This is a genomic window from Psychrobacter luti (assembly GCF_014192115.1).
GTDB classification, from domain to species: domain Bacteria; phylum Pseudomonadota; class Gammaproteobacteria; order Pseudomonadales; family Moraxellaceae; genus Psychrobacter; species Psychrobacter luti.
The window spans coordinates 988,161-1,045,831 of record NZ_JACHXL010000001.1 but is presented as its reverse complement, the minus strand read 5'-3'; the positions used below and the strand labels follow the sequence as shown (position 1 = coordinate 1,045,831).

The 57,671-nt window shown below is 42.2% G+C and carries 46 protein-coding genes, 3 tRNA genes and 2 pseudogenes (1 of these 51 only partly in view); 24 read left to right on the top strand and 27 right to left on the bottom strand.

What is annotated here, in order from left to right; translation table 11 throughout:
- Nucleotides 1-308 precede the first annotated feature (308 nt).
- The 13 genes and pseudogenes from msrB (at nt 309) to FHS24_RS04095 (ending at nt 13,291) form a co-directional block, all read left to right on the top strand.
- Nucleotides 309-734: a peptide-methionine (R)-S-oxide reductase MsrB gene (msrB, locus tag FHS24_RS04150; protein WP_183618927.1), complete on the top strand. Its 426-nt coding sequence runs from the start codon at nt 309-311 to the stop codon at nt 732-734.
- Between the two features lie 145 nt (nt 735-879).
- A complete protein-coding gene (locus FHS24_RS04145; protein ID WP_183618925.1) occupies nt 880-1,365 on the top strand; it encodes a glutathione peroxidase in 486 nt (161 codons plus the stop codon).
- A gap of 255 nt (nt 1,366-1,620) precedes the next feature.
- Nucleotides 1,621-1,696 (top strand) — tRNA-Val (locus FHS24_RS04140).
- Nucleotides 1,697-1,749: 53 nt separating this feature from the next.
- A tRNA-Asp gene (locus FHS24_RS04135) sits at nt 1,750-1,826 on the top strand.
- Nucleotides 1,827-2,228: 402 nt separating this feature from the next.
- Nucleotides 2,229-2,555 (top strand): hypothetical protein, encoded by a 327-nt coding sequence (locus tag FHS24_RS04130; protein ID WP_183618923.1) that lies wholly within the window; start codon nt 2,229-2,231, stop codon nt 2,553-2,555.
- A gap of 12 nt (nt 2,556-2,567) precedes the next feature.
- Nucleotides 2,568-2,855, top strand: coding sequence for a hypothetical protein (locus FHS24_RS04125; RefSeq protein WP_183618920.1), 288 nt, complete (start codon nt 2,568-2,570; stop codon nt 2,853-2,855).
- A 493-nt stretch (nt 2,856-3,348) separates the two neighbouring features.
- Nucleotides 3,349-3,468: pseudogene (locus tag FHS24_RS12620) on the top strand (DUF3418 domain-containing protein); the annotation flags it as partial.
- Nucleotides 3,469-3,796: 328 nt separating this feature from the next.
- The gene (locus FHS24_RS04115; protein ID WP_183618916.1) at nt 3,797-4,870 is read left to right on the top strand and encodes a helix-turn-helix transcriptional regulator; all 1,074 of its coding nucleotides are present in this window, start codon (nt 3,797-3,799) and stop codon (nt 4,868-4,870) included.
- A gap of 645 nt (nt 4,871-5,515) precedes the next feature.
- Nucleotides 5,516-5,776, top strand: coding sequence for a helix-turn-helix transcriptional regulator (locus FHS24_RS12615; protein ID WP_406947772.1), 261 nt, complete (start codon nt 5,516-5,518; stop codon nt 5,774-5,776).
- A gap of 206 nt (nt 5,777-5,982) precedes the next feature.
- Entirely contained in the window at nt 5,983-10,401 is a 4,419-nt protein-coding gene (locus FHS24_RS04105; RefSeq protein ID WP_183618913.1) for an ESPR-type extended signal peptide-containing protein, read from the top strand.
- Between the two features lie 92 nt (nt 10,402-10,493).
- Nucleotides 10,494-10,958 (top strand): outer membrane protein assembly factor BamE, encoded by a 465-nt coding sequence (locus tag FHS24_RS04100; RefSeq protein WP_183618910.1) that lies wholly within the window; start codon nt 10,494-10,496, stop codon nt 10,956-10,958.
- A 238-nt stretch (nt 10,959-11,196) separates the two neighbouring features.
- A pseudogene (locus FHS24_RS12610) lies at nt 11,197-11,556 on the top strand (IS3-like element ISPar1 family transposase); the annotation flags it as partial.
- Between the two features lie 730 nt (nt 11,557-12,286).
- A complete protein-coding gene (locus FHS24_RS04095) occupies nt 12,287-13,291 on the top strand; it encodes a D-cysteine desulfhydrase family protein (RefSeq protein ID WP_183618908.1) in 1,005 nt (334 codons plus the stop codon).
- Nucleotides 13,292-13,356: 65 nt separating this feature from the next.
- Here FHS24_RS04095 and modB read toward each other — a convergent pair whose 3' ends face one another.
- The 16 genes from modB to FHS24_RS04015 all read right to left on the bottom strand — a co-directional run bounded on the left by modB (nt 13,357) and on the right by FHS24_RS04015 (nt 32,440).
- On the bottom strand, nt 13,357-14,058 hold the full coding sequence (modB, locus tag FHS24_RS04090; protein WP_183618906.1) for a molybdate ABC transporter permease subunit: 702 nt from the start codon (nt 14,056-14,058) through the stop codon (nt 13,357-13,359).
- Between the two features lie 134 nt (nt 14,059-14,192).
- Nucleotides 14,193-15,035 (bottom strand): molybdate ABC transporter substrate-binding protein, encoded by an 843-nt coding sequence (gene modA / locus FHS24_RS04085; protein WP_183618903.1) that lies wholly within the window; start codon nt 15,033-15,035, stop codon nt 14,193-14,195.
- Nucleotides 15,036-15,103: 68 nt separating this feature from the next.
- Entirely contained in the window at nt 15,104-15,595 is a 492-nt protein-coding gene (locus tag FHS24_RS04080) for a molybdenum cofactor biosynthesis protein MoaE (protein WP_183618902.1), read from the bottom strand.
- A gap of 62 nt (nt 15,596-15,657) precedes the next feature.
- Nucleotides 15,658-15,936 (bottom strand): MoaD/ThiS family protein, encoded by a 279-nt coding sequence (locus FHS24_RS04075; protein ID WP_183618900.1) that lies wholly within the window; start codon nt 15,934-15,936, stop codon nt 15,658-15,660.
- A 60-nt stretch (nt 15,937-15,996) separates the two neighbouring features.
- Nucleotides 15,997-16,503 carry a cyclic pyranopterin monophosphate synthase MoaC gene (gene moaC, locus FHS24_RS04070; RefSeq protein ID WP_183618898.1) on the bottom strand — a complete coding sequence of 169 codons (507 nt, stop codon included), beginning with the start codon at nt 16,501-16,503 and terminating at the stop codon, nt 15,997-15,999.
- A gap of 42 nt (nt 16,504-16,545) precedes the next feature.
- Nucleotides 16,546-17,316 carry a molybdenum cofactor guanylyltransferase gene (gene mobA / locus FHS24_RS04065; RefSeq protein ID WP_227671719.1) on the bottom strand — a complete coding sequence of 257 codons (771 nt, stop codon included), beginning with the start codon at nt 17,314-17,316 and terminating at the stop codon, nt 16,546-16,548.
- A 3-nt stretch (nt 17,317-17,319) separates the two neighbouring features.
- Nucleotides 17,320-17,850 carry a molybdenum cofactor biosynthesis protein B gene (gene moaB, locus FHS24_RS04060; protein ID WP_089555991.1) on the bottom strand — a complete coding sequence of 177 codons (531 nt, stop codon included), beginning with the start codon at nt 17,848-17,850 and terminating at the stop codon, nt 17,320-17,322.
- A gap of 57 nt (nt 17,851-17,907) precedes the next feature.
- Nucleotides 17,908-19,008, bottom strand: coding sequence for a GTP 3',8-cyclase MoaA (gene moaA, locus FHS24_RS04055; RefSeq protein WP_183618896.1), 1,101 nt, complete (start codon nt 19,006-19,008; stop codon nt 17,908-17,910).
- Nucleotides 19,009-19,336: 328 nt separating this feature from the next.
- On the bottom strand, nt 19,337-20,632 hold the full coding sequence (locus tag FHS24_RS04050; RefSeq protein ID WP_183618894.1) for a molybdopterin molybdotransferase MoeA: 1,296 nt from the start codon (nt 20,630-20,632) through the stop codon (nt 19,337-19,339).
- A gap of 145 nt (nt 20,633-20,777) precedes the next feature.
- Nucleotides 20,778-21,929 carry a peptidylprolyl isomerase gene (locus FHS24_RS04045; RefSeq protein ID WP_227671718.1) on the bottom strand — a complete coding sequence of 384 codons (1,152 nt, stop codon included), beginning with the start codon at nt 21,927-21,929 and terminating at the stop codon, nt 20,778-20,780.
- A 322-nt stretch (nt 21,930-22,251) separates the two neighbouring features.
- Complete coding sequence (locus FHS24_RS04040; protein ID WP_183618892.1) at nt 22,252-23,433, bottom strand: globin domain-containing protein; 1,182 nt, start codon at nt 23,431-23,433, stop codon at nt 22,252-22,254.
- 244 nt (nt 23,434-23,677) lie between these two features.
- Nucleotides 23,678-24,403: a respiratory nitrate reductase subunit gamma gene (gene narI, locus FHS24_RS04035; protein WP_183618890.1), complete on the bottom strand. Its 726-nt coding sequence runs from the start codon at nt 24,401-24,403 to the stop codon at nt 23,678-23,680.
- Between the two features lie 14 nt (nt 24,404-24,417).
- Nucleotides 24,418-25,263, bottom strand: coding sequence for a nitrate reductase molybdenum cofactor assembly chaperone (gene narJ / locus FHS24_RS04030; protein ID WP_183618889.1), 846 nt, complete (start codon nt 25,261-25,263; stop codon nt 24,418-24,420).
- A gap of 1 nt (nt 25,264) precedes the next feature.
- Entirely contained in the window at nt 25,265-26,803 is a 1,539-nt protein-coding gene (narH, locus tag FHS24_RS04025; RefSeq protein ID WP_183618887.1) for a nitrate reductase subunit beta, read from the bottom strand.
- 119 nt (nt 26,804-26,922) lie between these two features.
- Nucleotides 26,923-30,681: a nitrate reductase subunit alpha gene (locus FHS24_RS04020; protein WP_183618885.1), complete on the bottom strand. Its 3,759-nt coding sequence runs from the start codon at nt 30,679-30,681 to the stop codon at nt 26,923-26,925.
- A gap of 379 nt (nt 30,682-31,060) precedes the next feature.
- On the bottom strand, nt 31,061-32,440 hold the full coding sequence (locus FHS24_RS04015; protein ID WP_183618883.1) for a NarK family nitrate/nitrite MFS transporter: 1,380 nt from the start codon (nt 32,438-32,440) through the stop codon (nt 31,061-31,063).
- A gap of 491 nt (nt 32,441-32,931) precedes the next feature.
- Between FHS24_RS04015 and FHS24_RS04010 the strand changes: the two genes are divergently transcribed.
- The gene (locus tag FHS24_RS04010; RefSeq protein ID WP_183618881.1) at nt 32,932-34,989 is read left to right on the top strand and encodes a histidine kinase; all 2,058 of its coding nucleotides are present in this window, start codon (nt 32,932-32,934) and stop codon (nt 34,987-34,989) included.
- Nucleotides 34,990-35,185: 196 nt separating this feature from the next.
- Nucleotides 35,186-35,845, top strand: a complete 660-nt coding sequence (narL, locus tag FHS24_RS04005) for a two-component system response regulator NarL (RefSeq protein WP_183618880.1) — start codon at nt 35,186-35,188, stop codon at nt 35,843-35,845.
- Between the two features lie 112 nt (nt 35,846-35,957).
- Here narL and FHS24_RS04000 read toward each other — a convergent pair whose 3' ends face one another.
- Complete coding sequence (locus tag FHS24_RS04000) at nt 35,958-37,436, bottom strand: MFS transporter (RefSeq protein WP_183618878.1); 1,479 nt, start codon at nt 37,434-37,436, stop codon at nt 35,958-35,960.
- A gap of 297 nt (nt 37,437-37,733) precedes the next feature.
- Between FHS24_RS04000 and FHS24_RS03995 the strand changes: the two genes are divergently transcribed.
- From FHS24_RS03995 to FHS24_RS03985, 3 genes are all read left to right on the top strand, one after another.
- Nucleotides 37,734-38,156: a DUF1971 domain-containing protein gene (locus FHS24_RS03995; protein ID WP_183618876.1), complete on the top strand. Its 423-nt coding sequence runs from the start codon at nt 37,734-37,736 to the stop codon at nt 38,154-38,156.
- A 125-nt stretch (nt 38,157-38,281) separates the two neighbouring features.
- Complete coding sequence (locus tag FHS24_RS03990; RefSeq protein ID WP_183618874.1) at nt 38,282-39,199, top strand: HpcH/HpaI aldolase/citrate lyase family protein; 918 nt, start codon at nt 38,282-38,284, stop codon at nt 39,197-39,199.
- 555 nt (nt 39,200-39,754) lie between these two features.
- Nucleotides 39,755-42,028 carry a nitric-oxide reductase large subunit gene (locus FHS24_RS03985; protein WP_183618872.1) on the top strand — a complete coding sequence of 758 codons (2,274 nt, stop codon included), beginning with the start codon at nt 39,755-39,757 and terminating at the stop codon, nt 42,026-42,028.
- A gap of 134 nt (nt 42,029-42,162) precedes the next feature.
- Here the strand turns inward: FHS24_RS03985 and FHS24_RS03980 are convergent, their stop codons facing one another.
- Together FHS24_RS03980 and FHS24_RS03975 are read right to left on the bottom strand one after the other, a co-directional pair.
- Nucleotides 42,163-43,683, bottom strand: coding sequence for an ATP-binding protein (locus tag FHS24_RS03980; RefSeq protein WP_183618870.1), 1,521 nt, complete (start codon nt 43,681-43,683; stop codon nt 42,163-42,165).
- 1 nt (nt 43,684) lies between these two features.
- Nucleotides 43,685-44,401 carry a heavy metal response regulator transcription factor gene (locus FHS24_RS03975; protein WP_183618868.1) on the bottom strand — a complete coding sequence of 239 codons (717 nt, stop codon included), beginning with the start codon at nt 44,399-44,401 and terminating at the stop codon, nt 43,685-43,687.
- A gap of 299 nt (nt 44,402-44,700) precedes the next feature.
- Between FHS24_RS03975 and FHS24_RS03970 the strand changes: the two genes are divergently transcribed.
- The 3 genes from FHS24_RS03970 to copM all read left to right on the top strand — a co-directional run bounded on the left by FHS24_RS03970 (nt 44,701) and on the right by copM (nt 46,835).
- Entirely contained in the window at nt 44,701-45,339 is a 639-nt protein-coding gene (locus FHS24_RS03970; protein ID WP_406947771.1) for a DUF411 domain-containing protein, read from the top strand.
- Nucleotides 45,340-45,472: 133 nt separating this feature from the next.
- Nucleotides 45,473-45,940 (top strand): DUF305 domain-containing protein, encoded by a 468-nt coding sequence (locus FHS24_RS03965; protein WP_227671717.1) that lies wholly within the window; start codon nt 45,473-45,475, stop codon nt 45,938-45,940.
- 136 nt (nt 45,941-46,076) lie between these two features.
- Nucleotides 46,077-46,835, top strand: a complete 759-nt coding sequence (gene copM, locus FHS24_RS03960; protein ID WP_183618867.1) for a CopM family metallochaperone — start codon at nt 46,077-46,079, stop codon at nt 46,833-46,835.
- Nucleotides 46,836-47,013: 178 nt separating this feature from the next.
- Here the strand turns inward: copM and FHS24_RS03955 are convergent, their stop codons facing one another.
- Complete coding sequence (locus FHS24_RS03955; RefSeq protein WP_183618866.1) at nt 47,014-47,529, bottom strand: hypothetical protein; 516 nt, start codon at nt 47,527-47,529, stop codon at nt 47,014-47,016.
- Nucleotides 47,530-47,879: 350 nt separating this feature from the next.
- Here FHS24_RS03955 and recJ point away from each other — a divergent pair, with 350 nt between their 5' ends.
- A complete protein-coding gene (recJ, locus tag FHS24_RS03950; RefSeq protein ID WP_183618865.1) occupies nt 47,880-49,712 on the top strand; it encodes a single-stranded-DNA-specific exonuclease RecJ in 1,833 nt (610 codons plus the stop codon).
- 69 nt (nt 49,713-49,781) lie between these two features.
- Here recJ and FHS24_RS03945 read toward each other — a convergent pair whose 3' ends face one another.
- The 7 genes from FHS24_RS03945 to FHS24_RS03915 form a co-directional block, all read right to left on the bottom strand.
- On the bottom strand, nt 49,782-50,444 hold the full coding sequence (locus tag FHS24_RS03945; protein WP_183618864.1) for a trimeric intracellular cation channel family protein: 663 nt from the start codon (nt 50,442-50,444) through the stop codon (nt 49,782-49,784).
- A 74-nt stretch (nt 50,445-50,518) separates the two neighbouring features.
- Nucleotides 50,519-51,154 (bottom strand): trimeric intracellular cation channel family protein, encoded by a 636-nt coding sequence (locus tag FHS24_RS03940; RefSeq protein WP_183618863.1) that lies wholly within the window; start codon nt 51,152-51,154, stop codon nt 50,519-50,521.
- A gap of 14 nt (nt 51,155-51,168) precedes the next feature.
- Nucleotides 51,169-52,278, bottom strand: a complete 1,110-nt coding sequence (locus tag FHS24_RS03935; RefSeq protein WP_183618862.1) for a multidrug resistance efflux transporter family protein — start codon at nt 52,276-52,278, stop codon at nt 51,169-51,171.
- Between the two features lie 97 nt (nt 52,279-52,375).
- The gene (queE, locus tag FHS24_RS03930; RefSeq protein ID WP_183618861.1) at nt 52,376-53,116 is read right to left on the bottom strand and encodes a 7-carboxy-7-deazaguanine synthase QueE; all 741 of its coding nucleotides are present in this window, start codon (nt 53,114-53,116) and stop codon (nt 52,376-52,378) included.
- Between the two features lie 254 nt (nt 53,117-53,370).
- A complete protein-coding gene (gene dapD, locus FHS24_RS03925) occupies nt 53,371-54,192 on the bottom strand; it encodes a 2,3,4,5-tetrahydropyridine-2,6-dicarboxylate N-succinyltransferase (RefSeq protein ID WP_183618859.1) in 822 nt (273 codons plus the stop codon).
- Nucleotides 54,193-54,370: 178 nt separating this feature from the next.
- Nucleotides 54,371-55,309, bottom strand: a complete 939-nt coding sequence (locus tag FHS24_RS03920; RefSeq protein ID WP_183618857.1) for an alpha/beta hydrolase — start codon at nt 55,307-55,309, stop codon at nt 54,371-54,373.
- Nucleotides 55,310-55,742: 433 nt separating this feature from the next.
- Nucleotides 55,743-55,818, bottom strand: a tRNA-Asn gene (locus FHS24_RS03915).
- Nucleotides 55,819-56,177: 359 nt separating this feature from the next.
- On the opposite strand from FHS24_RS03915, the gene FHS24_RS03910 reads away from it, so the two are divergent.
- Nucleotides 56,178-56,786 (top strand): acyl-CoA thioesterase, encoded by a 609-nt coding sequence (locus FHS24_RS03910; protein WP_227671716.1) that lies wholly within the window; start codon nt 56,178-56,180, stop codon nt 56,784-56,786.
- 193 nt (nt 56,787-56,979) lie between these two features.
- Nucleotides 56,980-57,671, top strand: partial view of a cation diffusion facilitator family transporter gene (locus FHS24_RS03905; RefSeq protein WP_183618854.1) — the 5' portion only. 397 nt of this gene lie beyond the right edge of the window; the window shows 692 of its 1,089 coding nt (coding positions 1-692); its start codon is at nt 56,980-56,982; the stop codon falls past the right edge of the window.

Below are 57,671 nucleotides of genomic sequence, written 5' to 3'. Positions count from 1 at the left end.
CAGTGACAATGAATCGAGAATAGGAAAATAAGTAATGTGCTAACACAATACAATTACAACTTTACTCATTTAGGTGGCAAGATAATTTGTTATATTTTACTTCTCTATCTAAATGAGTTTCTCAAAACTTTAAGCTTTAAGCTGGCAAGTCGACTACCTTTATAATAACAACCTTGAATAGTCAGTCGATAAGCAGCAGATAAAGGCTATCATTTTCATAAAAACCAACAATAATGTTTCGCGAGAAAATGAGAGACAACAAATGAGATAGCCACTCATTTCATCCAAATATTTCATAAGGATAAACGATGCAAGACAATCAGTTAAGTAAAGAAGAAATCGGCCAGTTGACAGAAGCGGACTGGAAAGAGCGCCTGAGTGCCGATGAGTATCATGTGATGCGTGAGAAGGGCACAGAGCGTCCATTTACTGGCGTCTATAATGATGTCAATGATAAAGGCATCTACCGCTGTAAAGGCTGCGGTGCAAGCTTGTTTGAGTCGGACAATAAGTTCGATGCCGGTTGTGGCTGGCCAAGCTTCGATCAAGGTATCGATAATGGCGCCATCGATGAGCACGTTGATGACTCATTGGGTATGCGCCGTACCGAAGTAACGTGTAGCAATTGTGGCGCGCACTTGGGTCACGTATTCCCCGATGGACCACGTGAGACCACTGGCATGCGCTACTGTATCAACTCAGTATCTATCGATTTGGACAAAACTGAAGAATAAATATTAGTATTTTAGCTAAAGTTAGACTGATAAGAGGGAAGTACATGGTGCTTCCTTTTTTCTAATAAGCTTTGTATAGAACATTCACGAAATAATAAGGCTTAAAGAACCATTAATAATAAAACAATCAATTTAAGGATGAAAGATGAGCACTATTTATGATTTTACCGCTGAACGTATGGACGGCACCTCTCAAGATTTTTCTGATTACAAAGGTAAAGTGTTATTAATCGTCAATACCGCCAGTAAATGTGGCTTTACGCCACAGTTTGAAGGGCTAGAGGCGTTGTATCAACAATATCAGGATAAAGGATTAGTTGTAATTGGTTTCCCATGTAACCAGTTCGGCGCTCAGGACCCTGGCACTAATGATGAGATTGGCGCGTTTTGCCAAAAGAACTATGGGGTCAGCTTTCCGATGATGGCTAAGGTTGATGTTAATGGCGATGATGCTCATCCGATTTTTGCATGGCTAAAAAATCAAAAGGGCGGGCTGCTGACAGACGGTATCAAATGGAACTTTACTAAGTTTTTAATTGGGTCGGATGGACAAGTCATTGACCGTTATGCGCCAACCACCAAGCCTGAAGCGCTTAAATCCGATATTGAGCAAGCGCTAGCAGCAAAATAGACGATAAGCTGAAAAATCATTGGTTTTATATAAAATATAAAACCAATGAAAACAGAGGCTTGCCCATAGAATTGATAAATTCAGAAAAAATTCGTAAGAAAAGGGCAAATACTGTTTGACAGCCATGTGTAAATCTATATAATACACACCCACAGCAAGGGGCTTTATTGATAAAGCAAGTTGTTGTTAGAAACGTCTATTAAGACATTTCAAAAATTAGCGATAGCGTGACAACTATAGTTAATTTGCTTCTCAGGGTGATTAGCTCAGTTGGTAGAGCGTCTGCCTTACACGCAGAATGTCGGCGGTTCGAATCCGTCATCACCCACCACTCTTTTAGCGAGTGGGCCTATTGATAAGGGCAAGATGCTAAAAACGACCTAAGCAGCGGTAGTTCAGTTGGTTAGAATACCGGCCTGTCACGCCGGGGGTCGCGGGTTCGAGTCCCGTCCGCTGCGCCATATTTAAAACGAATATTAAACTTTCGAGTTTAAGCAAGTTTCGCCTCAAGTATTAGTTTACTTGAGGTTTTTTTGTGTCTGAATTTCCTCCTAAAGCCTTTATCCGTAAGGGTTAGTTATTCTATCTTTAAATTCTCAATATAATAAAAACTTTATCACATTCAATTGCGCAGTAGACCTCTATAACTACCTTCAAGTTATTCGTAAACTAGTCTATAAAAAGGATATTCGACTAAGATACTACAACTATGCGCAAGCTACCGAACAAGATCAGGATGCTTGGGACGATGCTTTAAAAGACATACCTATAAATCAGTGGAATTTGCGAACAATAGAAATATTTAGCCACTATGTATTTATTATGATAGGCAAGAGGATAAAATCAAGTCAAGGATTAATATTATGAAATTATATGCCAAAACGATTAGTTTAAATAGCAACTCAACCGTAAAATTCCATCCTTTAGCTAGGAGGCTTCATCAAGTGCTGATGAACGCCTATATTAGTAGTGATAAAAGTACCTACCTCAAAAATGTATCCACCTATTTCGGCAGCAGAATTGAGATACCTATTCATAATATCTCTGTCATATTTAAAGATGGTTCATACGAAATCATTGGAGGCTGTTTTTCTCCTATATTTGATCTAAATGATATTTCTAATGAAAATACTGTGATTCTAAGTTATACAACATCTCAAGGTCATGGTACAAAAAATAAAACTGATTAACAGTTAAATAGAGTGAAAAAAAGAATTCAAGATAAGTTTGACCAAGACGTAATAGACTTTATATATATGGATTATATTAGGGCAATTTCTATTCTCTCACTTTCAAAACCAGGTGTCATGTATTCAGAAATTAGAGAGTTATCACAGGCTAAAAGCAAATATAGTAGCGCTGTTTGGAACGAAATATTTGGTAATGAGGATGAATCACCAATAAATTATTTCAGTCAAAAAGACTTTTCAATGCTTATCGATAAGACTCGAGGTACTGTGAATAATCACAACAAAATTAAAGAAGTTTAAGTACTTAACTGAGTCCAATAGCTTTATTTGAACAGTTTGTTAGTTAACATAAAACAATCAACGAAGTAATTTTTGGCATACCAATCGATAGTATGTTTTAAACACTATATTAAGTATCTATGTTGAATAATTTGCTAACTTATTTTCATGGAGTGCGGATTCGTAAACACTAGGTGTGATAACTAAGTGGCTTTTATACAAAGCACTACGAGATATCAGTGATTTCTTAGAGAAAAATGTACTGAAGAAATATGATACTTTATGGCATAGTAAGTTATGACATGGCTTTATTATAGATAGTGCTGAAAAGACGATTGTAATAATTAATCATTTGAACTGACAGACATAGTGAGTCAAGTTTCTTCATCTTATGAAATAAGTCCGCTCTATTCTAGACGGCCAGAATTACTCAGAACAGTAGTTTTTTAAAGATATAATAAGTCTATCTAAACAGGCATCTTTCTCAAGTGGCTTTTGAAGGGCTTATAGCTAGATTAGCAAGTATCGATGGATGGTTGAGGAGCATCGCATTCAGCTTTTCGCGCAACCAATGAAAACCCGTATGGCAGTATCTCCGAAGCGCCTAAGCAAAATGTGGGATAAGATGAGTTAAGAATTGCATTATAATTTTAGAAAAAACATCAGTGCGACGGCGGTTATTTAAGTCAGTTTCCCTAACCGCTGTTTCAAAATCTCGTATCAAGTATGGGTATTACCTAAGAAAATAATGTAAAGGTGGCAGGTAATCAATTTTAATGATACATTTTAAATGAATTATATATACTATATGTAAACAATGTGTTGAGGGTTTCATTTACGAGTTATTACAAACATTCTTGAGTGCTTCTATTCGACTTTAATAAAAAAATGATAACTTTAGTTTGTTTAGCAGCTAGAGGAGTTGCTAGATCTAAACAAAAAAGTTTTAGGTAAGCAGAAATATGGAAATTTATAGTACACATAGAAGTGTAGTTTATGCGGCAAGAGAGGCAACTACTCTATATTTACTCGAAGAAGGTCGTCAAGAGGACGTACATAGGCTTCCAAAATATTACGTAGATATCGATAATTATAAAGGGGATATGATTCCTGTAAATATAGTCAATAAGGAACTTAGTGCTATATGTGAATTATTTCAGGATACTTATCTTGGTTTAAAACTACATTTCAGGATGAATCTTAGTTCAATACCTTTTTATAAGTCTATTAGTGAGTGTATAAAGCCCTGTCTTAATACTAATAAACAAATGCTATTTTTACTAGTTAGCAGACTGGTGCATTGTTTCTTTTCTCTTATTACTAGTTTAATTTCCCTGAAATTGGTACCAGAAAAAGGTCAAATTCGGTTTGATTTGGTTTTTAGTAAAGAGTACGTATCGAACAAGCATGAAATTGATGGTGTGCTGGTAATCGTTTACAGACTTATGGAAGAGTTTTGCCCAGGTGTTATCAAAAAGATAACGATTGGTCATCGGAGTAGTCTGTATGAACTAGATTATTATAAATCAGTCTTTGGTGTTCCTATTGAGTTAAGTCAAACAACAAGCTTGGTTTATGCTCTTGAAAACACAAATGACCACAGTGATGCTATCGATTTTCTAATACAAAATGAAGAAGATGTTGGCAAAAACTTTCTTGTTAACCCTTTATTAAACCTGCTTTCAGTGCAGATTACTGATTCTGACTATAAACGGCGGTGTGAAATTGCTATTGAGACTTTAATAGGATTTAGCCAACCTACGCGTGGTAATGTGTCGAGTGCAATGAATCTAAGTATTAGTACCCTGCAACGAAGACTCAAGGATGAGGGCACTTCATTTCAAGAAATTCTAGAAGATACTAGAAAGCGTCTTTCGCAGACGTATCTAGCAGAAAAAAATATATCGACTAATGAAATTGCCTACTTGTTAGGATATAAATCTCCTAGCCAGTTTTTTAAATGTTTTAAAGGTTGGTTTGGCGTAACCCCTAAAGCTTATCGTGATAGCTTTATGCGCGGAACGTGTACTGCTTAAAATATAAAAGAGCAGATAAAGTTCTAGTAGAGTGGAGATCTAGGGGCTCGTCAATCTACTTAGCTAAATGATGATAAGCATATAAGTGCGTCCTCCTTTAATTTCTAATCTCTTTTGGCAGAATTCCCTCGCCTCTATAGGTGGTGAGTATTTCATTCGACTCTGATAACTTTGGAGGGGTATCAATTAAAGATAATTATTTAATACTCTATTTAGAAAACCCATCAAACCTTAAGGTTTGATGGGTTTTTTGTTTCTATATCTTACCTATTTTTATGTTAATTCGGGTCAACTTTAATTCGTATTATGTTATATCGAGTTAAAATGAATTTAAGATGTTCTTAAGTAACAATATGCTCTATATAATGCGACACATGTTACATAGCTCATCATTTTTAGAAATATATCACCTGCTTTTAAGAACAAATGAGAGCCATTGTAAGCCTATAAAAGATCATATTAAGCCCTAACTGTAGTGCTATAAATTATTCATGATTAAGTATCATTATGGTTTTAATAGCTTTAAAAACAGGGAGTTAAAGAACTGAATTTAAGAAATAGAAACGATTTAGATGGATACTATTCTTAGAAAAGTGCGCATAAGTAGTTTTTTAGCAATGGTCTTTCATTAACCCTTTACATCATGTGTTTCATGAACAAGTGGCGCAGGTTTTAAATATGAGTGTGAGTAGTTTGCAACAGCGTTTAGGAGAGGGAAATGCCACCTTTCAAGAAATATTATTAAATATACGAAAAAAGTTGGCTCATAAGCATTTAGTAGACCATCAACTGTCTGACACCTATGTAGCTTCGCTATTAGGCTACCGATCCAGCAGTCAATTTCTTACGGCATTTAAAAGTTGGTTTGCTATGACACCAAAGTATTATAAAAAGATGTATTCATAAACTATCCATATTTTATGTTTTTCTATAAAACATAAAGAAATTCTTTCATTGTCTGTCTTCTTTTATCTACTACTTCAGAGTGGTGGACAGGACCCGTTTGTCTTTTTTTTCATATAAAGCCTATTGTAGCTATCAATTAGCTTAACTGATCACTATAGGCTTTATGTTTATGTACCCATGATTAATTCATATAGGAAGAACAAAGTATGAACCGTAGTTATAAGGTAATTTGGAATAAGTCATTACGCTGTTTTATGGCAGTCTCAGAATATGCAAAAAGCCGTGGAAAATCTTCAAGTAGCGCCGTGAAAGCCAGCGTCCCTGTCTCTGCTGATATAGCAACAGAAGGTACACAGCTATTGCGATTAAGTACTTTATATATAGGTCTAGCAGCAGCGGGAATGAGTCTGTCGCCTCAAGTTTTTGCTGCTGCTAGTACAGGGGGTACAGGAAGTGGTACCGTAATTTCTTCTTGTGAAGGAAGTACAGGAGCAAATAAGCAAGCAACTACACCTAATTCTGGTGCTTCCAATGCTATTGCCATTGGTTGTAACTCTACAGCCACTGAAAATTCAGGTATTTTGGATAGACAAAATCCGTATAACAATAGCACTGCAGCTGGTAATACTAATAACATTAAATGGAGTACAGATAATGGCTATACAGGCGGTAGTACTGCTATTGGTGCTGGCGCAGAGTCTAATGGTCTAGCAACTGCCATAGGAACTTATGCTAAAGCAAGTAATACCGCAGCTGTTGCAGTGGGTGTTGCTGCCGTGTCTAGCGGAAATACTTCTTTAGCAATAGGTCGTCAATCAGCAGCCACTGCTGACTACGCACAAGCAATTGGTAATGTGTCTGCTGCGACAGGTAAAGGAACACTGGCGATCGGTCATTCTGCCACTGCAACAGGTTATCGTGCGATTGCCATCGGTTCACCAGATATTGAAAACGCAGGAAGCGTAGGTACAGGACAATCAGGAACCAATTATCAAACTGTCGGTCAAACAAAAGCTTCTGCTAAAGATTCAATTGCTTTTGGTGGTGGTGCGCAAGCGACTGCAGAAAATGCCTTATCCATTGGTGCTTTTTCAGAAGCGACAGCTGAAAAGTCAGTCGCTATTGGCACAGGCGCGAAAGCAACAGCCACTAATGCTGTAGTCATTGGTGAAGGTGCTAATACCGCTGTTTCAGGTGGTGTGGCACTGGGTCTAAATTCGAGAGTAAATGGTATAAATAGTGCAGCTTTAGGACAAAACTCTATTGCTGAAGCACAGTCAGGAGCATCATTTTTAACTAATATGGCTGCCACTACTCAAGGCACTGTGTCATTTGGTAACAGCACTGAAAAACGCCGTCTGACAAACTTAGCTGATGGTGCGATAGACAGCGATGCGGTAACAGTAGCGCAATTAAGAAAACAAAATATATTGAGCAATAAACAAGGTGAAGATACAGCAGCGGCTCTAGGTGGCGGTTCAACTTATAATCCAGTTACGGGTGCAGTGACTCTACCTAAATACAATGTAGATGGCAACGAAGTCACTAACGTTGGTGCGGCGATTACTAATATCGATGGTCGTACTACTACAAATAGTAATAACATCACTAATCTACAAAATCAAACCTTTAAGATTCAGGTAAATAATGATACAGCAACTGCTGTCGGTGCTGATGCAACAGTCAGTTTTAAAGACGGCAATAATATTAAAGTCAATCGTAGTGGTAATAACATTACGATTGGTACGGCGGATGACATCAATGTTGATAGCGTGACCGCTAAAGACGCCAATGGCAATGAAACCAAGCTAACAGCCACTGGTACCAACGTCACTGACGGCACCAACACCAGTAACTATGGTGCGGAAGGTCTGACCATCACTGGCGGCCCAAGTGTCACTACCGCTGGTATCAATGCAGGCAACCAGAAAATCATCAATGTCGACAACGGCAGTGTACTGATTGGCAGCAAAGATGCCATCAATGGTGGCCAGCTGTTTGACTCAGCAGAATCGGTCAAAAACGTTATTGGTGGCAACGCCGAGAATAATGGCGGCTTGATCACCTCAACTGACATTGGTGGAACTGGTGCTGATACCATTCATGGTGCAATTACCAATGTTAAGAATGCAGCAACCGCGGCGAAGACTATCGTTACTGAAGGTGAAAACATTCTAGTCACTGAAACCGTCGACCAAACAACGGGTGCCAGCAGCTATGAAGTCAAAACCAAGCGTGACCTTGATCTTGATAGCGTGACCGCTAAAGACGCCAATGGCAATGAAACCAAGCTAACAGCTACTGGTACCAACGTCACTGACGGAACCAACACCAGCAACTATGGTGCTAATGGCTTTACAGCTACAGACGCTGCTGGTAACAATGGCATCACTGTCAACCAAGGCGGCGTCAGCTTTATTGATGGTACAGGTCAGCAAACAGGTCCAAGCATTGCTGTAGGCGGTATTAATGCAGGCGGTAAAGTCATTACTGGTGTCGCTGATGCCGTTGATGCAACAGACGCTGTGAATAAGGGTCAATTAGACAGCCTAGCCGACGGAGCTGTGCAATATGAGCGCGATCCTATTACGAACGCTATCAATTACAACAAAGTCATTTTAGCTGGTACGCCTGCTGTCATTGGTAAAGATGCTAATGGCAATAACATTGTCATCAGTGGCGGCACTAGCCTTGGCAATGTAGCCAATGGGGTAAACGCCTCTGACGCGGTGAATAAGGGTCAATTAGACTCAACGCAAAATGCCTTAACGAATGCAGGCTTAAGCTTTGCAGATGATAGCGGTACGAATGTTAAGCGCAAACTTGGTGAGACCTTAAATATCACTGGCGGTGCAAAATCTCCCTTAACGACTGGCAACATTGGTGTGGTGGCCAATGATAAAGATGGTCTACTCGTGCAACTTGCCAAAGACATCGATCTTGGTGCAGATGGCAGCGTGAAGACTGGTAACACAGTGACCAATAATAAAGGTGTTAAAGTAGATGACGGCCAAGGCAATAGCACTACTATTACTACTGCTGGTACCAATGTTGTCGATGATGAAGGCAACAGCGCTGACTACACTGCAACGGGTTCTGAGCTGGCTGATAAAGATGGCAACACCAATATCAGTACGGCTAAGGGCAATACCATCACTAACGGCGACAACGTGACCACCATCACTGGTAAAGGCACTAATGTCGTTGATAATGCAACTGGCAACAGTGTTGACTATGGCGCTAATGGCTTTATTGCCACTGACGCAGCAGGCAACACTACCATCTTTAACCAAGGCGGTGTCAGATTCATTGATGGTACAGGTCTGCAGACAGGCCCGAGCATCAGTGTCCATGGTCTTAATGCTGGTGGCACGATCATTACCAATGTAGGCGATGCTGTTAAAGCAACAGATGCTGTGAACAAAGGACAGTTAGATAAAATTACGGCAGAAGCTAACGGTAAAACGGATGCTTTAGGTAATAGCACAGCAAACAACCTAGGTGGCGGCGCAAAATATGATTCAGATACGGGTAAAGTAAGCGCACCTTCTTATAGCTTAGATAATGGGAATGTGAATGCCAACAATGTAGGCGATGCGCTAACCAACCTTGATGACCGCATTACCTCAAACACTGATAATATCGCTAATCTGGCTGCTGGCAAAGCAGGCCTCGTCCAGCAGCAAACTCCTACTGATAGCATTACGGTAGGAGCTGCAACCGGTGGGACTAGTGTTGACTTTACTGGTAAAGATGGCGACCGTATGTTAACGGGTGTGGCTAACGGTACCGTAGCGGCTGGATCTAATGATGTCGTAAATGGTGATCAGCTAAACAACACTGCCGATTCTATCGTAGGCGTTATCGGTGGCAATGCCAAAAATAAAGGTGGGGTTATTACTACCACAGACATTGGCGGCACTGGTAAAAACACCATCGACGATGCTATTGCTTCTCTCAAAGATGGTGAGAATGCATCGAACGATAACATTCAAGCCAATACTGGCAGACTTGACGCTGGTCTAAGCTTCGGTGCTGATAATGGTGCTGATATTAATAAGCCAATAGGCGATGGTACTGCGCTTAAGTTTGAAGGTAGTGACAATATCACGACGACCACGACTGGTAGCGGCATTAAGTTTGATTTAAGTGGCAATATCAGCGTAGATAGTGTGACCACTGGTAATACCACGGTTAATAATAATGGCGTAAGCATCAAAGACGGTCCAAGCATGACAGTAGATGGTATTTATGCTGGTAATAAAACCATTACTGGCGTGGCTGATGGTATCGAGGTTAATGATGCGGTCAATCTTGGTCAATTAAATGCTCTGGACCAGAGAGTTAGCAACAGCGTCAATGAGTTGGGCTACAAGATTGGTGAAGTTGAAGATGGTGCTAATGCCGGTATTTCAGCAGCCATGGCGATGTCTTCACTGCCACAAGCTTATATCCCTGGTAAATCCATGATAGGCGGTGGTGTCGCGACTTACAACGGTCAAAGTGCGGTTGCAGTGGGTATCTCAAGAGTTTCTGATAATGGTCGTTGGGTAATTAAAGCAAATGGTACAGCCGATACGCAAGGTAATGCTGGCGGCGCAATTGGTGCAGGCTTCCATTTCTAAATCTCGTATTGCTACATTATTTGATGACAGCGCCCGTCCACAAATGGGCAGGCGTTGTCAAATTACTCATAACATATATTAAGGAATGAATAATGAAAAAATCTCTATGCCATTATGGCTTATTGGCAACGACCGCATTGCTCTTCACAGTATCTGGCTGTGCGCAAAAAAATATAATGCCAACTTGGCATTTGACACCTGGCGCGCAAAAAGGCTCTGTCACCCCTGATGATGTGGTATTCCCTGATTCTAATAAAGCCTGGCAAAAAGGCGGCACTATCGTTAATCACCAAGATATCGCCAAGATTAGAGTGGGAACCACGAAAGACGAGCTGTATAAGTTAATTGGCACGCCTCATTTCAGCGAAGGTTTTAATGCTCGTGAATGGGATTATATTCTAAAATTCTATGATGCTAATAACACAGTAGAAACGTGCCAATATAAAATAATCTTTGATGACAGCTATGAGGGCAGAATACGCGACGATGAATTCTTCGCCACTGAGTTTTATTGGCAGCCAGCATCTTGTGCTAAATATGCACAGTTTAAACGCTAATGGCTCGTTAAGCGCTAATAGCTTGAGAATAGAAATGTAAAGAGCAAGACATTAGATGTCTTGCTCTTTATGCTTAATATTTCAATTTAGAATATTGTAAGTGCACAATGAAATAGGAAAGTTAATAAGAGGCCGTACTTACCCAAACAAGAAATATATTGATTGTTGGTTTCAAGTAATTGTAATCAATCTTTGATACTAAGTTATGCTGAAGAAAACGTATACCTAGGCTTGATAAACTAAGCAGCATCATAGTGCTGAGCGACTGAATGCTCGTCTTGCAGAGTAAGCTCACCAGATGATTCATTATATTCCAGAAGAGTACGGCATTAAATGCCGTCATCACGAGCGCTTTGAAGTCAATATAAACTCCGATCATAACAAGCTAGTTTATCCAAACCTAGTTGATCAGAAGTTTGATGCAAATCGCTCTAACGAAGTCTGGGTCAGTGTTATCACTCTTATATGACCTAATAAGGGTTGGCTGTACGTACTTAGGAGGAGTTAAAGAGCTCATCGGCTATGCCATCAATAAGCGTATGACAACAGAACTAGTATTCCGTGGCTCAATATGGCAATTAAGAGTAAACAAACCAGCTAAGCGTTAATTGTGCATTCTCGCATAGGGAGTCAGTACTGTAGTTATGATTATAATCTAGCATAGATTTAAGGGCTCAATGTTCACATGAAGGTACTTACTATTGAGCTGTTATCGACGTTAATGAATAGTGACTTGGGCAGCAGCGGTAGGTTTTATTGAGATGTAAATATATAGCTGCATGTATAAAAACCAAACTTTTATTTTGCTAAAATGTATAATATTTGCACTTATATAGTGACCAGAATACAGATTTTGGCCTGTATGAAATGTCTTAATTTACGCTAAGTGTCATGATATTTTATTCAGTTAAGGCTTTGATATATATAGTAATGCATGTTAATATACTTTAATGATTTTTTACATAGTTTAGTGGGTCTAGCCTGTCACGCCGGGGGTCACGGGTTCGAGTCCCGTCCGCTGCGCCATATTTAAAACGAATTTAAACTGTAAAGTTTAAGCAAGTTTCGCCTCAAGTATTAGTTTACTTGGGGTTTTTTTGTGTCTGTTTATTTTTTATGCGTCTTTGATTAAAAGCACGCTCATTTTTTTTCTATTAGCCCTACGTGCTATTGATTATTCGTCGAATAAAAATATATCGCCTGTTACCTTACCTTTGTTAAGTTTTATACGGTTTTTAAGATAGTAGGCAGTACTGTTCATACAGCTTTTGTAGGCTGTGCTAATATGCAAGTTCTAGATCAATAATATAATAGGAATGAAAAATAACATGGACTATAACCACATACCTAGAGAGCCGTTAGGCTTCTTCCCAACTCCGTTAATTGAGCTGAAAAGATTGAGTAAAGTCTTGGGCGGTCCCAAAATTTATATGAAAAGAGATGACAATACCGGACTGGCATTAGGGGGCAATAAGACCCGCAAGCTTGAATTTATCCTCGGTGACGCGCTTGCCAAAGGCGCTGATACCATCATCACCGCAGGCGCGATACAGTCAAACCACTGTCGTCAGACAGCTGCTGCGGCGGCGAGCTTAGGGATGGAGTGTCATTTAGTCTTAGGCGGCGAAGAGCCTGAGCTGGCAAGTGGCAATCTGTTGCTAGATAAGCTATTCGGTTGTCATATTCACTGGGCAGGCGCTAATCGCAAAGGCGAAGACATTCCCCGCATCGTTGAGCAATTAACCAAACAAGGTAAGAACGTCTATGTAGTGCCGTACGGTGGCTCAAGTGAGCGAGGTGCGTTAGCCTTTGTAGAAGCGTTTAAAGAGCTAGAATCGCAGCGTCAAAGCATGGGTATCTCCTTTACGCATATCGTGTTTGCGTCGAGCTCTGGCGGCACGCAAGCAGGCCTAATGCTTGGCAACAAAATTTTTAACTCCCCTTATCAAATCGTGGGCATCAATATTGATAAAGGTGAAACCGATAAAGTTTCTTTCGATCAATATACACTGGCGCTTGCTAATAGCACGGCAAAATTAATCAATACGGATTATGGATTTACCGCGTCAGATTTAATTCTTAACTCTGATTATGTTGGCGAAGGCTATGGCGTAGTGGGCGCATTAGAAAATGAGGCTATTGCCATGACTGCCCAAATGGAAGGGATATTAGTAGATCCTGTTTATACTGGTCGCGCGATGGGAGGGCTGATAGACATGGTTCGCACGGGGAAAATCAAGGAAAGCGACAGTGTTTTATTTTGGCATACTGGCGGTGCACCGGCTTTATTTGCTTATGCCAACGAGCTGGATTTGGCGAAAAAAACCCAGTAATCTAGAAATTTAATTTCTTAAATAAGAAGTTTAACTTGTTATTAGTTAATTGATTAATTCAATGGTTATGGGTGCTGATTAAGCCGGCTAACACTAGCAATCAGCGCTACCATAATAATACCCATAATGATAAGAATCCCCGACATCATGTGTGCCGCCTCATAATTTAGCGCTTCTACTTGCTCATATATTGCAATCGACACAACCTTTGTCTCGCCTGAAATGCTACCACCTATCATAAGCACCACGCCAAACTCGCCAATTGTATGAGCAAAGCTGATTAAGCTACCCAAAATAATTCCAATGCGCGCTTGCGGTAGAGCAACCCTTATAAAGCGTCTAAGACGGCTGGGCTCTAGTAAGCTTGCGACCTCCATCACGCTTGGTGGAATGCGTAAAAACTGCGCGTAGACGGGCTGAATATAGAAGGGTAGGGAGTAGATAATAGAGCCAATAACCAGTCCTTCAAAGGTAAAAACCAAGGGGCTGATATTATGCTCGATAAGCCACTTACCAATACCGACGCTGGGGCTCAGCAGTAATAATAAATAAAAACCAATCACGGTAGGCGGTAAGACAAGTGGCATAGCAATGATGCCCATCAACAGAACTTTAAGACGAGACACCGCTTGCCCACGGCTAGGTTTGGCAAGCCAATACGCCACAGGAGTAGCGAACAGCAGTAAGCATAAGGTGGTGATAGCAGCAAGCTTAATACTTACCCAAACGGGGCTTAGCATGTCTGCTATCAGAGATTGAGCAATCATAGCGTTACTTATCAACTGGCTTAGTCCATGCTAACCTTTTCATTTATCCTAACCATCTACTCATTGAATTTATCTGCAAGTTTATCAATAAACGCATGTATTTAATTATTAATCAATCAATTCACAAAGCCTTATCAATCAACCGCAAGATAGCCAGCTTTAGAAAAATACTGCTGTCCAGAAGGCGCGCGTAGATAGTTGGAAAAATCTGTCGCGGCAGTAGCATCACTAAGCACTATTCCATCTTGTAAAATAGCTGGGTAAGAGTCTGGCGCTAACGTATAAAACTGCTCAGGCGTGGCTTTCATCGCCGTCAGCTGTGATTGGGCGACAAAGCCATAATCGACATTACCAGTATGCGCATATTGAAACGCTTGCCCAATATTTTCAGCTTGTATAATACGATTTTGCTCAGTGAGCGTGTCAAAGATATCTTGCGCCTGTAGATACGCTTGTGCCGACTTGCCATAAGGGGCAAGTTCTGGATTGGCAATGGTAATTTTACTGTCAGACCCATTCATTAATAATTCGTTTAAGGTAGTAGGGTTTAACTCTTTTAGAGATTTAGTAGTGCTGTATAGTGCCAGTTGACCTTGGGTATAGGTAAACGGCTGATAGGTTGTTTTGTCAGCAGACTTTAAATTATCTGGTTTTTCTTTGGCAAGTTTGGCAGGGAATTCCTGATTGGCGGATAAAAATATATCGTACGGTGCGCCAGAGATAATTTGCGCATATAGCTTACCTGAAGAGGCATAAGTCACCTCAATCTCTTGTGCTGGCAGGCTCTTACCCTTTTTATAGCCGGCAATAATGTCAGGCAATACATCAGATAAGTTGGCCGCAGCAGCGATACGCAGCGTTTGGCTATGCTCAGTGGTGTTAGCGTCCGATTGAGTAGGCTGAGTGGTTTGCTCTTTGCTACAAGCAGTTAGCATTAATGCTAAGCAAGCTGAGGTTATGGTTATTATTTTAAGCATTATTATGGAACCTTCCTATTATTGCTCGCTATTCCCTATCGCTTTGAGCAGCCATTTGAATCGCATTTTTAACCGTTGTTGTTAAGCCATTTTGAAGAGTCATCTTGGTAGTATTCTTGCTTCCAAACTGGAATGTCGGCTTTGATGGTATCTAATATCCAGCGACAGGCATCAAAAGCAGGATAGCGATGCGCAGAGACCACGCCAACCCACACCGCCACATCACCAATCTCTAACGCACCGATACGATGGATGGCAATCGCATGGGTAATCTCGAAACATTTTTTTGCCTCTTCGATAATGACGCGACCTTGATTGATGGCGAGGTCTTCATAACCGTAATAGGTCAAGCGATTGACGCTACTGGCATTATTATGATTGCGTACCCGTCCCTCAAAGCATACAAATGCGCCGCAGCTGTCATCATCGAGCGTTTTTTTAAGGCGGCTTTCATCAATATCAGTATCTAACAGTGCAAAACCATCACGTTCAGCGATGAGATACGCTTCATCGATGCTACGCTTGATGCTCATCGACTGCCCATGTACATTGTCTGTCATAACTATTTTCTCTATTTATTATTTTAAGATTATTAGCTATATAAATAAATATTTGGAGGGTTTTAACCGCCAGCGACCGGCGTGATAAAAACCACACTATCACCGTCATAAATCTCATCTGTCCACTTAGCAAAGTAATCATTTACTGCCACACGTAACTCCGACTGCGGACGACTAAAGCGATGCTTTTGGCTCAGCTGCTCATACAGTTCGGTCAATGAAGTTGACTGTGGCACCGTGATTTTTTCTTCATGACAATTGGCTTCATCGGCTAAGCTAGCGAAATATAAGACATTAATACTCATCGTGGCATCAGTATTGTCGTCGATTAAAGTGCTCATAGAAGTCTCCATTATTGATTCATTACTAAGCTTTTTTTATATGGCGTTAATGAGGCTGATTTACCCATGCTGATAGTCTGACTTACCGCCAGTTTTTTTCAGTAGATGAATATTATCAATCACAATGTCATGCGAGATGGCTTTGGTCATATCATAAATGGTCAAACAGGCAACACTAACCGCCGTTAATGCTTCCATCTCTACCCCAGTTTTATGGGTGACTTTGACGGCAGCAGTCACAGTGATACTGTTTTGGTCATCATCGTATGCAAAGCTTAAGCTGATTTTATCTAAAGGCAGAGGATGACAAAGTGGAATTAAATCGTGGGTGCGTTTGGCTGCCATGATACCGGCGATATGAGCAGTTTGAGTAATGCTGCCTTTTTTAGTCATACCGTCCGCGTCTTTGATTTGCGTATAAATATCTGCAGGAAAAACGACCTGTCCGACTGCATGGGCTTCTCTGGTGCTAGCCGTTTTGCCACTGACATCTACCATGGTGATATCACCGTCGCTATCTAAATGCGATAGGACAGGTTGATTATTTTTTTTATTGTCGTTATTCATTTTCATGTCTCTTAAATGACTGGTTTCTCTTAATAAATATTTTTATATATCACGCAAAGCAGTGCATGCACACTCAAACGCATCTGGCGTATTAAAATTGGTTAAATCTTGCCATGCTTTTGCAAAAGGGACAGGCTGCATAATCGGCTTAATAAACTTCATCACTTGTCGCTGCCCATCGTCAATATAACGTTTTAAATCAGGTTCAATACTTAAACGATATAAACCTAACAATGGATATAAATTACTGTTATCAGTTAGGCAAATGACAGATTTGTCTGCAGCTTGCGTGATATAAGGTTGCAGTTTTTGCCATAAATCGGTAACTGGAATTAAGCTATCACAGCTAATGACCATCAACCAAGATTGCTGCCAGCTTGCGTCTTTCGTTAATTGGTTTGAACTTACCAAACTCTTTAATGATTGCAGCGCTGCTTCAATCGCTACCAACGCGCCGCCTGTTTCAATCGGTTTATTATCATTGCTTGACAGAATCTTGTTAGAAAAACCGTTAGCAGATAGATAATCAGTAAGATGAAAGACTAGCGATTGTGGATTTTTCTTAAGCAAATCTGGAGTGATGCTAAATCCACGTCCATTATCTGCAATCATAATAGCTATATTGCTTATCATCGCAGTGCTTAATTCAAGCGCTTGTCTGACATGATAGTCAAGCAAGCGTTCACCTGTGGGCAGTATAAGCTCAGCTTTTGGCGACCCCATACGTTTGGATGCACCGCCCGCCAAAATCACGATACCTGCTAAACGACTGAGTTCATCTGTTTGGATTAAGCTATCCGCCACTTTAAGCACGAATCAATCATGACCTGGGTTGGTACGCATAAAGTGCGGCACAAAGTTACAAGGACGCGTGCGGCTATCGAGCTGCTCTTGTAAGATGCCTTCCCAAGCGGTGCGGCAAGCACCTGATGAACCAGGCAGGCAAAAAATACCCGTGCCATTTGCCATGCCAGCGACGGCGCGAGATTGGATGGTAGACATGCCGATATCGTCTTTTGAGATTAAGCGGAACATCTCACCAAAACCATCAACCGATTTATCAAATAATACGCCAACCGCTTCCGGCATGCTGTCTCTAATATAAAAGCCAGTACCGCCAGTGGTAATAATAGCGTGCACATCTGGGTCGGCAATCCAGCCACTAATCACGGCTCTGATTTTATAAATATCATCAATAATCAGTTGGCGATCTGCCAGCTGGTGCCCTGCTGCGGTCAGTTGGTCGACCAAGTACTGCCCTGAGGTGTCTTCTGCAAGAGTACGACTGTCAGAAACCGTTAAAATAGCGATATTAAGCGGGGTAAAGGGGGCTTGCAGCTTACTCATGGATATTCCTTAATAAATACGCTTGTTATGGAAATAAAAGTTTTTATTATTAATAAATCAACCGCCAATCATCGACAAATTATTCATCATGCCGCTGTTTGATTCGTGAAGGTGATGATGCTCAGGTTTAATCGGCATAAAGCTGTGCAGGGTATTAACGAGACCAGCCACATCATCTTGCTCAAGATAGTGACGAATATCGTAGTTACCTTGATCAAATAAGCACAGATGCACCTTGCCTTGACTACTGACCCGCAGGCGATTGCAGCTGTCACAAAAATGGGCAGCATAAGGGGCAATCATACCGATACGACCTTTATAATCTGGATGGCTATATTCTATCGCTGGACCATCGTTGCTACCACGTATATGGGTTTGCCAGCCGTTTTTTAATAAGTAATTGGTAATGATATCGGACTGTGCATGCTGCGCAAAAAATAAGTCACTGTTGTCACTGGTCTGCATAAATTCAATAAATCGATAAGTGACAGGTCTATTTTTTACATAATCGATGGCATTCATCAGATTTTCAAAGGCCGTTTCTGCCATTAAAATACTGTTTATTTTGAGCTTAATATCTGTGGTCGCAAGTAAGGTATCCATATCAGCCAAGAGCTGCGGCAACATATCGAAGCCAGTCATCTTATGAAAAGTAGCAGCATTAAAGCTATCCATACTGATATTGAGCTGATTAAGCCCAGCTGCTTGCCAGTTAGCTAAATGCTTGCCAAGTTTATAACCATTGCTGGTCATGGCAACGGTTTCAATGCCTTTGGTGTTTTTGATGGTTTTAATAATCTCTACCACATCACGGCGTATAGAGGGTTCACCGCCAGTAATTCTGACTTTTTTAGTGCCAACTTGGGCAAAGCCGCGGATTAAGGTGGCAATTTCGCTGATACTGAGCTCGTTTTGTGGTGGTTTGCCTTGATAGCCATCGGGCAGGCAATACTCGCAGCGAAAATTACAGAAATCAGTAATCGATAGACGCAAATAAGTTAGACGTCGTGCGAAACCATCGGTTAATGGTTGAGAAAGCGTGACCGGAGAATACGTCGACGTGATAGCAGTTTTCGATGAGTCAACATCAAAAACAGCGGGTGCAGCGGCAGGCGAATACAATTGCGCATTGCCTACGGTGGGGGCAAGATGGTTCATAGATGATTACCATTAATATTAAGTATAGTGTGTACTTTTAGGCGTTGCCTCAGGTTATGAGTGGAATATTCTATTTAAATACGATTATGACAGCTTGCTAGCAAATAACCATTCACCATAAGTGAGCTGAAAACTACCACCAAAGTAGTAGCTGCTAATCGGTCGTAATTTTAAAAATTAGGATATGCACTAAGCAGTTTCTCATGATCAATAGCATAAAGAGTTATTAACTGTGTAACTCTTTATGCCATTGATTAGCCATGCAGCTTTTTAGCTATAAAGTTATCAATGATTCAATGATTCAATGATTCAATGATTTAGCTGTTATTTAGCAATGTAACCAAGGGAAGGGCTGTACGGTTACTGTTTCGCCAGCAGCTATATTGCCAGAATCTTGCGCCAAGACAATAAAACAATTGGCATGGCTAAGCTGTTTAATACGGTGCGATTGCTGCTTGCTAAAGCTTTCAACTTCAAATTCGCCCGCTGCATTCTGCGACAAAATGCCTCTTTGAAAATCCATCCGTCCTGCCGATTTTTTTATATCGTTTTTAAGGGTGGCGATTAGGCTGAGCTGCATGGGTCGCTCTTGTGGCGCAGCGCCTGCCATTTGCCACAAAGCGGGAATGACAAATTGCAAGCTACCGACGACGGTCGATAGTGGATTACCGGGTAAGCCAAAATATAATACGGGCTTGGCAAGGTTTTTAGTTAGCTCGCCAAAGACAAACGGTTTACCGGGTTTCATAGCGACTTTATAGTGGTTAATTTGCCCTAGCTGCTCAATGACAGTGGTTAAAAAGTCATAGTCGCCGACCGATACGCCTGCGGTAGAGATAAGGACGTCACACTCTTGCATGGCTTTAGTTACGGCAGCGGTAGTTTTGTCTAAATCATCAGCAATGATGCCATAATCGCGGATAGTGACGGGCAAGTCAGCGAGTAAGCTTTTTAGAGTAGGGGTGTTGGAGTTATAGATTTGCGCCAAGCTGGTCAGCTCATGACCAATCGCCACCAGTTCATCGCCAGTCGCCAGTACCCCAACGATTAAAGGCTGGTATACCTTTACTTTATCAAAACCCAAATTAGCCAGCAGGCTGATATCCGAAGGATTTAAGCGCTTACCTTTTAATAAAACCGCTTCGCCAGTTTCAATTTCTTCGCCTTGCTTACGGATATTATCATCATGCTTAGCGTCTTTACTTAACGTAATAGCATAAGGCTGCGATTTATCTATACTGTCTTTTATCGCGGCAAAATTGGTGTTTTCTTGCATGATAACCGTAGTGCAGCTTTTAGGAACGAGCGCACCAGTAAAAATGCGGACACCTTGCCCTGAATGTATATCACCACTGTAAGGGCTACCCGCTTGTGATTCGCCGACGATATCAATCGTGCCGTCTGCTGAGAGTACGCTGTCTTTAGCAATAGCATAACCATCCATCGCTGATAGGTTTTGCCTTGGTATCGCAAAAGGTGAGACGATATCTTCTGCCAATATATGATGACGGCTGTCTAATAAGTCGTAGCTAACGACGTCTCTTTTATTGAGCGGATAGTCGTTGGTATTATAAGTTTCTATACGCTGCTGTATTTCAGAGATTAGCCCTGCAACCGTAATCATAAACGTTTACTCATTTTATTAAAATTGAACTGTATTATTAATTTGAAACTGCATATAGCTATAAAGGACAGGTTGTATGTTAGCAACCTTTATACCATAGCAGCTACTTTATAACATAAGAAGTAAGCGACTGACAGCATAGTGCTTAGCCGCGGAAAATATTCTCTTGCTCAAGCGTCATGTCGATACCTTCGATTTCAGCTTCATTCGCTAAAGTAAATAAGTAGTCGCATAATGACTGGTGAAACGCTTGCTGGCTCAGCTTATTGTGGATAGCAGGGCTAACTTGCTCATAAGTCATCTGTATGCCAGGTTCTTTATTGAGCACATCAACGATATGAAAACCGTAACGGCTCTCGATAGGGCTTGGGGCAAGTCCTGCGTCTAATTTAAATAACGCACCTTCGAATTCTTGTACGGTTTGACCTTTGCTAATAACACCCAGTTCGCCACCTTGCTCTTTTGAAGGGCAAGCTGAATGCTGGCGTGCTAATTGAATAAACTCGGCGTCAGGATTGGTATTGTTTTTGATTTGTTCAATTAATTCGTAAGCGGTCTTTTTAAGCTTTAAGCGCTCATCGCCATCTTCAGGTAAGCATGCCAATAAAATATGGCGTACGGTCATAATAGGATCGGTCTTAAAATCAGTGATGTTTTGATTATAATAGCGCTCACAAGTTGCCATATCTGGCATCGTCGCTTCAACGTTTTTGTCTATCAGACTCGAGATGGCTTGTTCTTCGTCGTTTCCCCATGCAGTCTCGCCAAGGCTTGGCTCATCTAAAACTGCCAATCTAAGTAATTCACGCACAACCAGCGCTTGTGTCGCTAAATATACCGCATCTTCTTTGTTTTCCGCTGGATGATACTGTAGCTCTTGGGCGATATTGGTTCTATCTATCATCACGCCATTAACCGTCACTGACGGCAGCTCATTACGGCTAGAGGCAATCAGATTATTATGGTTGCTACGCTCTTCTGCCATCGCTTTTTCGATAAACTCTTGATCAGAATGTGGTTTTTGCAGATCCGTCAAGGTTGGCATCAGATGCACGATATCATCACCATGGCTATGGTTGTGCTCATGGCTATGGTTGTGCTCATGGCTATGGTTATGATGATGGTGATCGTGGCTGTGGTCATGGCCACAATTATGACCGCTGTGTGTGTTATCCGCACCAGTAGGGGCATGAGCAGCATGGTCAATATGAGTGTCACTACTAACGTTATTATTTACATGGTTATTGACGTTATTAGTCGTCGTGTGGTCGGCTGGATTGTAGGTACTGACAGTCATGGCTTTTGCTCCACTAAGGGTTTTGGTAATAGGAATTTTAAAATACAGTCAATCTTAAACTACAGTTAATATGAGTATGACGATTAAAAATATTTGTGCTAAAGCTACTTGCGTTACAAATTATTTATACTAAAAACTATTTGCATTAAAGATAACGAGTGTTAAAGCGGAATAAAAAAATAGAGCCGCCTTTAAATGATGTTACTGCTAATGAAGCATTTAAAGGTGGCTCTATGGCTGTTGCTAAGTGACTTTATATTATCTTTAACCAAGTATTGAGCGCATTTTCTATCTTGCTCAACGCTTAGTTAGACTGATAATATTAAGCCAGCTCTAGGCTCATCTTCGGACCAAAGGGTTCGTAATGAACGCTATCAACGCCATGGTCAAGATTCATTAAGCCATCAATGATACTTTCCATAAACATCATAGAGCCACAGACATAAATATCGGCAGGCTTCGGTAAATTGGCGAGCCACGCTTCATCTAAAATTTGTCCAGAGTCAAAGTAGAAGATGTGCTTTTCTACAATTTCGGCAGCGGCAAGCAACTCATTAACTTTGCTTTCAAAGGCATGATGTTCTTTATTCTGACAGGCATAAACCCAAACGATAGGGCGTAGTGGATTGGCCGCTACTTGCGCCTCTAACATCGATAGGATTGGGGTGACACCGACACCTGCACTGACCAATACCAATGGGATTTCGTTTTGTTGTACCAAGTCTTGGTTGAGCTCAAAGTCACCGGCAGGGGCAGATAATAAAATCGTATCGCCAACGTCTAAGTGATCATGTAAGTAGTTTGACACTAAACCATTATATTCATTGCGATTGTCACGTCTAACGGCAAACTGAATGCCTTTGTCGCTATGTGCTGAATATAAAGAATAATGACGTAGGGCAATATGGTCACTGTCTTTTGGATCAGTTTTAACCGTGATGTATTGACCGGCAGACAGTTTAAGTTTGTTTAAATCAATATCATCGTTTGCAGGAACGACAGTAAAGGCTGCAATATCAGTCGCTGCTTCTGATTTTTCGGTAATCGTAAACGGCGCAAAACCTTCCCACATCTCTTGCTCGTACATGCCTCTTTCTAACTGAATAAAGACATCGGCAATTTCATCATAGGCTTCTGTCCAAGCATCGATGATGTCATCGTTCGCCGCTTCGCCCAGTACTTCTTTGATAGCACCCAATAAATGATGACCAACGATAGGATAGTGCTCAGGCAAAATTTGCAAAGCACGATGCTTATGGCTGATCTGGGTAACTTGCGGCAATAGTGTCGCTAAGTTTTCCAAATGCTTGGCTGCTGCCAAAACGGTCATAGCCAGTGCCGTTTGCTGACGGCCTAATTTTTGATTGGTTTCGTTAAAAATATCCAGCAGTTCAGGATGTTCGTTGAACATGTTTTTATAAAATACGGTAGTAATCGCGGTCCCATGTTCTTCGAGCACAGGTACGGTTGCTTTCACGATTTCTAATGTTTGTGGTGACGCCATGATAGATCCTTTAGTGATATTTCACATTGATAAGTTTAGGGATTAAAATTCTTTTTAAGAACCTGGCAACCATTATTAGACGTTATAAAAGCGCTGGGATTAAGCATTTAGCCGTCTAATAATTGAGTGGTTTCTATAAGATTCATTAAAAATGAATCTTATAGTATCGTAACTTCATCCAAACATCAATGCTGTATCACTATTGTGCCTATTTCTATTGGCAACGTTTCTATTGGCAACGTTTCTATTGCGAACGTTTCTCTCTCACAATCTGGTAACGGCGACCGAAATACCAGACTGGCGCGCTGATAATATGAATAAGGCGTGTGAATGGGAATATCGCAATCAGGGTGATACCGAGTGCCATATGCAGCTGATAAATCAAGTCAGTTTGCTCGATACGCGCCGCTGCCTGCCAAGGTCTTAAGATAGTGATGTCTTGTGCCCAGCCTGCCAAATTCATCATGGTGTAGCCATCTAAATGCTTCACTGAGGTAAAGATGGAAATAAGACCTAAGTTAAGCTGAATAAATAATAGCACCAGTACCAGTTTGTCCGAGAACGATGAAGTGTTTGAGATGCGGTCATCGGTAAAGCGTCGCCACATCAGCATTGCCAGACCAAACCAACAGAATACCCCAGCGATACCACCGACAACCACCGCTAAAATCTGCTTATGACCAGCACTGATAAAGCGGTCATAAAGAAAATGCGGCGTCAACATGCCAAATAAATGTCCAAGCAATACGACGATAATACCGACGTGAAATAAGTTGCTGGCAAGGCGCATGTTTTTGGTTCTAAGCATTTGCGTCGAACCAGATTTCCATGAATACTGAGATAAATCAAAACGTACCCAAGTACCAATGATAGCGATAGTCAATGCTATGTACGGATAAACGCCAAAAAGGAAAATTTGCAGCCAACTGAGGTTGGCTAAAGACTGTACACTAGGATCTGCAATATTCATGTCCTTTCTCCCTATTATGGTTTAACCGGCTGGTTGGTTTTAAAGTCTACCCAGTGCACAGGGGCATCGACAGCATTTGGATTGGCTCTAACACCCGCTTTTGCAGCAAGATTTTGGGTGCTGGTTTGAGAGGAGCAGCGCTCTTCTTGCTGTGCATCCAAAAACGTCACTACTTCCTCTTCCCATTCTTTATCTAAGGCCTCAAAGCTATCATCAGGCTTTTCTTTGCTGATTTTCTCTTGATACTCTTCGACTATGTCTAAAGGCTTTCCAGCAATCTGCAATAGTGCATTAAAGCAACCTTTATACATACTGCCGCGGTGCTCAAGTCTGGCAGCGAGCAAGGCAATAATATGGCTGACATCGGCGATATCCATACGAATCTGAATATCATCGTCGATAACCGTCGCTTGATACGCTAAAAACTCTAGATATAAAGGCAGATAATCAGGCAGCTCTTTAACGCTAATTTCAAAGCCAGCTTCTTGATATTGACCCATCAAATCGACCATGGCTTGACCACGGTCGCGCGACTCGCCATGCACGTGTTCAAACAACCACAGCGATAAAGAACGACCGCGCTCAAACAGACCGTCATAGCGTGCTTGCGCTTCAAGAGAGCCGGTATCGATTAAATCTTCAATCAAGTCAATGATTTGCGCACGTACTTCTGGGCTGATGATGGTTGATCTCGCAACAATCTCTGTGCAATCAGCAAGCGTATCGCCTAAAAATAACTCATTGCTTGGATAATCGATAAGTAAGCTTAGGACTTTGAGTATTTTTAAGTCTGAAGCGCCAATTAATGGCATCACAGAGTCGCTAACAGAGCTGTCGGTATGAACTTGAGTAGTTTGCATCTTATGACTCCCACTTTTGGACAGTATCGATGAAATCGCGGCGATTGGCTTTACGTTGTCCAAACATACTGTTGTCAGAATGTCCTGAACAGCCCTCGCCAAAGGTAAATCCGCAACCATTACGTTCAGCAAAAGCATCACTTAACGCCTCTTCACGATGCGCCGTTGGAATCACAAAGCGGTCTTCGTAGTTGGCAATGGCTAAGTAGCGATACATCTCTTCAACTTGTAGCTTGGTTAAGCCAACATCATCTAAAATGCTTTGTACTTCTTGTTTTTCGACCAGTTGCATACGCTTGTAGCTACGCATCGCAAGCAGACGTTTTAGCGCCAGACGAACCGGCTCTTCATCACCAGCGGTCAAAAGATTGGCTAAATAACGTAGCGGAATACGTAAGCTGTCGACATCTGGAATGAGACCATCCATACCAACTTTGCCCGCTTCAGCCGCGTTTTGAATCGGTGATAATGGCGGTACATACCAAACCATTGGTAGCGTACGATATTCAGGGTGTAGCGGTAGGGCAAGCTTCCAATCAACTGCAAGCTTATAGACTGGTGAGCGCTGCGCAGAATCAATCACTGACTGCGGGACACCGTCTTTTAATGCTTGAGCAATAACTACAGGGTCATTAGGATCCAAGAATAAATCCAATTGCGCAGGGTAAATGTCTTTTTCATTAGGCGTACTAGCCGCTTCAGCGATTTTGTCAGCGTCATATAACAAGACACCTAAATAGCGGATACGACCAACGCACGTTTCTGAACAAACCGTTGGCAAGCCAGCTTCAATGCGTGGATAGCAGAAGATACATTTTTCAGATTTGCCGGACTTCCAGTTGTAGTAAATCTTTTTATACGGGCAGCCTGAGATACACATACGCCAGCCGCGACATTTTTCTTGATCAATCAAGACAATACCGTCTTCTTCACGCTTGTAGATCGCACCACTAGGACAAGCCGCTACGCAAGTTGGGTTCAAGCAATGCTCGCATAGACGCGGCAAATACATCATGAAAGTATTTTCGTACTCGCCGTAGATATCCGCTTGAATATTGTCAAAGTTTTTATCTTTACGACGTTTTTCAAACTCTGTACCTAGAATTTCTTCCCAGTTAGGACCCCATTCAATCTTTTGCATACGCTTGCCAGTGATGGCTGAACGCGGACGGGCGATAGGCTGATGGTTACTAATAGGCGCGGTATGCAGATGCTGATAATCAAAATCAAATGGTTCGTAATAATCATCAATCTCTGGCAAGTCAGGGTTGGCAAAGATATTAGCCAATACTCGGAATTTACCACCGATGCGTGGATTGATCGTGCCGTTGGCGTTACGTATCCAACCACCTTTCCATTTGGTTTGGTTTTCCCATTCTTTGGGATAGCCGATACCAGGCTTTGACTCAACGTTGTTAAACCACGCGTATTCCATACCTTCACGGCTGGTCCAGACGTTTTTACAGGTGACTGAGCAGGTATGACAACCGATACATTTATCAAGGTTAAGCACCATGCCGACTTGCGAACGAATTTTCATGGATCTGTGCTCCAAATATTAGTAGAAAAAGCAGCCTTTATTCTTCATTAAGGTTGTTTAAAAGATGTCGTTTTAAAAAACTCTTTTAAAACGACATATTCTCAATAGAAGAAAATGCTTTAATCCTCAATGGTGGTTGGTAGTGGACGCGGTAATTCGTTATCTGGCTTATCTTCTAGCCAGTCGATTTTTGACATTTTACGAATTACCACAAACTCATCACGGTTACAACCCACGGTGCCATAGTAGTTAAAGCCATAAGATTGCTGGGCATAGCTACCAATCATATGCGTCGGTTTCAAGATGGTACGAGTCATTGAGTTATGAATACCGCCACGTGTACCGGTCTGCTCAGAACCTGGGATGTTGACCAGTTTTTCTTGAGCGTGATACATCATTGTCATGCCTTCTTTGACACGCTGACTGACGATGGCACGAGCGGTAAGGGCGCCGTTAGCATTGAATAATTCAATCCAGTCGTTATCGACGATACCTGCTTTTGCCGCATCGACTTCTGACATCCAAACACAAGGTCCACCGCGGCTTAGGGTCAACATCAGCAAGTTTTCAGAGTAGGTACTGTGGATGCCCCATTTTTGGTGCGGTGTTAAGAAGTTCAGTACAATCTCTTTGTTACCGTTCGGCTTGGCGTCTTTGAGCAGCTCAGTGGTCTTGGTATCAATCGGTGGACGATACTGTTGCATTTGCTCGCCAAACGCCTGCATCCAAGGATGGTCTTGATAAAACTGCTGACGACCAGTCAGGGTGCGCCAAGGAATCAGCTCATGAACGTTGGTATAACCGGCGTTATAACTCACCTGATCCGACTCAATACCTGACCACGTTGGGCTTGAAATAATCTTACGCGGCTGGGCGACGATATCTTTAAAGCGGATTTTTTCATGTTCGCTAGATTTGGCAAGATGAGTATGGTCGCGACCGGTGAACTGTGACAATGCCGCCCAACCTTTTACCGCGACATGACCATTGGTTTCAGGCGCCAACATCAAAATCATTTCAGAAGCATTGATAGCGGTATTGAGACTTGGTCTGCCTTCAGAAATACCGGGATCAGTCACTCTATGATTTAAATCACCGAGCTGTTTGACTTCGGTTTTCATATCCCAGTTCAAGCCTTTTGAGCCGTTGCCTAATTTTTCTAAAGCAGGACCCATAGAAGTAAACTTCTTGTAAGTGTTTGGATAATCACGCTCAACCACCATAATCATCGGACAGTTTTTACCCGGTACTGGTTTTTCGCCAGCGGTTTTCCAGTCAGTGCCACCAAATGGCTGTGCTAATTCACCCGGGGTGTCATGTTGCATCGGTAAAGTGACGACATCGGTTTCAACGCCTAAATGACCTTTTGAGACTTCAGAAAAGCTCTTGGCAATCCCTTTATAAATTTCCCAATCGGTTTTAGATTCCCATGCAGGGTCAGTCGCTGCAGTAAGTGGATGGATAAACGGATGCATATCTGAGGTATTCATGTCATCTTTTTCGTACCACGTTGCAGTTGGTAGCACGATGTCAGAATACAGACAGGTCGAAGACATACGGAAGTCTAACGTGACAACTAAGTCCAATTTACCGGTAGGACCTTTTTCTACCCAATCGACTTCTTTTGGTTGCAGATGACCCTCGGCGTTTTCTTCATTGAGCAAGCCATTTTTGGTACCCAAGAAATACTTGAGCATATATTCATGGCCTTTACCTGATGAGCCCAATAAGTTTGAGCGCCAGATAAACATGTTGCGCGGGAAGTTGGCCGGATTATCAGGAGATTCACAAGCAAAGCGTAAGCTGCCATCTTCGAGAGAGTCGACGACATATTCTTCTATATCTTTGCCGCTATCTTTGGCTTTGGCCGCGATGGTCAATGGGTTACGGTTTAATTGTGGCGCTGAAGGCAGCCAGCCTGCACGCTCTGCTTGAATATTGTAGTCAAGCATATGCTCTGGGAAGAATTTTTTATTGACAAGTGGCGATAGGATTTCATGGGCAGAAATAGTTTCATGACGCCACTGTGAGCTGTGCGTATAGAAGAAACTGGTACCCGCCATATGACGCGGTGGTCGCATCCAGTCGAGGGCAAATGCCAACGGCAACCAGCCGGTCTGTGGACGTAGTTTTTCTTGACCAACATAATGCGCCCAGCCGCCGCCAGATTTACCGATACAGCCACACAGCATCAGCATGTTAATCACGCCGCGATAGTTCATATCGAGGTGATACCAATGGTTCATACCCGCGCCGATGATAATCATCGATTTACCATGCGTTTTATGAGCGTTTTCAGCAAATTCATGTGCGACTTGGATAACGCGCTCACGGCTAAGACCCGTGATGACTTCTTGCCAAGCAGGCGTACCCGGAACCGTCTCGTCATTATAATCATCGGTGACGTGTTCGCCGCCAACACCATTATCAACACCAAGGTTAGCAACGGTTAAATCAAATACAGTGGCAACGATAGCAGTGCTGCCATCGGCAAGGGTGATGGTTTTACAAGGGACGGTTTTTTGCTGTATCGCTTCGCCCGGTACCGAGGTAAAGTGTGAGTGTGACACATGACCAAAGTAATCAAAGCCGACTACGCAGGTTTCATTGCTGTCTTTTAACGTCAGGGTTAGGTCAATATCTGCGCCTGTCGTACCATTTTTTTGTTCAAGATTCCATTTGCCTTTTTCGCCCCAACGATAACCAATCGAGCCGAGTGGAGAGACCAGCTCGCCATTACTATTTAGACCGATGGTTTTCCATTCTGGGTTGTTTTCTTGACCTAAATTATCGATTAAGTCAGAAGCACGCAGATAGCGACCAGCATGGCGTGCGCCTTCTTCACCTTCTAGCATGACGAGCACAGGTAAGTCGGTATAACGCTTGGCGTAATCTAAGAAGTAGTCACTTGGCTGCTTGAGATAGAACTCTTTGATAATGACATGACAGAATGCTTGCGCGACAGCCGCATCAGTACCCTGTTTTGGATTTAGCCATAAGTCAGTAAGTTTAGAGACTTCCGCATAGTCAGGGGTGATGGAGACGGTTTTAGTACCTTTATAACGTACTTCGGTAAAGAAATGCGCATCTGGTGTACGCGTTTGCGGAACGTTTGAGCCCCACGCAATAATATAGTCAGAGTTGTACCAATCGGCTGACTCTGGCACGTCAGTCTGCTCGCCCCAAACCATTGGCGACGCTGGCGGTAAATCACAATACCAGTCGTAGAATGATAAGCAAACACCACCAATCAACGATAAATAACGACTACCCGCAGCATAACTGACCATCGACATCGCAGGAATCGGAGAGAAGCCAACGATACGGTCAGGGCCAAAAGTTTTGGCGGTATAAACGTTACTGGCAGCGATGATTTCGTTGACTTCCGCCCACGTTGAGCGAATAAAACCACCCAAGCCGCGCTTAGATTTGTACTGTTCTGCTTTGATAGGGTCTTGGACAATACTGCCCCATGCATCGACCGGATCAGGATATTGCGCTTTGGCTTCACGCCATAATTTTAGAAGCGGCTTACGTACCTTAGGATATTTAACACGGTTGGCTGAGTACATATACCAGCTATAGCTTGCGCCACGTGGGCAGCCACGCGGTTCGTGGTTTGGTAGGTCTGGACGGGTTTCAGGATAGTCGGTCTGCTGCGTCTCCCACGTCACCAAGCCATTTTTGACGTAAATTTTCCATGAGCAAGAACCGGTACAGTTGACACCATGCGTTGAGCGCACAACTTTGTCATACTGCCAACGGCTACGATATACGTTTTCCCAATCACGAGCTTCATCACGCGTCTCGCCATGCCCATCGGAAAATTCGCCCTGTTTACGTTTAAAAAAACGGAATTGGTCGAGTAAATGGCTCATTTCGCTATCCTCTGTTTTATTGCCTAAGGTGTATCTAGAGCTGAGTGCAGAATGCTTCTATCTTGATAGTGCTTGATATCGGTATGCAGCTAAGCCGTAAATATTATTTCGATAGCGTCATTTTAAGTAAGCCGTCATCCTCTTACTATCAGCTAACATGAGCAGGGCACTACCACCTTAGTAGTAGCTGACAAAAATAAAAACTGATTAAAAATACCGTTAAGCGTCAATGATTAATGCCAATTAATGAGCTAAAAGTTGCTCAGCAAAAATTTAAAACAAAAAAAGTGCTACTCACATCAGCAAGTAGCACTTCATAGGATTAGTTATTGCTCATTCAAAAGAATGTTGTTAAAGGGTTGTTTGTAAAAAAGCAGCCTTAACAAGGAATCTCAGCGTTATCACGGCTGTAATACCACCAAGTCAACACAATGCAGACCACATAAAAGACGATGAGCGCCATAAAGGTACCGTCAACGCCTAACCCTGAACCAAACATTTTTGGCACAAAGAACGCGCCATAAGCTGCGATTGCTGAGGTGAATCCGACCACGGCCGCTGACTCTTTACGTATCTCGATAAATAGTGGCTCTGTCCCCGCTTTTTCAGGCTCAAGGCGTTCATGAAAGGTTCTAAAAATAACTGGAATCATGGTAAAGGTCGAGCCGTTACCGATACCTGTGGTGATAAATAGCACCATAAAGGAGATAAAGTAGCCAACGAAGCTGCCCTCATGGGTTTCGCTAGGTAGGAAATACATCACCGCAAATACTGCCAATACCATCACAATGTAGTTCCAAAAAGTGACTTTTGCGCCGCTGGTTTTATCAGATATCCAGCCACCTAGTGGACGAAATAGTGCGCCGACCAGAGGACCTAAAAAGGCAAATTTAAGCGCATCAATAGCAGGGAACGAGTTCTTAATCAACATCGGAAACGCTGCGGAAAAACCAATAAAGGAGCCAAAGGTCGCCATATAAAGAATGCACATAATCCAGTTATGTTTGCGTTTAAAGATAACCGATTGGTCTTTAAACGAGGCTTTGGCGGTGGCAATATCATTCATGCCAAACCATGCTAATGCTGAGAACAGCAGGATAAAGGGTACCCAGATAAAGCCAGCATTTTGCAAATAAAACAGTTTACCGCTTTCAGCTACTTGTGGGTCGCCGCCTAAGCTACCAAAAGCGGCTACCAATATAATCATCGGGACGACGAACTGCATGACTGATACGCCCAAATTACCCAAACCAGCGTTTAGCCCAAGTGCCGTACCTTGTTCCGCTTTTGGATAAAAGAACGAGATATTGGACATAGACGAGGCAAAGTTACCACCACCAAAGCCACAAAGCAGCGCAATAATGGCAAATATCATAAACGGCGTATCAGGATTTTGAACCGCAAAGCCCATCCATAATGCCGGAATTAATAAAGACAAAGTCGATATCGCGGTCCAACGACGACCACCAAAAATCGGTACCATAAAAGAATAAAAAATTCGTAGCGTTGCCCCTGATAGACCGGGCAGCGCCGCTAACCAAAACAGCTGCCCGCCATCAAAATCAAAACCAATTTCAGGTAAGCGTACGATGACCGCGCTCCATACCATCCATACTGCAAACGCCAGTAGCAAGGATGGAATGGATATCCATAAATTTCGAGTGGCGACTTTTTTACCGCCGCCTTTCCAAAACTCTTCTATTTCGGGTCGCCAGTCAGTAATGAGCTTACCCCCTTTGAAGTTGTAATTATTGCCCATACTATTCCTCACTTAATATCATTTATGCTTGGTTATAATGGATAGTTTTATAACCTTCAGCCGTTATAAAAATTACCGTATGCAGTCGCTTTGATTGTTGTTAATGACTGCTTATATTTGGCTTGGATTGATGCGGTAAATTGATGTCTGTCATCAATGCGCCCTTGATAACAGTGAATCATCACAATCAATGGTTTTATAGAAACGATAACTCACGGTACTGCGTTATCCCGATGATGAGTATTCATACATAGTGGTATACTGATGGCTAAAAGAGGTATGTTGCGGGCAGAGTGATTACTAAAATTTTGCTCTGAATGGGCTGATATGGTTTTTATTTTTTAAAAAGTTCGGAGTTTTTAACCAGAACTGCTTTGAGCTTGGTTATGCGCACTTGGCTGTTTTTAAGATGTTTTTAATACTTTTAAGAAGTTGTTAACGCTGATACTGAACGCCTCTTTTTTACTAATACTGATAGGTCAATACTATTTATGAAGTCTATTCAACGCCGCCAGTCTTTAACCCTTCATGCTTGGGGCGCTATTATTATCATCGCCATCTTATCCTTGATGTCAGCACTGGGGAGTGGGGCGCTGGCTTGGGTAGCACGGTCTGATGCTGAAGCGATTAATACCGCCGGCTCGATACGCATGGCCACTTATCGCATTAGCTTTCAAATTGCGACTGGTTTTTCCGATGATCATCCTTTTAGCTCAAGTTTAAATATTGGCCAAAACAGCGTCGGCGACCAAGAAGATAAGCTGCTTGTTAACCAAGATAAATTAGACTTTTCTAATAAAAACACCGCTGAAAAGACAGCTATCTTAATTAAGGATATGGAAAATCGGCTGGCAGAATTGCAGGTCTATCAGCTAACGAGTGCCAATAGACATACGCTTATTAATGAGCAGCTTGATGAGATAAAAGACCAATGGTATCAAGACTTAAAGCCGACTTTATTGGCGCAGAATAAAGAGGCGTTTTATGGTGTTTCCGCCAGTTATATCGAAGATGTGAACCGCTTTGTTGGTGAGCTGCAGTACCGAAACGAGCAGCGCCAGACATGGCAGCAAAACCTGCAAATCCTCTCATTGATACTGACCATCATTATTGTGCTGATTGGCATGCGAAGATTGCATCAATTGGTGCTCACGCCTATTTATCAATTGATAAAAGCCAATAATCAATTTAAAGACGGTCAGTTCAATACCAGAGTGTCCATCACAGGCTATCGAGAGTTTGAAGTACTTGGCAATTCTTTTAATGATATGGCAAGTACGATTGAGACCTATCAGCGCTCGCTTGAGAGTGAGGTGCAGATTAAAACCCAGCATTTGGTCAAAGCCAATCAAGTGCTGTCACTGTTTTATGACTTCTCAAAATCGCTGACCACTAGCCAAGTGAGCTTATATCAGCTCGACGCTTTAATTGCAGATTTTAGTAAAACCTTGCCGCATTTAGAATTCACCTTGTGCATACAGAATAAATATATCACCAGTAAAAACGCCATCGTTCTGCATGGCGAAAAAATGAAAGAACTGTGCAAAAAGCTCAACTGTGATAACTGTGCAACGAAAAATGGCGAACATACCAAGTCTTATCCCATTGTTCATCAACAAGAAGAATTTGGCGAATTACGTGTGCGATCTAAGTCGGCGCTAATGATGAATTACTCTTTTCTTGCTGATGATGGCATTAATGATAATAATAAGACTGGTCATGGTATGGCGCCAGAGCAGCGCATAAACATGAAAGAGGCGGGTGGTGTTTTCCCGTCTAGCAGTCCAGAATTGGATGCGCAAAATAACGAGCTTATCGTGGCGCTGACCAACTTAATCAGTACCGCCTTATCACTACGTAAGCAAAGACAGCAAGAGCATCAGCTGATTTTATTTGAAGAGCGCTCGACCATTGCTAGAGAATTGCATGACTCCTTGGCGCAGTCGTTATCTTATCTAAAAATACAAGTCAGCGTACTTGAGAGACATCTTAAAAACGCTAGCAGCGAGCCCGTCAAAGCGCCGGTAGCGCAAAATATCGAGCAGATAAAAATGGGGTTAGGCTCCGCTTATCAGCAGTTAAGAGATTTGTTGGTGACCTTTCGTTTGACCATTGATAATGACAATTTTGATGAAGCCTTGCATGAAGCTGCTAGTGAGTTTGCCTTAAAAGGCGACTTTAATATAAAGGTACACAACCATATTATGACGCTCAATTTGAGCGCCACTGAGCAGATAGATTTGATTCAGATTGCCAGAGAGGCGCTGTCAAATATCAGCCGCCATGCAAAAGCACAAAACGTCGCAATTCACCTAGAATACGAGAACGGTGATAAATATATAGTCATGAGTATCATCGATGATGGCGTTGGCATGTCTGGCGGTGTCGATCAAACCCAGCATCACGGCTTGATGATTATGAAAGAGCGCGCCCATAATATCGGCGGCGAACTTATCGTGACCGATAACGAGCCATGCGGCACTATCGTTACGGTCAGATTTGAGCCCAATTTCTTCGACGAAGAGAGTAATAAAGACGCTTATTTATAACCCCATAATATTATGATTTTAGGTAATTAATTAGCTTTTTTTAAATTTGTTTATTTGCGATTTTTTGGTGAGGGTTTTTAACCAGTTTTATTTACAAATATTTTTTCAGCTAAGCAGTTTTTAAGCCCTGTAATACTGAGCTATTAAATTTAAACCATTAAATTCTTGTACCATTTTTTTAATTTGTGAGTATGTTATGAGCACCAAAGTTTATACCAGCACGTCGCCCGCTCGCCTATTATTGGTCGATGACCATCCGATGCTACGCCGCGGCATATCTGAGTTATTAAGTCTTGAAGACGATGTCAAAGTCGTTGGCGAAACCAGTAATGGTCAAGAGGCATTAGCATTTTTAGAAAATAATGACGTCGATTTGGTGATACTTGACCATAAAATGCCGCTGCTCACCGGTATCGAAACCTTGAGAGAAATCAAAGCCAGAAATATCAATACCAAAACCGTCCTGTTCACCGTTTCTGATAGCGGTGAAGACGTACAAGAGGCGTTAAAATTGGGCGTCGATGGCTATCTGCTAAAAGATATGGAGCCCGAGCTGATCATTATTGATATCAGAAAAATACTCCGCGGTGAGTTGGTCATCAGTCCCAATCTAGCCTCGATACTTGCCCAAACGTTGCGCACTCCAAGCATTCAAGATATCGCCAGTAATCTGACCAGCAGAGAGCTACAAGTCATTCAGATGATTGCTGAGGGGATGAGTAATAAGATGATTGCTAATAATCTAGATATTGCCGAATCGACGGTTAAAGTACACGTTAAGCATATCCTCAATAAAACCGGTCTGCGAACTCGAGTAGAAGCGGCAGTGTGGACAGTGAACCATTTATCTAAATAGCGTTTTAAACTTAATAAGCAAGATAGAAGCCTTTATCGTATTTATCTAAAAATAAAAACCCACTTAACTTTTGCTAAGTGGGTTTTTTTTGGTCAAAAGGTATTATGAATAACTAGCCTTGTTCTGCCGCAATTTGGCGATCAACGGATGACATTTTATATTCATCACCAAAGGCGTCTTCTGGTTCTGCCAACCAAAAATAACAGACAACCCATGCAATCAATGCGCCAACTGCGATGATATAAAAGAACTGATTGGGCTCTACAAAGGTATAAATAAATAAGTAGAATACCGCGCCAACGTTACCATAAGCGCCTGCCATGCCTGATATTTGACCGGTCAAACGACGTTTAATTGAAGGAATAATTCCAAAGGTCGCGCCTTCTGCCCCTTGTACAAACACCGAGCACAGAATGGTAAAGACCACGGCGATAAATAGCGGCCATTCGGCATTAAGCATACCCATCAGCGCAAAACCAATACCAATACCGAACATATAAATCAGCATCACCAAACGACGATTACCGACTTTATCAGAGATATAACCGCCAAGTGGCCGCGCCCATAAGTTGACAAAGGCAAAGGTAGAGGCAATCAAACCAGCCGCAGTCGGATCAAGTTTCCAAGTCGCAGCAAAGAACATCGGTAGCATAGAAACCACCGCTAGCTCTGCGCCAAAGTTGGCAAAATAGCTGACATTCAGCGCCGCCACCGATTTAAACGGGTATTTATCATCTTCTGGAATACCGGCTTTAAGCATGGGCACATTGACGCTAATAGCCTTATAAATCTGATAAATGACCATCAATACAATCACGCTATAAGCAATGATAGCGCCCGTCGCACTTAAAAATCCCATCGCTTGGGTGCGATACACCAGCAATCCCAATACGCCGTATAAAGGAACGATAAATAAGCAATATAACCACAAGTCTTTCCAAGTCGACACTTCTAACGCGCCAGCTTTACGGGATTTCTTATGCGTACCGACGTCCGGTCCATCGGTGATTAAAAACCAATAAGCCACGCCGTATAGCGCCATTAATAGACCAGATAGTGCAATTGCCCAGCGCCAACCATCATCGCCGCCAAAGAATTGTAAGGCAACGGTTGGAATGGTAATCGCCGCTGCTGCTGAACCAAAATTTCCCCAGCCAGCATAAAAGCCTTCGGCAAAGCCAATATCTTTGGGTTTAAACCATAATGCCGTCATATGGATACCGACGACGAAACCTGCACCGACGATAGACATAAACAAGCGCGAAACGAATAGTTGCATGGCAGAGTCGCCAAACGCGAAAAACCACGTCGGTATCGCCATCACCACCATTAATATAGAAAACACGCGCCGTGGACCAAAAAGGTCCAATGCCATACCGACGATGACGCGCCCCGGGATCGTCAACGCGACGTTGGCAATTAAAAATAATTTGATGTGATCAGGGGTCAAATAGCTTTCTGTCTGCAGCATCGATGTTGCCAGCGGTGCCATATTAAACCAGACATAAAAGGTGAGAAAAAAAGCAATCCACGTATAGTGAAGCGCCCTTATCTCACGGCGTTCAACCTCGAGTAATTCTTTTGCATGCATGATAATGTCCCCATTATAAATTCTGATGCCCGTAATGGACACAAGATAGCAATAAAGGGGGCGTTATAACTATTGAGCAAAAGCAGTATAGCGACTACTTTCTATACTACTTAATGGGGAGTAGGCGGACATTTTCGGGTGTTGTATGTTTATTAATAATCAAGCTAATACAAGGGTAGCAAAACCATTTAAAAGGTGCTATTTTATATTAATGATAATTATTCTCAATTGAATGTTAGCCTTTAAGGCGGATTGAGAAATAAAATCTATATTAAGCAAACTAGCCAAGGAGTTATCATGAGTGCCACGACTAATACTAACAATTCCACTAGCACGACCAATCCCGTCATTCCAAGCCATTGGAAAATAAAACGTTCAACACACTTCTTCACCAAAGATAAAGTGCCTAACGCCTTACTGACCCATCACAATACGGCAGAGGGCGTATATGGGCAAATTTGTGTCATGCAAGGTACGGTTACCTTTTATGGCTTTGCTGACGAAGCAGCTACTGAGCCAGAAAAGACAGTCGTTATTAATGCCGGACAGTTTGCGGTCAGCCCGCCTCAATATTGGCACCGCGTAGAGTTAAGTGACGATGCCCAGTTCAATATCAACTTTTGGACAGAAGGTGATGCTGGTAATAAATCGCTGTTTAATAGCTCCAAAATCCATAGTAAACCTATCGAAAAGTTGTTTGATAAGCCAGAGGAATCTTAATCAGCTAGGGTAATTATGCTATAAAGTTATTGTGCTATTACAAGCGCTTTTATGATGGCACAATCGCGCTAAATGTTGATAAGATGACTATCCATCTATTTACCTATTTATTTATGGAACTAAGCATGTCAGCTTTTATCAATCAGCCTGCCAATAAAAACGCGGGTATCGATACCAATATTGAATCGCAAAATTATCGAGCAATCATTAAATCACTTGCGGCTACCCAGACATGGTTATTTGTCCCTGCAACGCGAATAGATCGGGTAGCAAAAGCCTTTGCTAGTGGGGCAGATGCGGTGATTGTTGATTTGGAAGACGCGGTGGCGCAAGTAGACAAAGCTCAAGCTCGTGCGGAATTAAAAGAATATTATGATGCTGAGCATGATGCTAAAAGCTATCGTCCGATTTGGCTGCGTATCAATCAAGCGGGCAGTGCAGAATTTGTTAAAGATTTAGCTTTATGTCAGCAGCTGCCTAAGCTGGCAGGCGTGTTACTGGCAAAAGCGGAACAGGCAGCAGATATCGAAAGGGTCTATCAAGAAACGGGGCTTCCCGTGATTGCATTGATAGAAAATGCCATGGGCTTATACCGTATTGAGGAGATGGCAAAAGCGAGAGGACTGCTTGCATTTAGCTATGGTTTTTTAGATTTATGCAACGACCTACAAGTACAAGTGGGTACAGCGTCAGCGGATATTATTGCCAATCAAATTCGTTATCAGCTTATCCTGACTTCAAGAGTCCACCAACTGCTCGCGCCGATTGATAGTGTGTATGCAGATTTTAATGACAGTAAAGGGCTGCATAATCGTGTGCAGTTATGGTCGCAAATGGGCATGTCAGGTATGCTTTGTATTCATCCTAAGCAAGTTGACGTCGTCAAGCGGTCGCTGCAACCAACGGTTGGTGAGCTTGAATTTGCGCAACGAGTAGTCACAGAATATGAGCGCACTGGACAAGCAGTCTTTAAACTTGACGGTAATATGGTCGATGCGCCGGTGATTGAACGCAGTTATCAGGTGTTATTAAGCGCTGAATAATTAGTGCGATATTGGTTTTAGAGTAATTTAACCACGTACCAGATAGTTCAATGCTATCTGGCTTTTTTATGCCTATTAATTATGCACAATCCATTAACCGGCTTTGATATTAGCCCAAGTGTTTTGGAAATTTATAGCGAGGTTAATTGTCGGTTTTATTAAGAGTGAACAGCGCAGTTTATTATACTTATAAAAATAAATAGAAATAACTATTAACATTCATATTAAATGAATGTTATTATATTTCCAGTTTGATGCTAAATGTAAATACTCCTCAAATACTTTTAGCCATCGAAGCGATAAAGTATATTAATTAATCAGTGACGTAATCTTAAATTTAAGTTATTAATCTTTACTCTTACCTAAATATCAAGACCAAAACTAAGACTAAGGCAGTAGGCTTAATATTTGAAGAATTATCAATCAGAGCTATCAATAGATTTATCCCAACGGGCAATATTATTTTTTCATTTTGGAATCATTACGCTTATAAACATTCATTTAAAATGAATTTTTAAGTATTCACATTATTTATCTAGCCAGTAGGAGCAAGATATGGGCGAGTACAAGAAGTATTGGTGGGGCTTAATCGCCGTCCTCGTGATTACCTTTACCTTTTTAGGCTGGGGCGGCGTGGAAGTGTATCGTACTGCACCTCCTATCCCTGATCAGTATATTGATGGCAATGGGAAGGTTTTAATCACAGAAGAAGATATTTTAGATGGTCAATCTGCTTGGCAGCGCACCGGTGGTCAGCAGCTTGGCTCAGTGCTCGGACATGGCGCATATCAAGCGCCTGATTGGACGGCGGATTGGTTACACAGAGAGCTTGTGGCTTGGTTAGATATCAGGTCAAAAGAGTTGTATGGGCATGATTTTGCCACTGCAACAGACGATCAAAAAGCGGTTCTCAATGCGCAGTTGAAAAAAGAGTATCGTGGTAGCAATACTAATGATAAAAATCAAGTGGTGTTGTCGGATACGCGTATCGCTGCCATCAATGAAGTCACGCCTTATTATATCGGTTTATACGGTAATGAGCCTTCATTGCAAAAGTCGCGTGAAAACTTTGCCATGAAAAACAATACTTTGGCAGATCTTGAAGACAGACAAAAACTGACTAATTTTTTCTTTTGGACGACTTGGATGGCTTCTACCAACCGTCCGGGTACTGATGCGACGTATACCAATAACTGGCCGCATGAGCCACTAATTGATAACGTCCCGACTTCAGAAAATATCATGTGGTCTATCGCCAGTGTGGTGTTCTTAATTGCTGGGGTTGGTTTCCTCATTTGGGGTTGGTCATTCTTACGTAAAGAAGAAGACGTTAAGGAAATCACACCAGATACTGATCCGTTAACCAAAATAGCGTTAACGCCGTCGCAAAAAGCCTTGGCAAAATACGGTGTTTTAGTGATGGGGCTGTTTGTTTTTCAGGTATTTATTGGCGGTTTCGTCGCGCATTATACCGTTGAAGGGCAAGAGTTTTATGGTATTGCCGTCGCCGATTACTTCCCGTATTCGCTGGTGCGTACGTGGCATATTCAGGCCGCATTGTTTTGGATTGCCACTGCTTTCTTGATGGCAGGCTTGTATTTGACACCGCTTATCAATGGCGGTAAAGATCCTAAGTATCAAAAACTGGGCGTTGATATACTTTGGGTGGCGTTAATCATAGTGGTTGTCGGCTCATTTATCAGTCAATACTTTGCCATTGCTGGCATTATGCCTGCGAAATACAACTTCTGGTTTGGACATCAAGGCTATGAGTTTATTGACCTTGGTCGCTTCTGGCAGATTTTAAAATGGGTTGGTATATTGTTTTGGCTGTTGTTAATGACCCGCGGTTGCTTACCGGCATTTAAACAGCCGGGCGATAAAAATTTATTGGCAATCTTCTTTGCATCAGTCGTTTGCGTCGGTTTATTTTACGGTGCAGGCTTGTTCTATGGTGAGCGTACGCATTTAACCATCATGGAATACTGGCGCTGGTGGGTTGTGCATTTATGGGTAGAAGGCTTCTTTGAAGTATTCGCCACCGTATCATTGGCTTTCATTTTCTATAACTTAGGCTTGGTTAATAAAAAAATTGCTACCGGTTCAGCTATCGCTTCTGCGGCGCTATTTATGCTCGGCGGTGTACCAGGTACCTTCCACCATTTATATTTCTCAGGCACGACCACGCCCGTGATGGCAATCGGTGCCTCATTTAGTGCCTTGGAAGTTGTACCTTTGGTTGTATTAGGTTACGAAGGTTATGAGCATTGGTCTATGCAGCGTCAAGCGCCATGGATGGATAAGCTCAAATGGCCTATCATGTGTTTCGTTGCCGTCGCATTCTGGAATATGTTGGGTGCGGGCGTGTTCGGCTTTATGATTAACCCACCTGTGTCACTGTTCTATTTACAAGGGTTAAATACCACAGCCGTTCACTCACATGCCGCTTTATTTGGGGTATATGGATTCTTAGCAATCGGCTTTGTCTTACTGGTCATGCGTTATATCCGTCCAGACTATGTGTTTAGTGAAAACCTTATCAAAACCGGTTTTTGGGCGCTAAATGCAGGCTTGGTATTGATGATTGTCACCAGCTTATTACCGATCGGTATTTTCCAAGCACATGCATCAATGACCGAAGGTCTATGGTACGCTCGTAGTGAAGGCTTCTTACAACAAGATTTCTTACAGACATTACGTTGGATTCGTACCTTTGGTGACGTGGTCTTAATCACTGGTGCTGTTTGTGTGGCATTGCAGGTTGTTAAGTTTGCCTTTGCAAAACCCTCACATTCAAACTACCAACCTGAAAACCCTGTAAATGATTAATATCTAAGTCATTAACAAGGTTAAAGAATAAAAAAGCTCTGTAATGGCAGGGCTTTTTTAGTGCCTTATTAAATGTCTTTTTAATGAGAACCAGCTCTAAAAATAACCAGTTTTCTTAAAGGTTTTACCTATTTTTATGATGCGATAATAAGCTTGATGCTCACTTCAAAATAATACTCATCTTTTACGCTGATGGCTATTTTACCGTTATGAGCGTTGACAATCGCATGCACAATGGATAAACCTAGACCGGTGCCAGAGTGCATATTTATTGTTTTATGATGGCGATAAAAGCGCTCTGATAATTTATCCACTTCTGCTTGCGTCATCGGAACAGTTAAACGATTGGTAAAAGTAATTTTCAGGTACGAGATAGGCATGCCTGATAAAGATAAAACCTGCCCACTACTTGCAACGTTATCCGTTACAGTTGCGGCGCTAATATAAATAATACTATCACTGGCCGCATAATAGACCGCATTAGCAACTAAGTTGGCAAACAGCCTTTGCAATAAGCTTTCATCACCAAGCACGGCTTTAAACTCACCCGTTTTCTCAAAAGAGATAGCACGGTCTTCCGCTATCCATTCATAATAATCAATCATCTTAGTCAGCAATAGATTGCTATCCACGCGATGAAATTGCGAATGAATCAAGCCTTTTTGAGTTTTTGCCAGTAGTAGCATATTATTAATTAAATTGGATAACTGTGCTAAGGTGTCGTGCTGATGGTGCAGCTGCTCGATATATTCTTGGCTATCTCGCGGTTTACTAAGCATGACTTGGGTTTGGGTGCTAAGAGTAGCAAGCGGTGTGCGCAGCTCGTGGGCGATATCGTCTGAGAAGCGCGAAAGCGATGCAAAATTGTGCGCCAGCTTATCCATCATCGCATTATACGTCTCCGCAAGCGGGCGCAATTCACTGGGCATATCAGCTATCACAATTCTATCGTCGAGCTGTTCGGCATTGATGCCGCTCATTTTTTGCCTAATAGTCGCCAGTGGCGCAAAGCCTAAATGCACACTAAAAGCGGCGATAAATACTAAAGTAAAAGTAATAGCAATTAAGATAAGAATCAGCTGACGGTTAAACTGCGCCAGATACTGATGATGAACATCGATGGGTAGGGCGATGAGTGCTAAGCGACTGGCGTGCTGAATGACAATAGCGCGATAGTGGCGGTCGTTGATGGTTAAGTCAAACGGCTGCTCATGATGTTTTTGCCACAGATTTTTAACCGCCCCATCATTGCTCGATTGATTGATAAAACCTGCGGGCACACTAATAAGGACTTGCCCGTTATTGTCGGTAATGACGGTTTTGACTTCATAGTCAATGCTAGCGTTCTGTAAAGCGAGCGTCTGCTGAGAAAGTAGTTTTTCCTTTTTAGAGTCAGCATCGGTAGTAGCAATATTGTTAATGTTGGCAATGTTACCAGTATTCATAGTGTCGCCGATGTGATTGCTGTCCATATATTGGCGTAAATTAAACGCCGCATGGGTCAAAATCTCTGCATCCATTTGCTCAAAATGGTCATTAACTGAACGCTGTATCCAAATATATAGAAATATTTGGGTGACGATAACGCACAGGCTTAATAATAGGATAGTGCGCCACAATAAGGATAAGCGACCATCTGTCGCAATCGGTGTCATATTACTGATTCATCGTTATGATGTCGCTATCATTGGTATTATCAATATGGTCGAGCCGATAACCCATACCGCGCACCGTATGAATCAGCTTAATATCGAAATCATCATCGATTTTAATCCGCAAACGCCGTATCGCCACGTCAATCACATTAGTGTCGCTATCGAAATTGATATCCCATACTTGCGAGGCAATCACAGAACGCGGCAGCACCTCACCCTGTCGCTCAAGGAAAAACTGCAATAGCGCAAACTCTTTGGCGGTTAATTTAATAATCTGCCCACTACGCGATACTGTGCGTTTAGCAATATCCATTTTTAAATCGGCAATCTGCAGCACTGTATTGGCATAATCGGTTTGATTGACGCGTCGCAATAGGTTTTTGATTCTGACCAGTAGCTCAGCAAAGGCAAAAGGCTTGGTCAGATAATCGTCACCGCCGATTTCTATGCCCTTTACGCGGTCGCTTAAATCATCTTTTGCCGTTAGAAACAATACTGGCGTCAGCTTGCCCGCTGCCCGATAATTACGCACCAACTCAAAGCCACTAATGTCAGGCAACATCACATCCATAATGACCACATTGAAATCTTCGGTCATCAAAGCATGATAACCATCTAGCCCAGTTTTATGGTGCTCAACGATAAAACCCACTTCACTCAAACCCTTTTTAATATAGTCGCCAAGCGATATTTCATCTTCGACCAATAGTATTTTCATAGCGTATCTATGCTCATTATTCGTGCTCATTATTTATGATGTTTTTATGCAAGTACAGTTGCGATATGGTTGAGTTTTCTGCCATCAATCATAGAGCAATGGCAGCGCTATTCCTATACTAAGCTGGCAAGATGACAAAATTGTCATCTTAGCGTCATCTGCTTGTCAGGCTGACGTTGTTAAGATTTTTATATAATATTTTAACGTTAGGCATTATTACTACCACTATTACTATAGCTACCAATGCCATGCATTTCTAAAAATACCTGCCATTTTTTGCTATTAATGAGACATTTACTATGGTTATCCTTGCCACTAAATTTATTCGTCAGTTTAAATCGCGTGAGCCAAAACCTAATAAGCTTACAAAAAAATCTCTACGCGGCGGCTTTATGATATTGGCGGCGTCGACACTTTTCGCCTGTAATCAAGCAGATATTAAGGCAAATGCTAATGTAGATACGTCGATAGATAATGTAGAAAATGTTAACCAATCTTCTACGATAAATGCTAAAGCTCTGCATTCTGATTTACTCAAAAATGTCTCAGCGACTGTCTATAAAGATGTCAATTGTGGCTGTTGTAAAGACTGGATAGAGCATGTGCAAAATTATGGTCTTACAGCGACAAGCCAGCATCCAAAGGATTTGTCATTATTCAAAGATCGCTATGGCGTGCCGACTGAAATGCGTTCATGCCATACTGCGGTAACGACTGATGGTTATGTGTTTGAGGGGCATGTCCCAGCTAAATATGTCGCGCAGTTTCTAGCCAATCCACCGGCACAAGCAATCGGGCTTGCCGTGCCTGGTATGCCAATGGGTAGTCCGGGGATGGAGTATCAAGGACAGTTTGCGCCTTATCAGATTATGCAAATAAACAAAGATGGTACCAACCAAGTATATGCAGATATTGAGTCTGCTGATCAGCAGTTATAAGTTTATGCAATAAGAAACACATTACAGAAGCTAATAAAAGAAGAAGGACCTTTGGTAATGGACGATCTATTAAATAGCCTAAGCAATATATAGGCTATCAAAAAGACCTAAGTCATGTAGAGGAAGACTAGTTATGAATCATGCAGAACAAGAAAAAATGAACCCGTATATAAAGTTTTCACTGATGATTTTAACATCCACTGTGGTCATGTATATCATGATGTACTTCAATACCTATCAATGGGACCATGTCTACTTTAATGAGACAAGAGCTTATATGGCAATGTATATGGGCGCTGGCATGGCAGTCATTATGCTGGCATTCATGGGTAATATGTATAAAAAAACCAAGCTCAATCTTATGATTTATGGTCTTAGTGTCTTGATGTTTGCCGTGGGTATTTTGGGCGTCAGATCACAAGCGACCGTCGATCAAGTCGACTGGATGCAAGCGATGATACCGCATCATTCGATTGCTATTTTGACCAGTAGCCGCGCCAATATCGAAGATCCTAGAGTACAAAAGCTTGCCGATGATATTATCGACGCGCAAAAGCGTGAAATCGGGGAGATGCAAGCGCTTATTGAAGCGCTTAAATAAATTATTTGATAAATAAATCTTGTGAGCTGGCTATATTTATCACCTCCATTTAACACATTAATGTAATAAATTTCTTATTGGTAGATCTTAATTGATTTGCCATTTTTTTATTTTCTACCTATATAAAGGATATACCATGAAAATCACTCATCATTCACGTTTTGCTATTCTCACCGCTAGTATCGGTGCTGCATTACTAATCAGTGCCTGTCAGCCTACCAATGACAAGACTACACCTGCTACAGAAGAGGCGGCAGTCGTTAATGATACTGATAATGTTAACGATGCAGCCGCCGCTACGGGTCCGCACGCCAGTCACGATATGTCTGCGGGCGCAATGGCAGATGCTGAGCATATGACGCCGATGCATCAGGCGTATAGTGACTCTATGCTAAAGATGCATGACGAGATGATGGTTGGGATGGAATATAACGATCCAGATGCCGCCTTTGCAAAAGGGATGCTCGGTCATCATATTGGCGCGGTTGATATGGCAGATATTCAGCTGAAATATGGTACTGATAAAGAGATGCGCCAGCTGGCACAAGAGATAATCGATGCTCAACAAGCTGAAATTGAGCAAATGCAAACTTGGCTAGCCAGTCATCCTGATGCACCTGAAGCCACATCCGATACCAAAGCCATGCAACAAGCCTATGCCGATGGTATGGATGCCATGCATGATGAGATGATGGTAGGTATTGCCGATCCTAATGCAGATATGGCATTTGCACGTGGTATGTTGCCGCATCATGTTGGCGCGGTTGATATGGCAAAGGTACAGTTAAAATATGGTAAAGATGCCGAAATGCGTCAACTTGCGCAAGCTGTCATCGACGCCCAGCAGTCTGAAATTGAGCAAATGCAAAATTGGATAGCCAAACAAGGCAGTTAGAAGTTTTGTGTAAAAAAGTAGCTAGAAGTTTGCCGTAATATACTGCTTAATTAAATTTAAATAAAAAACCCAGCTAAGAGCTTCTTAGCTGGGTTTGTTTTTAGCGCGTTATTAATTTATTAGCCATTTGTTAAGCTTTGAATTCTCGACTAAAACTTCATGTCTTTGTTAAATGCTTTTAGACATTTTTACCATGTTGCTTCTGCTGGATGTCTTTTGCCAAGTTATAGCATTCATTGATATGGTCGGTGGCGATTTTTTTGAAAATCATATAACCTATCGTTGCTGCAACCATTTGTCCGCCAAGCGGGATAAATTTAGTTACTTGCTTGGCTGCAATACGACCACCAAAGCCTTGAACGGTCTTTTTCACGATACCACGTGTTGCCATTAAGCCTGCAAAGTCAACGGTACGGTCTTTTAGCGCTGCCCAATGAATGGCGCGTGATTCCAAGTCGATGGCAGATTGACGTCCTTCAATCAAACCAAAACGTTCGCTAATCTCAGGTAACAGCATGGTCAGCATGCTGGCATCAACTGCCACGTCAAAAAATGGTACTGGAACGATGGCAACACCCGCTGACAGTTTGGCGCGTTTTTTAACCAGCTTTTCACAGTCTTTTTTAACTTTCTCAAGGTCTAAATTTGGGTCGATGGTATTAGGCAGTTTTTCAACAAGGGGAGTGGTTTTCATAAAGCGTCCTTAAAATGTTTAACAAACAGAAAATAGTGATTATAGTAAAAGCAAAATTGATAAGTATCTTATAAGTTCTTAGATGTTTACCATTTTATGTATTTATAAGCCTTGTACAATCATTCCTTTGTAGCAAAATGCAGAAAATTACAGTCACTCTGCACCGTTTTTGTAAAAAAGTAACAGATTAGCAATGAGGAATTTTAAAATAAGCCATATATAGTTTTTTAACATACAATTACGTAGAATATAAATTACGCCATTAGACGCAGCGACGCAATCGCTAAACCTAGACGATAGCGCTAAAAATTACCATTGTGGCTATCTGCCAAAGCCAGTAGAATACCAACATGCTAAATTTAACCCCTCGTTATACCAGCACTCGCATCGACGAGTTGCCCGCCGCGTTGCAACCACTTGCCGCCCAATCCCTTACCCTTGCTAGGCTTTATGCCGGTCGTGGTATCACTGCGCCTGATGAGCTCGACACAGGACTGTCTGGTCTATTGCCAGCCGAGATGCTGCATGGCGTCACCGAAGCAGTGCGTCTATTAGATGTCGCTATCGATGAAGGTCAGCGTATCTTAATCGTTGGGGATTTTGACTGCGATGGGGCAACCAGTACCGCATTGATGATGCGTGCGCTAACAAAGATGGGCGCAGTCGTTGATTTTTTAGTACCTGACCGTTTTAAATATGGCTATGGTCTGACGCCAGAGATTGTCGAGTTAGGTATCAAGACCTATAATCCCGACATGATTGTGACGGTAGATAATGGTATCTCGAGTCACGAAGGGGTGGCGCGCGCGCAAGCTGATGGCATCACGGTCATTATCACTGACCATCACCTAACCACTAAAGAAACACCGCCCGCAGAAGCAGTGGTCAATCCCAATCAGCTCAGCTGTCACTTTAGCAGTAAGGCATTGGTAGGGGTGGGGGTAGCGTTTTATGTGCTGGGACGCTTGGCAAAATTACGCCGCGAAGCAGGAAAATCTAGCGTGCAAGTCAGCCAATATTTGGATTTAGTGGCACTTGGGACGATTGCCGATGTGGGCGTACTCGATAAAAATAATCGCATTTTAGTCCACCATGGCCTGAACGCCATTCGTCAAGGTCGCTGTTCGCTCGGTATATTGGCATTGCTTGAACAAGCAGGTCGTGACCCTAAGCAATTACAGGCACAGGACTTCGGTTTTGTTTTAGGTCCACGTATCAATGCCGCTGGACGTATGGATAATATGCGCATCGGTATCGAGTGCTTATTAACCGATGATTGGAGCACCGCACAGCGTCTGGCGCAGGAGCTTGAACAGCTTAACCGTACGCGCCGCCATGTCGAGGGTGAGATGCGCGCGCAAGCAGATAACATTGTGCAAGCGTTAGCTGCTGTTGAAAATGATGTGAATACTGCTGCTGACGAGAGCGGTGAAAATCTTATTCAGCCTAAAACTAAGAAGCCAACTGTTAATAATCAAAACCGCAGTATTATTTTATATCAAGACGATTGGCATCAAGGCGTTATCGGTATCGTCGCTGGACGTTTAAAAGAAAGCCACTATCTGCCCAGTATCGTCTTTGCGCCAGCCGATACAGAACGTACAGGTGACGACGATGCCATCAAAGGCTCGGCGCGCTCTATTGCAGGCGTACATATTCGTGATGCGATTGAGCAAGTGGCCGAACGTTATCCTGATTTAATCAGCCATTTTGGTGGTCATGCGATGGCAGCAGGTTTAACCATTAAACGTCGCAACTTTGATGGTTTTGTGAGCGCGTTTAACGAAGTGATGGCACAGATGGATGATGAAGTCTTTGCCGAGCAAAAATTTACCGATGGAGCACTACAAGCGGGTGACTTTAGCTTATGGTTTGCGGAGCATTTAGCCAATGCCAGTATCTGGGGTCATGGATTTGCGCCGCCGATATTTGACGGTGTATTTGAGGTATTAAACTTTAAGATATTAAAAGACAAACATCTTAAATTATCACTACGTTATCCTGATGTGCAATATCCAATTGAAGCAATCCAATTCAATTTTGATAGCAGTGCTTGGGATTACCGCGCCGAAAAAGTGCATTTATTATTCCAGCTAGACATTAACGAGTGGAACGGCAAACAGAGCTTGCAGTTGATGGTCAAAGATTTGGCGTTAGTAAAAGAGACGGTAGAAGCGAGCTAGTAGTTTGATGGTATCGACAGTAACGGTGCTTATAATAGTTAGCGTTTAACATTTGCATACTTTCATGCTCTAATATTTCCATTCAATGGTTGGAAATTGCCAGTCATAACGAATGGCAAGCATACGCAAGGTGAAAATCGTCGCCATTGCCAAGATATCAGCAATCCAAGCGGTCACGCCAAGATTGTGCAGCGCAAAGTAGAGGATACCGCCCGTTAACGCAGCGGTAATATAAATCTCTTGCTGTAGCACCAGCGGAATCTCGTTACAAATCATATCGCGGATGATACCGCCGACAATAATCGTAATTACCCCGAGTAATAATGCCACCGGCACATTGGCGCCCATACTATCAGCAACTTTGATGCCGATTAAGGTAAAGGCTGATAGCCCAATGGTATCGGAGAGCTTGAGAAATTTATCAACGCGCCTAGAGTTGGGATGAAAGAATATCTGCATCACCAACGAAGAGATGGTAATAACCGTCAAATAACTCATGTCTACCATCCAAAACAGCGGATGACGATCCAAAATCACATCGCGCACCGTACCGCCGCCGATGGCAGTCACAATCGATACCAATAAGCAGCCAAAGACATCAAAGTTCTTATGCTTGGCTAGTATCGTGCCTGAAATACTACAAGCGACAATCCCAATCATATCAAACAGATAAATCAGCGAGCGCGGGTCAAAAGTAGTAATCAATTCGGAATCTAAAGCGATGGTGAGCATGAGTTTTTCTCATTAAAGCACTGATATTAAAATACTGATGTTTTCTTCGCTAATCATGAAAATCGGCTAAACCGTTAATCAACCAAACGAATCGAAGGCAGATGCCAATCGAATTTAAGCGCCAGCATACGCACGGCAAAGATAATAAATAACATCATAAACTCATTGGTAATAGCATCAACACCCCAGTAATCAAGCACTAAATACGTCACAGACCCTGCGATACTGGCGGTGATATAAATCTCGCGCTGTAGCAGTAGAGGTATCTCATTACAGATAATATCACGTAATAAGCCACCGATAATCGCCGTCCAAACGCCCATCATAACTGCAATAACTGGCGATACATCTTGCGCCAAAGCCACTTTAAAACCAATCACACTAAAAGCCGCCAGCCCAATCGCATCAAAGAACTTAAGCGCTTTATCAATCTTATGATACAGATGAAAGAAAATTTGTAGAATAAGCGAGGTAACGGTAATGACGATGACATAGTTAAGGTCAGTCATCCAAAATAGCGGATGGCGATCGAGCGCCATGTCACGTAATGTACCGCCGCCAATGGCATTGACCATAGAAACTAAAATACAGCCAGCAATATCAAAGCCTTTATGCTGCGCAAGCAAAGTGCCCGCAATGGCACAAGCAATAACGCCAACCATATCTAATAAATACAGTAGAATATCAGGAAAAATAAAGTTACTTATCATGATTTATTTGAGCCTCAACCGTCTTTTGCAAACAATATAAGCCCTAGCATAATTAGCCCAATACCGACCAATCCCAATGCTGAGGGTATCGTGTTATTCAACAATAGTATACCGCCAATTAAAGCAAAGATTACCTCGCTGGCTTGGGTCGAGTCAACGCCTGCTACCTCACTTGAGGTTACCGCTTGTTCACGTGCATAAAGAAATATGCTCGTCGCAGTCACCCCAGCCAACAGTGCGACTAGCAAAGTATTAAATATTTGTGTGGTTGCGGGTGGCTCAGGATGTAAGAGCACGCCTAAAACTATCCAAAATGGAAAGCTACCAAGGGTCATTAGCCAGACTTTGTTAAACGCGTTTTGTAAGAGTGTCGTTTGGATAGCAGGAATGCAGGCAATAAAATTTTGCAGGCGTGACGCAGACTGTCTATCGATAGGTAATATAGGAGCTTCGGTAATGACGCGCTGGGTAGAATTGCCAATATCAGTATCAGAGTCATTTAGTTGAAGATTGTCATGAGCCAGTTGTTGCTCAGCGCTATGTTTGCGAGCGTTAAGCGACACTTGCCAGACCAGCTGATTGCCGATTGGGTAACTGAAGGCGGCGATTAATGCAGGAAGGGCACCATAAAGCAGCATATCAGCCATCGGTGCGCTATTGGTATCGGTTATGGCAGAAGCGCGCAAGCCTTCGCTGACATTGACCAATACCACCCCAATAAAGACCAACAGCGCATAAATAATGAACTTTTTATCGAAGCGCTGCCCAAATGCCAGTAGGACAAGTAGGCTGGTTACCACGGTAAACATAAAAGTTGCGGCAACCACCCAACCTGAAACATGGTCGCCAGCATAGCAAATGCCTGCATAAAATAACCCAAAGCCAATACTGCCGGTAATGCACCAAAAGCCCCAATGCTGACGAAAAATGGTCATCAGCTCTTGAATACGACCAAAGCCATGTTGAAGGATAATAATGGCGGTGATAATCAGCCACATAAAGACATAGCGTAAGCTCGCTGACCAAAACCAGTGACCACCGGCATTACTCATCATCTCATTTAAAATAAATGTCGAGCTAAAAAAGGCTCCCGCCAATAAGCCCAATAAAATCAGTTTGACCATTCATGCGTCCTTGCAGTTGGCTCGTTAGCTATTTAGAGTGTATTTATCTTATCTACTTGGACTGTCGTTTTGCATGACTTATGCAGATATTAGACGGTTATTTACCTTTGGCATCGGCCCAAATAATCTTATGTAATTGCAATTGAAAACGTACCGGTAATGCGTCTGCTAGCATCCATTCAGCCAGCTCACGTGCCAATATGGGTACCTCAGGGCTGCTCATTGCTTCACTATCGGCTACCTCTTCTGCGACATTAAACATCGGTGAAAACCAAACCGTACCAACCAATTTATCCAGCTGATGCGCAAGCAGTTTTTCTTTCGCCCACTCATAATCGCCGCGGTTCATAATGACAAACTTGATTTGGTCATGTTGAGTCAGATAGTCGAGATTTGACCAAAGATTCTTGTCGACTTCACCTGAGCTTGGCGTTTTAAGATCCATCACTTTGCTGACCGCGGGTGGTACATTTTCTACCGTCAGCGCCCCTGCCGTTTCAAGCGATATCTCATAACCGTCATTCAATAAACGCTGCATTAATTCAATGGCATTCGGCTGCGCTAATGGCTCACCGCCGGTTAAGCAGATACGCTTACAAGAATAACCTTTGATGGTAGTGATAATGGCTTCTAGCGACTGACGTTCACCGCCACTAAAAGCGTATTCGGTATCACAATAGACGCAGCGCAGCGGACAGCCGGTCAAGCGTACAAATATCGTTGGTAAGCCTGATGTCAGTGCTTCACCTTGCAGGGAATAAAAAATCTCGGTCAAACGTAAGCCTGCTTCAGGGTCGGTGACAGGAATCAATGATGTGCGTAAAGATAATTCACTCATAATATGTCAAATACGGTTAGAGATTGATAATGCCGTGAGCATTTATCAAATAAAAAAGGTTTAATAATCTGTCTAATGCTAGGAATTTCAGTGTCCAAACGAGATAAAGATTATAACGTAATGTCTTACATTAAACTTGCCATTAAGTTGCTATTAACTTGGCATAAAGCATTAAAAAAGATGCTAGAGTCAACCCCAGCATCTTTGATGATAAAAACAATTAATGTAATGATTAAAACGTAATAAATAAAGCATTAGGCTAAACGTAATAACTCATTGACTGATGTTTTAGCACGGGTTTGCGCATCGACTTTTTTCACGATAATAGCGGCGTATAAACTGTGCGTGCCGTCTTCTGATGGCAAGCTACCCGGTACAACGACTGATCCAGCTGGCACACGGCCGCGATGAATCTCACCCGTTTCGCGGTCATAAATGCGCGTTGATTGCCCAATAAACACACCCATAGAAATCACTGAACCTTCTTCTACAATCACGCCTTCAACGATTTCAGAGCGCGCACCGATGAAGCAGTTGTCTTCGATAATCGTTGGATTGGCTTGCAGAGGTTCTAAGACACCACCGATACCGACGCCGCCTGATAAATGTACATTTTTACCGATTTGGGCACATGAGCCGACTGTTGCCCACGTATCTACCATCGCGCCTTGGTCGACATAAGCGCCAATATTGACATACGATGGCATCAATACGGCACCGGCTGCGATGTATGAGCCTTTACGGGCAACCGCTGGTGGTACCACGCGTACGCCAGCTTCTTTAAATTGCGCTTCTGTCCAGTTGGCAAACTTCGTGGGTACTTTGTCATAGAACTGCACGTGTTCGCCCGCAGCTTGGACATAGTTATCATTTAAACGGAATGATAATAAAACCGCTTTTTTAGCCCACTGATTGACCACCCATTCGCCATCTTTTTTCTCTGCCACACGCAAGCTACCGTTGTCCAGTTGCTCAAGCACTTCGTTGATGGCATCGCGTACGTCTTTTGGCATGGTTGCTGGGCTATATTCGTTACGATTTTCAAAGGCTTGTTCAATGGTTTGTTGCAATGACATAAATATTCCTAAAATTGATGGAAGGTAAATAAAAGCGAGTAAGAAGAGCGGTTCTAATAAAGTGAATAAAAGCGTTTTAACTCAAAAACGGGCTTGCTGTATTGTCGCTAATTTGGCGGCTTTTAGCAAATAAGTTCAGCGCCAGTAACAGTGCTGCTATTCATTTCTAATGCCGCTATTAATTAGGAGTATGGCTCGTTATCCACCCTAAGATGTCTTGATAAACCAACGCTTTGTTTTGCTCATGGAGTGGTTCATGGCGCATGTGCGGGTAAAGCTGAAGCTCGACATCACTAAAGTTCTGTTTTTCTAAACGGCTGGCAATTTTGCGGATGCCTTTACCCATATCGCCAATAGGATCGTTTTCACCACTGACCAATAACATAGGAAAGCCTTTGGCAACGGTTGTCGCCCAGTTTTTATTGAGGCCAGCGTCCATTAAGGTGAATAATGTTAAAAAGCCATTATTGGTAAATTCAAAGCCAGTCAAGGGATCTGCTTCGTAGGCTTCGACAGCCGTGGGGTCTTCATTTAACCATGCAAACTCTGAAGCAGAAATACGGTTATCAAGCTTACTATTGAGCACTTTATTCATTACGTTGGCAAACACGGTATTTGGCTTTCTAGGAGCCGCTTTTGCTAAGATTTTATTAATCGGCAGCAGTACTTTAGTCAATGGATTGGCATCAGCTGTGCCCATTAGAATTGCACCAGTAAAGTTCTGCGCGTGGTGCTTGAGAACGTTACGCACAATAAACGAGCCCATCGAGTGACCCATGACAAAATGCGGTACATTAGGATGGCGCGCCTTTAGGCTGTCTGCCATGATAATAACGTCTTTTAACAACGACTGTACTGGATGCTCTTCAGCAAAAAAACCCAAATCACTGGCTGATTTGACCGTCTGACCATGACCAAGCTGATCATAAGTGGCGACCGCAATACCGTTATTTGCTAAAAACTGCGCAAACTCTGCATAGCGTCCACTGTGTTCCGCCATACCATGCACAATCAACAAGGTAGCAGTAATCGCCGTGCTAGTATCGCTTGGCTCAAAAAAATTATGATGTAAATAATGGGTATTGTCAGAGGAAGTAATTTGTTCAGTGTGACTCATAAAAATCCAGTCCTTGAATGGTGAAGGGTTAAAATATAAACAGTATATATAGGTATAAAGGTTTTATTATAAAAATAAATAATGGGGGCGAACAATCTAATCGCCAAGCGTTACAGGGTCAAATTGTTTGCTCGTTTATGGTATATCGTACAATAGTCTGGGTATAAATGCTTTTATTTTATGTTTTGATGATTAAAGAAGGTCGAGTGAGTAGGGCGAAATCTATTTGAATGCATTGCATATATTTAAGAATTCAGCTGAGGTTATAAGCTCTGCAGAACTAAGAGAAAAGGATATTGGATTAACGATTTTATGCTTTAGATATTTATAAAATGGAAAAGCAGCCATAAAAAAACCCCCATCAAAGTGATGAGGGTCTTGGCAAATGCCATAATCGAATCAAAAATGACTCAAAAAATTTACTACTAAAATATGGCTCTCCAACCTGGGCTCGAACCAGGGACACACGGATTAACAGTCCGTTGCTCTACCAACTGAGCTATTGGAGAATAAGCGGTAAGTGTTTAATTGCTTACTGCGAGCTTAGAAAGTCTCTAACGAGTTCTTGCTAAGTGGGGCGTATTCTAGCAAAGATAAAAAATACGTCAAGCTTTTTTTGCATATTTAGTAAAGATTGTTCTTTTACTTGCTAGATAAGCCCTTTTACAAGGGTTTTAGCTAAAAGCGAGCAATTGTAATATCCATAAAAACTATACATCAGTAAATAAAATAACAAGCCAATACTGTGTTTAATCATTACCTTTTCATAAATATTTTCATCTAATAGGCATTTATTTGCGATTTATCAGAGGCTGCTGTATAACGGACATTCAAAATAGATAGGCTTCTGATAACGGTAAGGAATATTATGTCGCAATACAATACCAGCTCTACTGCCAAAAGTGCACCTTTAAACCATGAGTTATATATGTCGGTGTTAATGACACCAGATATGGCAAACTTTATAGGCAATGTGCACGGCGGTGATTTGCTCAAGATGCTTGATCAAGTCGCTTATGCTTGCGCCAGTCGCTATAGTGGTAGTTACGTCGTGACGCTATCGGTCGATCAGGTAATGTTCCGTGAGCCTATCTATGTCGGCGAGTTGGTTACCTTTGCAGCCAGTATCAACTACGTCGGCAGAACGTCTATGGAAGTGGGAATTCGTGTTGAAGCCGAAGATGTTCGCGCCCGTACGATTCGCCATACCAATAGCTGCTATTTTACTATGGTAGCAATTGACGATAATGGTAAGCCAACCCCTGTGCCTGAGCTTGAAATTAAAAATGAGATGCAGCAATGCCGTTTTGATGCAGGCTTAGCGCGTAAAAACCTGCGTATGGAAGACTCGCATCGTCCCAGTTGTGATATTAATCAAATGATTGGTGAAAGTTTAGGCGCTGGAAATCTAGACGCTGAAAACAAGGCAGATAAAGGCATGGTTGGCGAGCTTTCTCAGCGTAGCAATGCGAAGTAGGGCGCCCTCAAACTATCGCGTCTATTAAAGCTATCAGTACTTAAACAAAGTCTCACGAAAACCTTACTGACCAGGGCTAGGTTTTTGGTTAAATTTAATGATAAATAAAGCGAATCAAAACAGTTAAATATTCTGGCTTAGCTGTTTGATTCGCTACTTTAATTCATTATATAGACCATTTATTGAGACTCATATGAGTTCAGAATCCTCGCAATCTTCAAAGTCCTATGTTAAACAGCAGCCAACACCGCAGACCATTCATACTCGCGGTGGTGGTAGCTCGTATTCTAATGCCACGAATATCTCCTCTCAATCTGCACCCGATAATAATAAAAAAGAGGATGATAAAAAATCTTCCTCATTGACTACGGTACTGATTGCGGTTGGGGCAAATCTTATTATTGCCATTGCCAAAACAATTGCGGCCTTTATGACCGGTTCTGCTTCTATGATAGCGGAATCCGCGCACTCTTGGGCAGACGCGGGTAATGGTACTTTGTTAATCGTTGCAGAAAAAAAATCGATCAAACCTGCTGATAAAAGTCATCCATTAGGCTATGGTAAAGAATCATACGTGTGGTCGATGATTGCTGCCTTTGGCGTCTTTATGGCGGGCTCCATTGTTTCTATTTATACCGGTATTACCGAATGGAATGCGTCCGAAACTGACACCAACTATACCATCGGCTTTATTGTCTTAGCAGTTGCCTTTGTACTTGAAGGCTTTTCCCTGTTGCAAGCTTATTTGCAAAGTAAAAAACATGGCGAGGCTATCAACCTTAGCGCCCTCGGTTATGTTATTGATACCTCAAACCCAACCTTGCGCGGCGTCTTCTTTGAGGATTTAGCAGCGGTCATTGGCTTGGTCATTGCCGCAGCGGCGAT

What these genes read in the sequence shown, in the direction of transcription:
- msrB (WP_183618927.1), top strand. Translation starts at nt 309, where the DNA reads ATGCAAGACAATCAGTTAAGTAAAGAAGAAATCGGCCAGTTGACAGAA.
- FHS24_RS04145 (WP_183618925.1), top strand. Translation starts at nt 880, where the DNA reads ATGAGCACTATTTATGATTTTACCGCTGAACGTATGGACGGCACCTCT.
- FHS24_RS04130 (WP_183618923.1), top strand. Translation starts at nt 2,229, where the DNA reads ATGAAATTATATGCCAAAACGATTAGTTTAAATAGCAACTCAACCGTA.
- FHS24_RS04115 (WP_183618916.1), top strand. Translation starts at nt 3,797, where the DNA reads ATGGAAATTTATAGTACACATAGAAGTGTAGTTTATGCGGCAAGAGAG.
- FHS24_RS04105 (WP_183618913.1), top strand. Translation starts at nt 5,983, where the DNA reads ATGAACCGTAGTTATAAGGTAATTTGGAATAAGTCATTACGCTGTTTT.
- FHS24_RS04100 (WP_183618910.1), top strand. Translation starts at nt 10,494, where the DNA reads ATGAAAAAATCTCTATGCCATTATGGCTTATTGGCAACGACCGCATTG.
- FHS24_RS04095 (WP_183618908.1), top strand. Translation starts at nt 12,287, where the DNA reads ATGGACTATAACCACATACCTAGAGAGCCGTTAGGCTTCTTCCCAACT.
- modB (WP_183618906.1), bottom strand. Translation starts at nt 14,058, where the DNA reads ATGATTGCTCAATCTCTGATAGCAGACATGCTAAGCCCCGTTTGGGTA.
- modA (WP_183618903.1), bottom strand. Translation starts at nt 15,035, where the DNA reads ATGCTTAAAATAATAACCATAACCTCAGCTTGCTTAGCATTAATGCTA.
- FHS24_RS04080 (WP_183618902.1), bottom strand. Translation starts at nt 15,595, where the DNA reads ATGACAGACAATGTACATGGGCAGTCGATGAGCATCAAGCGTAGCATC.
- FHS24_RS04075 (WP_183618900.1), bottom strand. Translation starts at nt 15,936, where the DNA reads ATGAGCACTTTAATCGACGACAATACTGATGCCACGATGAGTATTAAT.
- moaC (WP_183618898.1), bottom strand. Translation starts at nt 16,503, where the DNA reads ATGAATAACGACAATAAAAAAAATAATCAACCTGTCCTATCGCATTTA.
- moaB (WP_089555991.1), bottom strand. Translation starts at nt 17,850, where the DNA reads ATGAGTAAGCTGCAAGCCCCCTTTACCCCGCTTAATATCGCTATTTTA.
- moaA (WP_183618896.1), bottom strand. Translation starts at nt 19,008, where the DNA reads ATGAACCATCTTGCCCCCACCGTAGGCAATGCGCAATTGTATTCGCCT.
- FHS24_RS04050 (WP_183618894.1), bottom strand. Translation starts at nt 20,632, where the DNA reads ATGATTACGGTTGCAGGGCTAATCTCTGAAATACAGCAGCGTATAGAA.
- FHS24_RS04045 (WP_227671718.1), bottom strand. Translation starts at nt 21,929, where the DNA reads ATGACTGTCAGTACCTACAATCCAGCCGACCACACGACGACTAATAAC.
- FHS24_RS04040 (WP_183618892.1), bottom strand. Translation starts at nt 23,433, where the DNA reads ATGGCGTCACCACAAACATTAGAAATCGTGAAAGCAACCGTACCTGTG.
- narI (WP_183618890.1), bottom strand. Translation starts at nt 24,403, where the DNA reads ATGAATATTGCAGATCCTAGTGTACAGTCTTTAGCCAACCTCAGTTGG.
- narJ (WP_183618889.1), bottom strand. Translation starts at nt 25,263, where the DNA reads ATGCAAACTACTCAAGTTCATACCGACAGCTCTGTTAGCGACTCTGTG.
- narH (WP_183618887.1), bottom strand. Translation starts at nt 26,803, where the DNA reads ATGAAAATTCGTTCGCAAGTCGGCATGGTGCTTAACCTTGATAAATGT.
- FHS24_RS04020 (WP_183618885.1), bottom strand. Translation starts at nt 30,681, where the DNA reads ATGAGCCATTTACTCGACCAATTCCGTTTTTTTAAACGTAAACAGGGC.
- FHS24_RS04015 (WP_183618883.1), bottom strand. Translation starts at nt 32,440, where the DNA reads ATGGGCAATAATTACAACTTCAAAGGGGGTAAGCTCATTACTGACTGG.
- FHS24_RS04010 (WP_183618881.1), top strand. Translation starts at nt 32,932, where the DNA reads ATGAAGTCTATTCAACGCCGCCAGTCTTTAACCCTTCATGCTTGGGGC.
- narL (WP_183618880.1), top strand. Translation starts at nt 35,186, where the DNA reads ATGAGCACCAAAGTTTATACCAGCACGTCGCCCGCTCGCCTATTATTG.
- FHS24_RS04000 (WP_183618878.1), bottom strand. Translation starts at nt 37,436, where the DNA reads ATGCATGCAAAAGAATTACTCGAGGTTGAACGCCGTGAGATAAGGGCG.
- FHS24_RS03995 (WP_183618876.1), top strand. Translation starts at nt 37,734, where the DNA reads ATGAGTGCCACGACTAATACTAACAATTCCACTAGCACGACCAATCCC.
- FHS24_RS03990 (WP_183618874.1), top strand. Translation starts at nt 38,282, where the DNA reads ATGTCAGCTTTTATCAATCAGCCTGCCAATAAAAACGCGGGTATCGAT.
- FHS24_RS03985 (WP_183618872.1), top strand. Translation starts at nt 39,755, where the DNA reads ATGGGCGAGTACAAGAAGTATTGGTGGGGCTTAATCGCCGTCCTCGTG.
- FHS24_RS03980 (WP_183618870.1), bottom strand. Translation starts at nt 43,683, where the DNA reads ATGACACCGATTGCGACAGATGGTCGCTTATCCTTATTGTGGCGCACT.
- FHS24_RS03975 (WP_183618868.1), bottom strand. Translation starts at nt 44,401, where the DNA reads ATGAAAATACTATTGGTCGAAGATGAAATATCGCTTGGCGACTATATT.
- FHS24_RS03970 (WP_406947771.1), top strand. Translation starts at nt 44,701, where the DNA reads ATGGTTATCCTTGCCACTAAATTTATTCGTCAGTTTAAATCGCGTGAG.
- FHS24_RS03965 (WP_227671717.1), top strand. Translation starts at nt 45,473, where the DNA reads ATGAATCATGCAGAACAAGAAAAAATGAACCCGTATATAAAGTTTTCA.
- copM (WP_183618867.1), top strand. Translation starts at nt 46,077, where the DNA reads ATGAAAATCACTCATCATTCACGTTTTGCTATTCTCACCGCTAGTATC.
- FHS24_RS03955 (WP_183618866.1), bottom strand. Translation starts at nt 47,529, where the DNA reads ATGAAAACCACTCCCCTTGTTGAAAAACTGCCTAATACCATCGACCCA.
- recJ (WP_183618865.1), top strand. Translation starts at nt 47,880, where the DNA reads ATGCTAAATTTAACCCCTCGTTATACCAGCACTCGCATCGACGAGTTG.
- FHS24_RS03945 (WP_183618864.1), bottom strand. Translation starts at nt 50,444, where the DNA reads ATGCTCACCATCGCTTTAGATTCCGAATTGATTACTACTTTTGACCCG.
- FHS24_RS03940 (WP_183618863.1), bottom strand. Translation starts at nt 51,154, where the DNA reads ATGATAAGTAACTTTATTTTTCCTGATATTCTACTGTATTTATTAGAT.
- FHS24_RS03935 (WP_183618862.1), bottom strand. Translation starts at nt 52,278, where the DNA reads ATGGTCAAACTGATTTTATTGGGCTTATTGGCGGGAGCCTTTTTTAGC.
- queE (WP_183618861.1), bottom strand. Translation starts at nt 53,116, where the DNA reads ATGAGTGAATTATCTTTACGCACATCATTGATTCCTGTCACCGACCCT.
- dapD (WP_183618859.1), bottom strand. Translation starts at nt 54,192, where the DNA reads ATGTCATTGCAACAAACCATTGAACAAGCCTTTGAAAATCGTAACGAA.
- FHS24_RS03920 (WP_183618857.1), bottom strand. Translation starts at nt 55,309, where the DNA reads ATGAGTCACACTGAACAAATTACTTCCTCTGACAATACCCATTATTTA.
- FHS24_RS03910 (WP_227671716.1), top strand. Translation starts at nt 56,178, where the DNA reads ATGTCGCAATACAATACCAGCTCTACTGCCAAAAGTGCACCTTTAAAC.